The following is a 56,947-nucleotide window of genomic DNA, read 5'->3' as shown; positions in this document are numbered from 1 at the left end:
ATCGTCGTCCGTGCTTCCTGAATAGGTTGATTAGAGACGCTCTACTCCACGGCTTATGTCGTCGGATCGATCGACAACAGCCCCATGTCGAACGTCCGTTGTCTCGGAAAGCGCGAGTGGAACCTCAGAGGTATCAGCCCACTGCCGGCACCCATCCCATCAGACCGACTCCCGGTGGCCATACCCCGCCGCGCCACGCGGGAACGCCAGCAGCACGGCAAAACCACCCGCTTCCGGCGCCGCGAACGACACTTGCCCGCCGTGCGCGTCCATCACCTCCTTCACGATCGCCAGCCCCAGCCCCGAGCCGTCGCGTCGCTCGGCGCCCTTGCCGTCGAGACGCACGAACGGCCGCATCACCGCGTCCCAATGCTCGCGTGGAATGCCTGTGCCGTTATCGGTCACGGTCAGGATGAGTTGCTCGGCCGTGCCATCGATGGTCACGACGATCTGGTTCGCCATGCCGTGATGCAAGGCATTGTGCAGCACGTTCGAGAGCGCTTCCTGAAGGCTGATCGCATCGCCGTCGATCGTCGCGTCGGCGAGCCGCGCATCGAGCGACACCTGTACGTCGCGCTCGTCGGCGAGCGGGATGGTGCGGCCCAGCACCTCCTTGGCCAGCGCCACGAGGTCGATCGGCTGCAACGGCACGACCTCGGTGCGATGAATCACCATCGCGTGATTGAGCAACTGCCCCGTCAGGCGCCCCACGTCGGAGCAGGTCGCGCGCAGCGTCTCGAGCCGCGCGCGCTGGCGCGCCGCGTCGGACTCGTTGCTGAGCATCTCGATCTGCGCGTCGAGCCGCGCCAGCGGCGTGCGCATCTGGTGCGCGGCGTCCGCGATGAAGCGCTGCATGGTGGCCACGCGCTCGCCGAGCCGGCGCATCAGGCCGTTGATCGCGCCGATGATCGCGGCGATCTCGCTCGGCGTATCGATCACCACCGGCCGCAGGTCGGCCGGATCGCGCGCCGCGATGATCGACTCGATCTGCGCCAGCGGCGAGAGCCCGCGCCGAATCGCCAGCGCGCTGGCGCCGATCGCGAGCGCCGTCATCAGCACGATCAGCGTCCAGACCTTGATGCTCATATCGTTGGTCAACTGCTCGCGCGCATGCGTGGTCTGCGCCACCGTCACCAGTGCCCAGCCGGGCACGCGCTCCTCGGGCATGTGGCGCGCGATGGTGGCGATGCGCACCGGCCGCTGCTGGTAGCGCGCCGTCGCGAACCGGGTGCCGCGCTGCGCGGCAGCGACGTTCGCCGCATCGGGCAGGTCGTTGTAGCCCGCCACCACCACGCCGCGCGAATCGACCACCTTGTAGTAGACGAGGTCGTAGCGCGACAGCGTCGACAGCGCGGCCACCGGCGGATTGAGCGCGAGCACGCCGCCCTGCACGTAGAGATTCTCGGCCACCTGGATCGCCGCGCCGGACAACAACTGATCATAGGCGCGCTCGGCCGCGACGCCGGCGTAATAACGCGTGATCAGCGACAGCGCGGCCGCGCCCGACACCACCACGCAGGCGATGAACAGCAGCGTGCGGCCGAACAGCGTCTTCGGAAACCAGTCAGCGCGTCGCAATCTGGTAGCCCATTCCGCGTGCCGTGCGAATCTCGACGTCGCTGCCCTGCAGCTTCCTGCGCACGCGCGTCACGTATTGTTCGACCGCATTCGCGGAGGGCTCGCGGCCGAAGCTGAACAACTGGTTCAGCAGTTCGTCCTTGGAGAACACGCGCTGCGGCCGGCTGGCGAGGATTTCGAGCAGCGCGAATTCCTGGCGCGACAGCGGCAAGGGCTGGCCGTCGAGCTCCGCGAGCCGGCTGCTGCGATCGATCGAGAGCGCGCCGAAGCGCAGCACGTCGCTGGCGTGGCCGCTGTTCCGGCGTAGCAGCGCCTGCACGCGCGCATCGAGTTCGCGATAGTCGAACGGCTTGACCAGGTAGTCGTCGGCGCCCAATCCCAGCCCGCTGACGCGATCGTCGATCGCCGAGCGCGCGGTGACCAGCAGCACCGGCGTGGTGCTGCCCGAGGCGCGCAGCCGGCGCAGGATCGCGAAGCCGTCCATCGACGGCAGCATCACGTCGAGCACCACCAGGTCGAACGATTCGACGCCCAGCAAGCTGGAGGCGGCCGCGCCGTCGCGCTCGAGATCGACCGCGTGGCCGAGCCGCGTGAGACGGCTGCCGATCGCCTCGCCGATCTCGGCGTCGTCCTCGACGACCAGAATGCGCATGGTTGAAGTCCTGCCGATTAGGGAAATTACGGGTAATCCCGAGGATGGGATGTCAGCATTTTCTCAGACTCGCTCGCTAAGCTCCATGCCAGTTCATACACGGGCCCGAACGGCCCTTCCGGAGGAGACCTGCACGATGCAGCGTGCCCACGCGCCAGCCGATTCGCGTTCAACCGCGGTGGCCGCCCTCGAGGTGGCCCGCGCAAACGTGCGTTCGCGAGCGTGCAGGCCGGCATGTGTGCCGTCTCCTCGGCCCTGCGTCGCGGGGCGTGCCTGATGACGAAAGCCTCGCCGCGCCGCCGCGCGTTGCTGGCAGGCGGCATCGGCGCCGCGCTGGCGCCGCTCGCCGCCCGCGCCTTCCCGTTCTCGCTGTCCAGCCCGCCAACCGTCAGGATTTCGAAAGGTTATGGCGTGCTCTATCTGCCCCTGCTCGTGATGGAGCGGCAGCGCCTGTTCGAGGCGCACGCGCGGCAACGCGGGCTCGGCAAGGTACAGGTCGAATGGGTGCTGCTCGACGGCGGCAACTCGGTCAACGACGCGATGATGGCCGGCACGCTCGACTTCGCCGGCGCCGGCGCGCCCGGGTTCATCGAGCTGTGGGCACGCGCGCGCGGCATTCCCAATGTGGAGGTGATCGGCATCAGCGGCCTGTCCGCCACCTCGCTGTCGCTGAACACCAACCAGCCGCATATCCGCACGCTCACCGATTTCACGTCCGAGGACCGGATCGCCGTGCCCGGCATCCACACCTCGTTGGCGGCCGTGATCCTGCAGATGATCGCCGCGCAGCAATTGGGCATCCGGCGTTTCGCGCACCTCGATCCGATCACCGTGAACCTGTCGCATCCGCAGGCGATGGACGCCCTGATCCGCCGTGAAGGCGGCGTGACCGCGCATTTCGCCTCGCCGCCGTTCTCGACGCTCGAATTGCGGCAGCCCGGCATTCACCGCGTGATCGATGCCGTCCAGGTGCTCGGGCCGCTCACGCTCGACGTGATGTTCGCGCCGAAGCGGGTGGTCGATGCCGAGCCCGGCCTGGCGGCGGCCTTCATCGGCGCGCTCGACGAGGCGAACCGGTTCATCGCCGCGAATCCGCGCGAGGCGGCCGCGATCTATGTGTCCTCGTCCGGCGTGCGTGTGTCGCCCGACGACGTGATCGCGATGCTGGGCATGCCGGAAACTCGCTTCTCCGTGGTGCCCGACCGGCTCATGGAATACGTCGATTTCCTGCACGGCGTGGGCACCATCAAGACCCGCCCGGCCAATTGGAGCGACATGTTCACCGCCCAGCTCGGCGCCTACCAGGCGCGCTGAACTGGCCTTTTCCTTCGTTGCAACCGCAGCTTTCAGCAAGACGTATCAAACAGGAGTCCAGCGTGACCATTGCCTCCCCCCCTATCGCTGCCGCCGGTGAAGAGCAGCGCGTGATGTCGAAGATCGCATGGCGCCTGATGCCGATCCTCGTCGTGATGTTCCTGATCTCGTTCATCGACCGCCAGAACGTCGGCTTCGCCAAGCTGCAGATGGTGCACAGCCTGAACATGTCCGAGGCTGCGTTCGGGCTGGCCTCGTCGCTGTTCTTCATCGGTTACCTGCTGTTCGAGGTGCCGAGCACGCTGGCGCTGCACAAGTTCGGCGCGCGCGTCTGGCTCGCGCGGATCATGCTCACCTGGGGGCTCATCACGGTGGCAATGGGCTTCACGACCTCGAGCCCGGTGTTCTCCGGGCTGCGCTTCGTGCTCGGCGTGGCCGAAGCCGGGTTTTATCCCGGCGTGATCTACTACCTGACGCTGTGGTTCCCGCAGAGCTACCGCGCTCGCGTGCTGGGGATCTTCACGCTCGGCAGCGCGCTGGCGAACATGCTCGGCTCGCTGGTGGGCGGCTGGCTGCTGAGCCTCAGCGGCGTAGGCGGCCTGGCCGGCTGGCAATGGGTGTTCATCGCCACGGGGCTGCCCGCCGTGGTCGTCGGGATCGCGGTGTTCCGCCTGCTGCCGACCTCGTATCGCGAGGCGCGTTTCCTGTCGGAGAACGAAAAGCAGATCGTCGGGGCCGCGCTGGAACGCGAGGCGCCGCCGCATGCCGAGCATTCGCAGCCGTGGAAGGCGCTGCTCGATCCGCGCGTGATGCTGTTCGCGGCGACCTACATGATGATGTCGACCTCGCTGTACGGCGTGACCTACTGGCTGCCGACCATCGTCAAGTCGTTCGGCGTATCGAGCACCACGAACGGTTTCCTGAGCATGCTGCCCTGGGCGCTGGCCGTCGTGCTGCTGATCTGGCTGCCGCCGAAACTCAAGCGCGCGAAGAGCCTGCTGCGGACCATCGGCATCGTGGCGGTGCTGGGGGCGATCGGCTTCGTGCTGAGCCTCGTGCTGCCGACCACGCCGCTGCGTTTCGTTGCGCTGGTGCTCGGCGGTGCCTGCATCCCCTTGATCTATCCGTGCTTCTGGTCGATGCCGCCGCGGTATTTCACCGGTGCCCGGGCCGCGGCCAGCGTGGCGGCGATCAACTCGATCGGCAATCTCGGCGGTTTCTTCAGCCAGAACCTGATGCCGCTTGCCGGGAAGCTAACGGGCACGGCGTTCGGGCCGATGATCGTGCCGATCGTTTGCTTGAGCATTCTCGGCGTGGGGGCGTTTATCGGCTGGGCGCGATCGGAGCGGTCGATGGCGGTTGCGCTTCAGGATTGAGGTAGCGCGCTGCAATACAGCGCCAGTTTGAAGCCATCGATCCGCGAGGATCGATGGCTTCGTCGCTTTTCGATCGGGCTTTCGATACGGTCAGCATCGCCTCATCTTGATCACGCGCGAAATCTGCGCGAGCGTGAAGCTGCTGTTTTTCACGTACTCGGCGTAATCGGCGGGAACAGTCAGCGAAGCGGCCACCACGTAGTCGCCGGCATAGCGAAATCGGTCCGATGCGGTTCGCAGGAAGATCGGAACCGGCTCCGTCTGCCGCGCCAGCGTGCGCCCCGCCGCACGCGCCGATGCGCTGCCGTCGCAGACGATGACGTCGGGCGCGCGGGGATTCAGGTCCTGTCGCAAGCGAGCGGCGACGACCTTGCCGCCCTTCACGGGCAGGAACGCCTGCTTGCTTCCACCCGTGATCCTGTGAATGTCTTCGCGTGAATACTCTTTTCCGATTTCGAACATGTTTGACTCCGGGATATGACGTCATGCAGCGGCGCTGCAACGCCAATCCACGAGATCGTAGCGAAGCGCTTCTAAAATCGGTGTAAAGACCGTGGCTATCAGGGTTGCCGGCGCGTGGCCTCGACGGTTTTCAGCAGCGATTGCAGGCCGCGCCAGCCCCAATACACGCGATGATGGACGATCAGGCCGTGTTCGATGTCCATCACTTCGACCAGGTCGGTCTGGTCGCCCGAAGGCGTGTCGCGAGGATATTCCCAGATGAGTTGCTTGCCGTCGGTGTGGAAGACGTCGGTGCGATACCAGTGCGCGAAGGCGCCGGACAGCTTGCGGAAGCCCTCGGAGAAGAATCCGCGGATGGCTTCGCGTCCGTCGAGGATGCCGGTTTGATTCCCCGGTTCAACGAACAGGATCGTCGGTGACTCGAAACGCGCGTGCTCGGCGTAGATCGACATCAGGCCGTCGATGTCGCGCTCGACGATCGATTTGTGCCACTGCCGGTGGACGTGGGCGATTTGCTGAGGGGTGGAGGTTGCGGCGCTCATGTCGGGTCCTGTGCGAAGGTGAATGCGCAAGATCCGAGCTTACGGGTAGTGGATGGGGGAATGTTTCAGGCTCTGATGAAACGAATCCGCTTGTCATTTTTTATCGAGTATCCACCAATCGAGCAAGGTCTCGTCTTCCGGATCCTCTAAATTCTTATAGATGTTCGCGAAGTACCATGCCGACCCGGTGCGCCGCGTGAAGTCGTCGAGGATGAGGTTGATCTTTTCGAACTCATTGTTAGCCGGGATTGAAATCGCGAGGTTTCCGGCATTCACACCGTCCACGCTGCCCTGGAGGGCGGTATCAAGGACGGACTCCAGCCAGGCCAGGTCATCTTGCGAAATGTGATGGGCCTGTCAGAATTTCCGTGTTCGAGGCGGGTTGAGCATCACACGGCTGGCCGGACAAAACGCTCTTCGTAGAGGATGGCGAACCGGTTCAAGGCCAACCCAGGCGACGCAAGCAGTTCGTAGACGTCTTCATCGATCTTCCGCGCTGGGAGTTCCTCGCAGACTGCACTGCCATCGGAAGCAGTGCCTGCAAAGACCCTGATCAGAGTTACATTCTCGTCCATGTCCCTAAACCTAAGCTTCAATTACATATTGCAAGCTCCACGCGCCGCCCGACTCATACTCCTAGCCGCGAAATGGCGTTGTTTGTGCGAGACCTCGGGCCACGAATTCGCATCCGATGATGCTTGCCATCGCACACAAAGCAGGAGCCAGTATATTGGTCGTTCTTGACAGCATAGCTTTTCAAGCGCCTCTCAGACGATAACGATTCAAGCGTAGCGATCAGACTTTCGAGGCCGAATGTTTGAAGTCCAAGTTGCTCGGAATTTTCCTTACGCATTCTTGCCCGTTCAAGAACGAAAGACACACGTTCCGAGTGTGGATAGCCCTCGATCTCAATAACTTTTGGAGACGCCAGAACTGAAACAAGTGCGTTGCTCCATTCGGCAGGCTCAAGCTCTCCAAGCATAGATGCCTGTTGTCTAATATTGTCAGTCATTCGCACCCCTTCCTTGAAACATGTATCAATTGCCTCGATCAATCGCTCGGCCAGGTCGTACCGGTAATCCGTCGTCCCCTTCCTGCTGTTCTCAATCTGCATCAACTGCCCGGCGGCATCGTATCGATACCGCCGCATGCTCAACGCGGCCGGCGCCTTGTCGCGCTGGATGCTCTGCCGCTCGATACGTCCAGCCGGGTCGTACATCAGGCTCTGCACAATCCGGCTCGACAACGCCCGCTTCACTTCGCGATGCAGATCATCGCGCTCCAATTGCAGCCCGTGCACATGCCCAGAGCCTATCGACACTCACATCAGGATAAAAACTCCTTCGCAGCCCCTCTCACATCAACACCGATCGAATTATCACTTGATATCTTTCCCATCAAATCAACCAAAAAAACTTTCAAATCCCCATCAACACCATTTATCACCCTATTCAACATCCAAACAGTATGAACGGTAGGATTTCTGGACAAAGATTCGATCAATTTCTGCTCGTAACCTTTTCCAAAATACCGCTCGGCCGCATGAACTATTGCCCCCGGACTTCCAAAATCCTTGCTCGGATTATTTTCCAATATCGCAAATATAGCATCGAGAAATCGACCACCATCACCTCGACCATCAATTTCATCACACAAATCATCAAGCCCATCCAAATTCATAGACGAGCTTAAATCATGCAACTTCCCCTCTATTTCTTTAGCATCCATCAAACATCTCAAAAAATTATTTTCCAAGCGCCTTTGCATAAGTCAAGGGCAGCCTGCCTGATGTTATCCACCATTTCGCCAGGAATCCCATTCATCATCAAAATATCAGCATTCGCCGCAATACTCTCCCGAGCTGTTTTCTTGGCCACACCTATATCTCGCGGCGCCTTATTCACCGCTTTATGACAATCACGACTCAATACAATCATCGGATTATTTTTTGCATCCACAGACAATCTATTTGATGCCAGGCTTCGATTCTTCAGTCAAGCATGCTGCAAAACCTCACACCCTTCGAGCTCATCGCCGACGACAGAATGCTTTACAAAAATACGAACAAATACCCCCTTGAAAGGCCCTGCCATTTTTGGCTCTCGGCCGCCCCGACCATAGCCCTAACAAGTCTACTGATCGCACGAAATAAAAAGCACGCTAATAAATAGCAAAATCACTTTTCGCTCTATTCACACACCCAAAGTAATTAATATAAATAACGATATCGCATTGACAGCACATACCCAGCAAAATTATATCACCCTCCGAATCACTGAAATCTCAATCTTTTCCTACGATCCGATATATTTGTACTTCAAGTTCAGACCATCGTTTGTTTCGAGTAGCTCAACATGCAAAATAGGTTCCGCAGCTTTGCCGCCCACCCAGAGCACGCATTCCGCCCCCAGGATTTATCGTCATCCATCTCGAAAATATCAATATATGGCCTCGAACCTCTCTTACTGGAAAACGCCTCCCCAATCGGCGCCAAATCGACAATAGATTTTTCCCCAAAATAATCTTCAAGAGATTCACATATCTCATCAAGAATTGGCTCACTCACACCAAACCTTGACTTTAAAACCTCTTTGTTCATCGAGTTAATTGCATCAAGAAATTCAGAAATCTCCTTATACGCTCGATAATTTATTGATGAATTCATTTCAACCTCATTTGCTTCTCCACCACACGGATCATCAGAAGAAATTTATCAAAATTTCTCTTGACAAAGAGGCCATTTTTTGCGCTCTCCTGGCTACAAAACCGAACGAATCGATCCAGGATAATATCCAGAAAGAACAGGGCCACCCATGCAGCCCAAGACGCCTATTTCACCGTCATCCAGGCCGGCCAGGCATAGTGAGAAAAGCCGCAAAGCTATCAGCAACCACTAAAGTTTCCCCTGTTTCATGCGACCAGAGAACCACAACAGGCTCTCCTGCATCGCCGAGATTTTTATAATCGAAGCAGTAGTAATCCCCAGTTCCAAATTCCGCAAATGGAAGCAATTGTGAAAAATCGACAGCACTACCAGAGAAATTATCTCGCCACCCTTGCCAATCCCCCTTAAAGTGGCGAACTATCGACTCCCAAGTTTTTCGAGGATCTCGCGCATCAAATACAGGAAAAACCACCAAAGCACCTAGTGCTTTGCCATTGTTGTTCAACAACCACTCTGAGAACGACTTGGGCAAGGTTCGCGCCAATTCCGTTTCAGCCGCATTGATTGCGGCTACTGTTGTACCTATTACTCGCGCTTTATTCATCATTTCTCACTTAGGGTAAAGAACCCACCTCAACTTGCCTGTGCCGGGCGCCCCGCAGCTTGGCATCTTTGCCGACCGGCACCCATTCCGCTTGCACCAATAGCGATGCTGAATGCCCCGGTGATCGGCAGCCAACATCGGATCAGCATGTGAATAATCGTAACCAGAATCATTTTCGAAACGAGGTCTGTGTGCAAGTTCATACCCCGGAGGGGCTTTAATGTTAATTTGCTGACCAGCATCGACTCTACGCGCTTGATTCTGGAGCCAGCCGCGCATTGAACTTGGTGTATTCGAATTGTTCATAACATCTCGCCAGCGCGCATCCGGATCTACGTATGGTTCTCCGCAGCAACAAACTTTTGCCAATCCTAGCGGATCGACCCATTGCGTCGAATTAGGTGCGTATTGATATAGATTGCTACCGCCTTCGAGCTTGATCGGATCTCAGGACGTAAACCGACTCGATTCAGGGTCATAGTATCGATGCAAGTTATAGTGCAGCCCCGTCTCATCATCCACCTGCTGCCCCTGGAACCGCAGCGTATTCCTCGCCACCGCGCCCCCCGCCGCAGCCGAAGCCCGCTCAATCACCTCCCGCGTCTCGCCCCAGGCCTTGTACGCCGCCTCCCAAACCACTTCACCAGCCTAAGCCGTCATCATCAACGGCGTACCGATCTGGTCGCAGTAATAGAACATCACCCGCGCATCGCCCTGCGCCACCGGCACCCGCTGCAGCGGATCATCCTCCGGCCGATACCGATCCCCCTCGCGCGCAACCGGCGTCTCGATCCCTTCGACCGGCGCCGTCACATATTGCGCCATCGGCACGAATCACTCAAAACTCGAACAGGAGCATTGATTCAAAATACAACAACTCAATCATGCAATAAGGCTTGACGCGTTTTATTAATAATATCGAGAAATTTTCCTTGACTTTCCAAAGAAACCTTCAATTTATCCATCATCCCCACAGATCGCTCCAAAGCATCAATAGTCATGGAGATTTTATCAACCGAGGAGGCCATTTTGAAATCATCGTGAGAAATTCTGAGGCGAAACTCAAGAACCTTACCTTTCGACGACACCTTCGCAACCTCAGGAAACCCAGAGATAAATTTCTCAGATAGCATTATCGTTACAAAGGCCCACTTCTCAAATCCATCCGAAAATACCTGCCCATCCATAAATTTATTGACAACGGACTCAATTGCATTTCTGACAACACGAGCATCATCACCAATATCCGCTTCATTTTCTCCGGACATCCATAATTTCATCTACCCACCCTTAATAACCACTCAAATTCAAAGGTGGGTGCGCACCGCCATGAGCCGCCTTGTACGCTAAAATACTCCACCCATGGATGATTCTACATATGGCAAGTATCTACGATAAACCATCAAAGGAAAGAAAATGTTCGAATCGCTCGAAATCAAATCCTTCTTTCACAAACGGCACAAGTTGATGCTCTCGCTCAAAAACCGATATACCTTTTCTTCACTCATGGCTCAACCCTCCTCGTAGGGTCCGCTCCCTTGCCTAGGGCTTCACCAGTCTCTGGATCAAACGCACCCATGTGCTTCCCTCGCTTGTTGTACATCTCAACTTCACCATACTGGGAGTCCCACTCGCAAATTCAACCATTCGCTCACTTCCAACGTTTTCTTAAACCTCCATCACCTTGCACTGATGTCTTCGGTTTCGCTCGCGTTGCATCCGGGAAGCCCGGCAAACTCGATGGCACTGGAATGTACTTGCTCAATCCAGGCGGATCGGTCCACTCAACCGGTTTGGGCGCGTATTGATAGACGTTAGGCGCTACCTAGATGGCCGGATGTGACTCCCTCCACGCGAACCCAGTCACACTTGAACTTAATCGACGCGCCTTCCTTGCAATTGACCGTTATCGAAGCAATATTATCAGCGACGGTCGATATAAACGTCGCAACAATGTTGTCGTGCCCCCAATTCCCAATCGAGAGATCGCAAACACCGATAAATGACAAGCTTAGATAGACGACATCGTAATCTTTCGGCCATCGGCTCGGCGGAGACAACGGCTTCTGAGTAGTCATGATTCTCACCGACAGTCGAGGCTCGTCCCGCTTGAGCAGAACCTCGACGATCTCGGCACCATCAAGCGGTGCGTCGCGCCCATAAAGCGCGGTGAGGGCTTGTGGATTCATGATCCGCTGTATCAGGCTCATTTCTTGTTCCGGCAGTCGAAGTAATAATGATCATCCATCCCTTGGATCTTCCCTGTACGAGTATTGTCTTCGGGGCGCACGTTGTGGTGTGACGGTTGATCGCCAATCCCCCTTCTCCGAATACGTGGCCCGCAGAATGGTCTTGGATGACCACATTTTTATCACCGACCTGATAGGTCAGTTCCCGCGTCATGACGGGCTTGTTGTCGTCGCCAAGAAGCCAATTTCCGCTGGAATCTGTCAACGGAACCATTTTCTGGTTGATAGGCTGCTGCGACAACGGGATACCGAGCTGACGACGAATATCTCTCAGGCTTGACCGGCGAGACTTATCACACGGATCGCAAGGGCAGCGGGCAAGGCCAAGCGGATCGATCCAGCCTGTCGGGTTCGGCGCGTATTGATAGACATTGATACCACCTTCCAGTCCGATCGGATCCTTCGACACGAAACGCCCCGATGCCGGATCGTAATACCGATGCCGGTTGTAGTGCAGCCCCGTCTCGGCATCATAGTACTGCCCTTGAAACCGTCCGCAGGCCGCGTCGTTGTCTTCGGCGCATGTGACGATTCACGGCGACGTACCCTACAGAGCGTCGTCGTCAAGCTGCCCTGACAGCGCCAACTCAACGGCCCCGGTAAACGTTGGCGCGACCTGTTTGATTTCCGCAGGATCGAGGTCCCCAAAATTGACGCTTGCGAAGACCGGATTGTCCGAGGAGCGGAAGTCGAGAAGAAAGCAAATTGGGCCGCCATCCGACCCGATAGCAATAACCCGATCGCCCAGATAGCGGTTGATCTGGTAGTCCCTGTTTAGGTCAATCACTTTGGAAGACGACCATAGTGAAAGGTAGACGCGCGGGAACTTCGCCGCGCCTCCATCTGACCATCTCATGAACTCGCGAAAGTCCGCCGGCAGCGCCAATCGAGTGTGACGCTCGATGTCGTCCAAGCTGGGCTCAGAAGCTCCAGGCTGACCTTGCCAGATCGTTGAAATCTGCGCTATGCATTGTGCGATGTCCACTTATTCACCGTAGAAGTGCTTATACGCCTGTTTTATCGCTTTGCGCTTACATTTTTCGCTCACGCCCGCGGCTCCGAGGTCCCGATACGAGTTGTTGAACTCTTCCTCCATTGAGGTCGCCCATTTCGACTGGCCGTTCGCCAAGCGCTGATCCCGACGCGCGTTTTGCAGCGCAGTAACCGTCGAATGCTCCGGGGATTGCGGCAGCAGGATCGCGGGCGCTGCGCTGCGGCTATATCCCGGCACGTTAGCTTGCGCCCACGCATCCTGGATTATGTGGTGCGACTGCATTCCAGTTGGACGCGGGGAGGGTTGGCTACCGTGAGTGGCAAGCCCGCAAGGATCGCATCTACATGGCGCTAAACCTAGTGGATCGGTCCATTGGATCGGATTGAACGCGTATTGATAGACGTTGAAGCCGCCGGCCAGCCCAATCGGGTCCTTACTTACGAACCCTCCCACTTGCGGATCATAGTACCGATGCCGGTTGTAATGCAGCCCCGTCTCATCATCCACCTGCTGCCCCTGGAACCGCAGCGTATTCCTCGCCACCGCGCCCCCCGACGCAGCTGAAGCCCGCTCGATCACCTCCCGCGTCTCGCCCCAGGCCTTGTACGCCGCCTCCCAAACCACTTCACCAGCCTCATCCGTCATCATCAACGGCGTCCCGATCTGGTCGCAGTAATAGAACATCACCCGCGCATCGCCCTGCGCCGCCGGCACCCGCTGCAGCGGATCATCCTCCGGCCGATACCGATCCCCCTCGCGCGCAACCGGCGTCTCGATCCCCTCGACCGGCGCCGTCACGTACTGCGCCATCGGCACGAAGGTCCGCGCCTCATACACATAGTGCGTGCTCCGTGCCTCGTCGGATTCATACGCGAGCGCATCCCCATCCCAGCCGAACACGGTCCGCGCACCGTTGACTTCCTTGGCAATCCGCCGCCCGAGCGCGTCATAGTAGTAACTCGAAGCGCTACGTCTCAAACCCTCTTCGACCTGCGCAGCCTGCATCCGGTCAAACGCACCCCACTCATACCGCTGCGTCCCCGAGGGCGAACGCTTCTGAATCAAATGCCCTTGCGCGTCGTAATCGAAGTGCGTCCCGGCATATTCCCGCAGCAGGTTGCCGAGCACCTTCGGCACCGAAGCTGGCAAGGTGCTTTCACTACGCGCCGCCAAGCCAGCTTGCGTCCGCGCATTCTCAGGCCGCCCCGGATCCACGATATTGCTCGCCGGATCGAACGCAAACCGTTCACGCAAGCCCGGCGCAATCGCCTCGATCAATCGCCCGACCGGGTCATACCGGTAATCCGTCGCCCCCTTCCGGCTGTCCTCAATCTGCGTCAACTGCCCGGCAGCATCGTATCGATACCGCCGCATGCTCAACGCGGCCGGCGCCTTATCGCGCTGGATGCTCTGCCGCTCGATCCGCCCGGCCGGGTCGTACATCAGGCTCTGCACGACCCGGCTCGAAAGCGTCCGCTTCACTTCGCGATGCAGATCATCGCGCTCCAGCTGCAGCCGCTCCTCGCCATCCACCAGCAAGCCGTGCACATGCCCCGAGCCATACATCAGCCAATCGATCGTGTGCCCATCCGGCCGCACGCTGCGAATCCGGTTCCCCAGCTCGTCATAGCCGTGATGCCAGACATAACTGCGCTTCACCCCAAAAACATCATACGCATGATGTTCCCGCACAAGGTTTCCGACAGGATCGAAGAAGCGCTGAATCCGGCTGTACCGGTTGCTCGCCTCCACCAGTCGTCCGCTTGCATCGTAGGCAAAGCGCTCCGCCTCGTCGCCGCACAATCGCTTCGCGAACCGACCTGCCCGATCCTGCTCAACCTGCGTCACCCGCCCCGCATCGTCGATCGCGCTGAGACGTCCGCTACCCTCGTCATACGTATAAAGCGTCGACTTGCCGTCGAACTCGACTTCCTCGAGCAAGCGCCCGACCGGGTCATACCGGAACGTATACGACGCGTCGTTCGCATCGGTCAGCCTGACGAGCCGCCCGAGCCGGTCATAGCCGTACCCCAGGCGCTGACCGAGCGGATCGATACGCGACGCAACCCGCCCAGCCGCGTCATACGAATATCGCGTCACACGCTGCAGCGGATCCGTCGCCGCCAGCAAACGCCCTTCCGAGTCGTACTGAACACGCTCGACACCCGCCGGCGAACGAATCTCTTCCAGTTGTCCGTTCGCCGCGTACTGGAACGTCGTCATCGTCCCTGCGGCATCCTTGGTCCCGCTCAGGCGACCCGCCGCGTCATACGTCCACTGCGTCGTCTTCCCCGAGCAATCGCGATACGCCAGCAACCTGCCGCCCGCGTCGTAGCTCATCGACTTCGCGCCGCCCTTCGCATCGATCACCGTGATCGGCAGGCCCTGCTCGTTGTACTCGTACTTCGTCTCGTGGCCGAGCGGATCCTTGGCCGCAACGATATTCCCCGCGTCGTCGAACGCCTGCGTCCAGGCGTATCCATGCGGATCGATCGTCTTGACGAGCTGATCCTTCGCGTCGTATTCCATCTCCACGACCGAGCCGTCCACGCGCCGATGCCGCACGAAGTTGCCGCGCGCGTCGTAGTCGAGGAACTCGATGCCGCCATCGCGATGGATGTACTGCACCAGCTTGTCATTGCCATCGCGATACATCCACTCTTCACTGCCATCCGGGTAGATCACCCGGAACGTGAAGCCCTTGATGTTGTAGTAGTGGCGCGTGACGTTGCCAAGCGCGTCCGTCACGCTCACCATCCGGAAGTCCGGATGCCAGGCCAGCGTGACCTCGTCGCTGCCGTCGTCGCGATACTCGCGCAAGCAACGCGCCCTGGCGTGCGTGCCGTCCCATTCGAGGTTCATTCCGCGGCCGGTGCGATCGGTATAACGCGTCAGCAGGTGATGCCGGTAGCGATACTCGCGTCGATTTCCGAAACGATCGCAGGCCGCGACCAGATCCCCTTCGCGATCGTATTCATAGGCAGCCAGGCGCCCGACGCGCTGGCCTTGCGCGTCGTGCTCGACAATCTCGACGATGCGCCCCTGAGCATCGAGTTTGAAGGCGACCTGTACATGCGGCATGATCAGCCGATACAAACGCCCCTCGGCGTCGTAGTCGAACGTCTGCTGGTTGCCGGCGCGATCCTTGATGAAGGCGATGCGATAGCGATCGCCATGACGCTCGTAAGCCTCGAGCATGTCATGCCCTCGCGTCAGCGTCAGCCAACGCTCGTCGACACGCAGCAACGTCAGGTTCTCGGCAAGATCGTCGTGCGCGGCCCCGATATCGAGCAAGGGGTAATCGAGGCTGCGCCCTTCGGCATCGTGATAGACCAGCTTGGTGGCATGCACGTCGAAGCGCGTCGTGTACGGCGTGATCCAGCGAGGGCCGAGTTCGCCGCCCTGGTCGTTCGCATCGAAGAACGATCGATAGGTCCGCACCCAGGTGATCGGCAGGGGCCCATCGATGCTGAAGTCGTCGTGGTCGATCCGCTCGTCGCCGAACGCGAATCCGATCGATCCTTTCGAGCGCGAAGGCGGCGTCTTGACGGGCCCATTCAACGAGCAGCAGCCACCACCGGGAAGCTGCGCGGCGGCCGTCGAGCGCAGCGTCTCCTTCGCCCCCTGCCCCCGCACCTCCTCCGCCTTCGTGGTTCCCTGCGAGGGAATGCCCTTCTCCTGCGGCTTCGGATTCACCTTGCGCCAGCGCCGAACGCCTTCCTCCGCCGCCAGGATCAACCAGCCGATCTTGCCGACCTCGTTGCCGTCCAGCCCCTTCACGGCCTTCTGCACGGCCGGAACCTTCTGCCGAAGCGTGTCGGCGATCCCCATCAGCTTCGCGCTGGCATCCGAGTTGAACGCCTTGGCCGTCGCGGTGGCGGTATTCACCGTGCCCTTGGCCACGATCGCGAACGCGTCATGGAACAGCATGCCGATGCTGCTGAAGGTCTCGCCCGGCTTGTAGAGGATGTTGTGCCCCGCCTCCTGCAGATGTTTCTCCGCGGCGTCGACGTTCTTGCTGTAGTCCAGCGGCTTGCCAGCCGCATGCGCGAACAGATCGGCCAGCCCATTCATCAGCGCGCCGAGGAAATCCGCCGCGCGGTTCAGCACCGCCGCCAGGTCCTTGCGCAGCTCGGCGATGAAGGTCTCGATCTCACCGGCATATCGCGCCTGCAGGCTCGACACGATGGCCGTGATGATGCCCTGCTGCACCAGTTGCAAGGCAGCCTCGCCCGCCGCCTTGCCGTTCTTCACCACCTCCTCGCGGATCAGCTTGAGCATCGGCCGCGCGCCCATGCGAACCTGCGCGGTGCCCGCCGGAATCGGGATGATGCCGATCACGTCGAGCCCGAGGTTCAACCAGTCGAACAGGTCGATCGGCCGGTCGCCATGGTTGAGCATCGCGCGGATATCGGAGATCAGGTCCACGGCCGCGAAGATGTTCGCGATGACGGGCATGTTGCGCGCCACCGTCTCCACGCGCTCGAGCGTGACCAGGCCGCCGCTGATGTCGATCAGCCACTTGTTCAGGTCCTTGAGGTTCGCGTCGATGTCCACCGGATGGAAATCGCTGAGCGGCGAGACGAAAACATCGGTCGGCTTCGGTTGGATGGTGGCCGAATCAGTCATGGTCGAGTCGTTCTATGAATGCTTTTATCGGAATGGCGAGGTGCACGATCAGGCACGTGTCAGACCAACTTCAAGGCGGCGGCCGCGCCGCGCGCGCCCTGCGCAAGTCCACCGAGTTGCTGCGCGGTCGACTTCAGCGCGCCGGCCTGCGCGAGCGCGCCCTGTACCCCCTCAGGCAAGGTGCCCGTCAAGCCCTGCTGCGCGGCCCCCAGCCCCTTCGAAGCGAGAGCGCCGGTCAACCCCGAGGCACCGCCCGACATCGCCGATCCCGCCAGCCCCGCGACGCTACTCAACGCACCGCCGGCACCACCAGCGCCTCCCGCCGCGCCGGCCAAGCCGCCCAAACCACCCAGCCCGCCCGAAGCGAGCGAGCCGGCCGCGCCCAGCGCGCCGCCGATACCGCCGGCCGACGCGGCGCCGGCCGCCCCCGCTACCGAACCGGCCGCCTTCGCGACCGATGCCAGGGACGCCATCGAACTCGCCGAAGGCAGCAGCGAACCGAGCTGAGATTGCGCGGTGGCGCTCGCGCCGGCCGCCGAGGCATCCTCGGCCGACGGCCAGGTCGGCAGCGTGAACTCGCTGGCCTTGTCGCCCTGCGAACGCGGGTCCTTGCCGAACACCACCTGCACCACGCCCGGCGGCAGCCCGCTGACCACCGCCTTGCCGCTCGCGTCGAGCGCGCCCTGGCGCAGCACGCCGCCATTCGCATCGAGCACGGAGAACAAACCGCCCTTCACGGCCGAGCCGTTCGCATATTGATGCAGCAGCTCGAGCTGCCCAGGCTGGTCGGGCCGCGCCGAGGGCAGCGGATAACCCATGCTGGCCGGCCCGGCGAAGACGTGCGAAGCCCCCTTCACATCGACCTTGCCCGGCGTATGGATCTCGATGTTGCCGCCCGCGATGCGGATATAACCGCCGCCGCTGGTCAGCAGGATTCCCTGGTCGGCGGCCAGCTCGATCCTGTCGGTGGCCGACAGGATCTTGACGGTCTTCTGCGCGGTCAACTCGACGTTGTCGTCCTGCGCCTGGATCTCCACCTTGCCTTTGGCCGCGAACAGCTTCATGCCGGCGTTCTGCACGAACAGGCTCAGCTTCTCGCCGATGCTCGCGATCAGCGACTTGCCGGCCACCACGTGGGTGCTCTGGCCGCTCACCAGGTTGACATGCCGGGTCGCGGCCAGATGCGCGGATTGCTGCGAGGACAGGCCGATGCCGGCCGGGCTGCCGAACACCATCACCGGCTGCTTGAACGCGTTGGCATTGCCGGTGCCGCCGCCGGCGGTGTTGCCGCCCGAGGCGCCGGCGCCGCTCACGCTGTTCTGCGTGGCATCGGTCAGCTCGCGCATCGCGTCGTGCCCGTCCTGCAGGCTCTCGGCCTGGTGCTGGACGCTCGCCTCCGACAGCGATTCGACCAGGCTCTCGGCGCTCACCAGTTGCTGCTGCGTCTCCTGCACGTCGAGCGGCTGGCTGCTGCTGCCCTTCGGATGCGTACTGACATACAGGCCCTGGCTCGCGCGCACCGCGCCGTAATCGTCGGTGCGCAGGTCGAAACCGCTGCCGAGATAGGCACCGCGCGAGTTGCCGCGCTGGTCGATCAGGTAGCCCAGGTGCAGCAGGCTGTTGGCGCTACTGCTCATCAGCTGCACGCGGTTCTGGCCGGTCGCGTCGTCCAGCACCATCTGGTTGTAGCCGCTGCCCGCATATTCCTTCGAGCGGTATCCCGACAGGATGCCGTTGCTGTGCCATTGCGGCGTGGCCTGGCCGTTGTAGACGCGCGCCACGGCCAGCGGCCGGTCGCAATCGCCGCCGATGTGGTCGATCAGCACTTCCTCGCCGATGCGCGGCGGATGCACGCCGCCATAACCGCCGCCGGTATCGGACTGCACCACGCGCACCCAGGTCGAGGCACCCTGGTCGGCGGGATTCACGCGATCCCAGACGAACTGCACGCGGATCCGGTTCAGCTCGTCGGTATAGACCTCCTCGCCATCGGGCCCGACCACGATCGCGGTCTCCAGGTGCATCTCGGGCTTGCGATGTTCGAGCGGGCTGCGATACGGCACGTTGGTGCGCTGCGCCTCGACCTCGACGCGAAAGAAACCAATCGAGCCGTCGGCATGCGCGAGCTGCCCCGCCGCGCCGCCCTCGGCCGCGCGCACCTGCGCGAGTTCGGCCTCGAGGCTGTGCGGGAAATGCGCCGCGCCCGTCACTGGCGTATTGTTCTCGATCCACCAGGCCACCTCGATGGTCGCGAACTCGCGTTGCGAGGCGGGATCGCCGTCATGCACGGGGTGATTGGCCAGCGTGAAGCGGCGGCCCGCATCGAGCGCACGAGCGGCACCGCCGCCGTGGAAGCGCTTGGCGCGCGACTCCCATTCCTCCATGCGGATCTGCGAGAGCCTGTCGCCATGCTGCTGGTCGCCGAAGGTATAGGCGCCCGTGTATTCGTAGACTTCGAGCTGGTCGGGCAGCGCGCCCTGGTTGCCCATGGTCGGCGTCAGCGTGCCCTTGGGATTGGCGGGCGCGGCGGGGTTCTTGTAGTCGAAGCTGCGCGTGGTCAGGGTCGCGCTCTGCAGGGTCCGCGTGCCCGACCATTGCGTCAGCGCATCGGTTTCGGCGCCGGTCGCGAGGCGCGCGAAGTTGACGGTCTTCGGCGCCAGCTCGGGCAGCGAGGTGATCGTATCGGTCACCACCAGCGTGTGCGACTTGCCGTCGGCACCCTGCTCCCAGTAGCCGTAGAGGCCTTCGTTCTCGAACAGGCGATGCACGAAGTTCCAGTCGGTCTCGCTCTGCCGCGTGTAGGAGCGGTTCGCGAGCGGCTGCGAAAGCGCGAAGCGAAAGCGGCCTTGCGCCTCGGGATGGGTATTGAAGATATCGGTGACGATCGCGTCGGCGCTCTTGTCGATCCAGATCTTCTGGTCGCGCCGGAAATGCAGGATGTGCGGCCAGGCGCGCACGTCCAGCTGATACGTGGTGAGGCCGCCGTCGGCGCCGAGCCGGCGCGCGGTGAACACGTGCCCCTGGATCGGCCGGTAACTCGCGTCGGCCTGCTGGATCCACAGCGTGACCGGTTGCGCGATCAGGCTCTTCAAGGCGATATCGTCGTCCGACGACACCACGTCCAGCGTAAAGCCGTAATCGCGCCCGAGCGTCGAACGCCCGATCGCGCGTTGCACGACCAGTTTGTCAGCCCCAAGCGGTGTATCGAGTTTTACGAGCCGGTCCTGTTGAATCACGCCGGCCTGCATCGCCCCCGCGATATCCTGCACGTTCATGGTGGTTCGCCCTTCTTCTTATTTCAGCGCTCTCGGAAAGCGTCTGCTCAATCGACTGACGATTGTAACCGGGCGAATCGGCATTGGCGCGTCGTCCGGGCCCGGCACACACGAGTTAACGTTTCCGGATCGGATAATCGATCCGATTGCTTGCAATTAATACCGAACCAATTAAAAGGGATAAATCGGGTCGTGTAATTTATTCTGATCGGAACCGGCCGATTCGCCTCATGCGACTAACGCCCGATCAATCCTTCTGAATCGCCGAAGCTGGTTCGTAAGCGAGTTCGAGCCGGTAGGCCAGCGCAATGAACAGGCTCTGCGCGAGTCCCATGGTGCTGGTCAGCGAGCGGAAGCCGAAGGTATCCGATTCCTGCAGCAGCAGGGCCACGTCGGCGCCGCTGGCCAGCGCGTTGAGCCGGCTGTCGGTGATCGCGATCAGCTTCGCGCCGCGCTGCAGCGCGTCCTCGACGATCTTCTGCGTCTCCTGTGCATACGGCGCGAACGACACGGCCAGCAGCACCTCGCCCTCGCGCAGCGAACGCAACTGCCCCGCCTGCATGCCGCCGAGTCCGGAGACGAGCTGGATGCGCTTGCCGGTGTGCTGCAGCGCATAGTCGAGGTAGGCCACCACCGGGAACGAGCGGCGCACGCCGGCCAGCCAGATCGCGTCGGTGGCGGCCAACAGCTCGACCGCGCGATCGAAGGCCGCCGCGTCGAGCGAGGCCGCCAGTTGCTGCATGCCGGCGATGCTGTCCTCAAGGAATTCGCCGGCGAGTTCGCTGGTCTTGCGACGCCCGCCGCGCTCGATGATGCCGCGGATCCGCGACTGGTAGCTCAGGTCGGGGGCCACGCGCCGCACCATCGCGTCGCGGAACAGGCGCTGCATCTCGGAGAAACCCGAGAAGCCGAAATGCTTGGCGAAGCGCACCACGGCCGAGGGCTGCACGCCGCAATCGTCGGCCACCTCCTGCACGCCCTGCAGGCCGACGCGCCCCGGATGTGCCTCGACATGGCGGGCGATCAGTTTCAGTTGCTTGCTGAGCGAGGCGAATTGCGCCGAGATGTCCGCCAGCAACGCTTCGGGCGTGCGGCGCCCGCTGTCCGGCTCAGTGCCGGCGGCGGCGGGTCGGGAAGATGGCATACAGTGGCGGGCGGGTCGTTATCGTGTGGCGCCATTCTAGCAACAGGGCCGGCCACGCCTCGTCACGGCTTCGGGCAGTCGCCATCGACGAGCTCAAACCGCGGCAGGGCGCGCCGGCGGCTCGCGCAACTCGATCCCGGTCCACTGCCCGCTCTCGCACAACTCGACCACCAGCTCGCCGATCACATGGCGCACCGCCAGCGAGGCCGAGCTGACCGGCAGCGCATTCGGCCAGCACAGGCTGCCGGGCCGGCGAATCAGCGGGTCGACGATGCGGCGCATCTTCGGGCGGTCGGCCGTCGCGCGCGAGGCCACCGATACGGAGGGCAGGATGGTGCAGGCCGCGCCCGATTGCGCGATCGCCAGCAGGGTCGGCAGCGAATCGACCTCGGCGATGATGTTGAGCGGCACCTGCTCGCGCGCGAAGGTCCGCTCCAGCAGCACGCGCAGCCCGTTCGAGGCGCCGGGCGCCACCATCGGCACGCCGGCCAGCGAAGCCAGCGTGCAGTTGCGCGCGCGCGCCGACATGCCTTCGGGCTCGCCCATCAGGCACAGCTCCTCGTCGAACAACGGCACGGTGGAGATGCCCGGCGTATTGGTATCGCGAAACAGGATCGCCAGATCGAGCCGGCCGTTGGCGAGCAGCTCGTTCAGGTAGCCGCTCATGCTCTCGAAGAACTGCAGCCGGATGCCGGGATAACGCGCGCGCACGCGTTCGAACACCGGCATCGCGAGGATCGCCGACATGGTGGTGGGAAAGCCGATCGCGACCGTGCCGGACTCGGCACCCACGCCCTCGCGCACCTCCTGCCGCAACTGCTCCATCTGGTGCAGCACCAGCCGGCCATGCCGATAGAGCGCCTGCCCGGCGGCGGTCGGCTTCACGCCTTGCGGACTCCTGACCAGCAACTGCACGCCCAGGTCGTCTTCCAGTTTGGCGATCTGCTGGCTCAGCGAGGGCTGCGCCACGTAGAGCATCTCGGCGGCCTTGCCGAGGCTGCCGTAGTCGACGATGTTGACGAAGTAGCGAAGCTGGCGGATATCCATGGTGCGATGCGGGAGGCGGAAGCGGTCATAGGATACCCCTATGCCCGGCACATTCAATCGGTATTTCCGGTGCCCGCCGCATTCTTCTACAGTCCTTGCATTCGAAGCCGGATGCGCTCGGCGCGTGCCGGCAGAAGCCCAGCAGGAGACGACCCACGATGTCACCCGATCATCGCGCCACGCCGAACGCCGCCGATCATCCCGTCCAGACCGCCAGCGATCGCATCGCGGCCGCGCCGGCCGCCGCGCTGGCGGCCACGCTCGATCTCGACACGCGCCCCGCCCCTGGCGATCCGCTGCCGCCGCTCTGGCACTGGCTCTATTTCTGGTCGGTCGCGCCGCAAGCCGCGTTGGGCGCGGACGGCCATGCCGCCACCGGCGGTTTCCTGCCCGATCTCGGCCTGCCGCGCAGGATGGCGGCCGGCGGGCGGCTCCGGTTCGCCGCGCCGCTGCCGATCGGCGCCGAGGCCTCGCGCGAATCGCGGGTGCTGTCGATCGAGCGGAAATCGGGCCGCAGCGGGCACCTGGCCTTCGTCACGGTGCTGCATGAGATCCGCGTGGCCGGCAGCGCCGCGCCGGTAATCCGCGAGGAACAGGACATCGTCTATCGCGAGGCCGCGCGCCCCGGCGAGGCGCAGCCGATGCCGGCGCCGCTCGCCGCGCCCGGGCACGCCGACTGGGAGCGCAGTATTTCGCCCTCCGAAGCGCTGCTGTTCCGCTACTCGGCGCTGACCTTCAACGGCCACCGGATCCACTACGACCGCGACTACGCGCGCGGCGTCGAGGCTTATCCCGACCTGGTCGTGCACGGCCCGCTGATCGCCACCCTGCTGCTCGACGCGGCGGCCCGCTTCGCGCCCGATGCCGTGGTGCGCGAGTACCGCTACAAGGCGCTGCGCCCGACCTTCGCCGGCCAGCCCTTCACCGTCTGCGGGCGCCGCGCCGAGGACGGCCGCACGCTCGAACTCTGGGCCAGGGACCACGAAGGCTGGCTGACCATGTCGGCCAGCGCGACGCTCGCCTGAGCGGCGCCTCGCATCGAAATCCACAGCCTGTTTCCCGACCTCGAGAACCCACTCAATCGATGAACGCCACCACCGACGCCTTCCAGGACATCCGCGATGCCATCCGCGACTTGTGCGGCCAATTTCCCGCCGAGTACTTCCGCAAGATCGACGAGGCACGCGCCTACCCCGCCGAATTCGTCGACGCGTTGACCAAGGCCGGCTGGCTGGCCGCCCTGATCCCGCAGGAATACGGCGGCTCCGGGCTCGGCCTGACCGAAGCCTCGGTGATCATGGAGGAGATCAACCGCAACGGCGGCAACTCGGGGGCCTGCCACGGCCAGATGTACAACATGGGCACCCTGCTGCGCCACGGCTCGGCCGCGCAGAAGGACCGCTACCTGCCGAAGATCGCCTCGGGCGAGCTGCGCCTGCAGTCGATGGGCGTGACCGAGCCCACCACCGGCACCGATACCACGAAGATCAAGACCACCGCCGTGCGCCGCGGCGACCGCTACGTGGTGAACGGCCAGAAGGTGTGGATCTCGCGCGTCCAGCATTCCGACCTGATGATCCTGCTGGCGCGCACCACGCCGCTGGCCGAGGTCAGCAAGAAGAGCGAGGGCATGTCGATCTTCATCGTCGACCTGCACGAGGCGATCGGCCGGGGCATGACGGTGCAGCCGATCCCGAACATGGTCAACCACGAGACCAACGAGCTGTTCTTCGACAATCTCGAGATCCCCGCCGAGAACCTGATCGGCGAGGACGGCCAGGGCTTCCGCTACATCCTCGACGGCCTGAACGCGGAGCGCACCCTGATCGCGGCCGAGTGCATCGGCGACGGCTACTGGTTCGTCGACAAGGTCTCGCAATACGTCAAGGACCGCGTGGTGTTCGGCCGACCGATCGGCCAGAACCAGGGCGTGCAGTTCCCGATCGCGCGCTCCTACATCAACGTCGAGGCCGCCAGCCTGATGCGCTTCGAGGCCGCCCGCCGCTTCGACGCCCACGAGCCTTGCGGCGCCCAGGCCAACATGGCCAAGCTGCTGGCCGCCGACGCCTCCTGGGAAGCCGCCAATGCCTGCCTGCAATTCCACGGCGGCTTCGGTTTCGCCTGCGAATACGACGTCGAGCGCAAGTTCCGCGAGACGCGGCTCTACCAGGTCGCGCCGATCTCGACCAACCTGATCCTGTCCTACGTGGCCGAGCACATCCTCGGCCTGCCGCGCTCGTTCTGAGGGAGAGCCTGTCATGCTGCCACTGGAAGGGATTCGCGTCGTCACCTTCGAGCATGCGATCGCCGCGCCGTTCTGCACGCGCCAGCTCGCCGATCTCGGCGCGCGCGTGATCAAGATCGAGCGGCCCGGCGTCGGCGATTTCGCGCGCGGCTACGACGAGCGCGTCAAGGGCCTGGCCTCGCACTTCGTCTGGACCAATCGCTCCAAGGAAAGCCTGACGCTCGACGTCAAGCAGCCCGAAGCGATCGAGGTGGTGCACCGGCTGCTGGCCGAGGCCGACGTGTTCGTGCAGAACCTCGCGCCCGGCGCCACGCAGCGGCTCGGGCTCGACTACGCGAGCCTGGGCGAGCGCTACCCCGGCCTGATCGTCTGCGATATCTCCGGTTACGGCCTGGACGGCCCCTATCGCGACCGCAAGGCCTACGACCTGCTGATCCAGAGCGAGGCCGGCTTCCTGTCGGTGACGGGCTCGCCGGAGCAGCCCGCCAAGGCCGGCTGCTCGGTGTCCGACATCGCCGCCGGCATGTACGCCTACTCGAACATCCTCGCGGCGCTGCTCGCGCGCGGCAGGACCGGCCGCGGCCGGCACATCGACGTATCGATGCTGGAAAGCGCGGTGGAATGGATGAGCTATCCGCTCTACTACGCCTTCGACGGCCAGAATCCTCCCCAGCGCGCCGGCGCCTCGCACGCCACGATCTTTCCCTATGGACCCTTTCGCGCCGGCGACGGCAACACGGTGATCCTCGGGCTGCAGAACGAGCGCGAATGGCAGAGCTTCTGCGAGAGCGTGATCCGCCAGCCCGCGCTGGCCGAGGACCCGCGCTTCAGCTCGAACAGCCGGCGAGTGGCCAATCGTGCCGAACTGAGCGCGCTGATCGAGCAGGCCTTCGCCGCGTTGAGCGCGCGCGAGGTGCTCGACCGGCTCGACGCGGCGCGCATCGCCAATGCGCAGATGAACGACATGCAGGCGGTCTGGCAGCACGCGCAGCTCACCGCGCGCCAGCGCTGGACGATGGTCGGCACGCCGGCCGGCGAGATCCCGGCGCTGCTGCCGCCGGGCCTGAGCGCCGCCGACGCGCCGCGCATGGACCCGGTGCCGGCGCTCGGCGAACACACCGACGCAATCCTCGCCGAACTCGGCTACGACGCGGCGGGCATCGCACGACTGCATGGCTCGGGCGCCGTCTAGCGACAGCGCCCGTCCGATCCAGCGAACGCATCACCAATCAACGACAAGACGACGCCCCGCCCGCCCGGCGAGCCGGGGCGCTACAACGGAGACACCCTCGATGACCCGCACCATCAACGCCGCCGGCCGGCTCGATCGCCTGCCGATATCGCGCTTTCACTGGAAGATCCTCGGCCTGATCGCCGGCGGCGCCTTCCTCGACGCCTTCGACATCTACCTCGCCAACGGCGCGGTGGCCTCGATGGTCAAGGAAGGCTTCACGGACCTGCGCCATGGCGCGATCTTCGTGTCCTCGACCTTCATCGGCATGATGATCGGCGCCTTCGCGGCCGGCTACCTGGGCGACCGGCTCGGCCGGCGCTATTCGTACCAGCTCAACCTGGCCGTGTTCGGGCTCGCCTCGCTGGCGGCCTGCTTCGCGCCGAACATCGAATGGCTGATCGTGTTGCGCCTGGTGATGGGCATCGGCCTGGGCGCGGAACTGGTGGTGGCGGCCGGCACACTGGCCGAATTCGTGCCGCCAGCCACGCGCGGCAAGTGGGTCTCGTTGCTGGCCGTGATCACCAACAGCGGCCTGTTCGCGGCGCTCGCGGCCGGCTACTGGATCATCCCCCACCTCGGCTGGCGCTACATGTTCGCGCTGGCCGGCATCGGCGCGCTGGCGGTCTGGTTCCTGCGCAAGCGCATGCCGGAATCGCCGCGCTGGCTCGAATCGGTCGGCCGGCTCGACGAGGCCGAGGCGACGCTGGCCTCGATCGAGCAACAGGTGCGCGCGCAACATGGCGAGCTGCCGCCGGTCGAGCGCGCCGTCAGCCTGAACGTCGGCAAGGTGCCGATCTCGCGGCTGTTTGCGCCGGACATGCGCGCTCGCCTGCTGGTGGCCGCGCTCACCGCGATCGGCGTCAACGTCGGCCTGTACGGCTTCGTCGCCTGGCTGCCGACCTTCTTCGTCGCCGAGGGCCTGTCGGTGGTGAAATCGCTCGGCTTCGTGTTCTTCATGTCGATCGGCTCGCCGGTGGGCGGCCTGATCGGCTACGTGGTGGCCGACCGCTGGGGCCGCGCGCGCAGCATCGTGGTGGCTTCGCTGATCAGCATCGCGCTGGGCTGGATCTACGTGACGCTGCGCGACGCCACCGCGATCGTGATGGTCGGCTTCGGGCTGGTCAGCGCGCTCTACACGATCACCACGCTCGGGCTGTTCGGCTATATCCCCGAGCTGTTCCCCACCGAGGTGCGCTTGCGCGGCACCGGCGTTGCGGGCACTGCCGGGCGCGCCTCCTCGATCGTGACGCCCTACCTCGCCCTGCTGCTCTATCAGCGCTTCGGCGTGTCGGGCGTGATCTCGATGGTCAGCCTGGTGCTGGTGGTGCTGTGCGTGGCGATCGTGGTGCTGCGCGTCGAGACTAGCCGGCAAGCGCTGGAGGACATCGCGCCGGGCGACGCGGCGGATGGCAGTGCCGCGCAGGCCGCGGCGGTGGCCGGCTCCGCGGACGGGCGCTGAGCGCACGAGCTTGGAAAAAAGACGGCCCGACGCGATGTCGGGCCGTCCTCGTTTCGAATCATGCCGGATCCGCCCTGCTAGCGATCGTCATCCGCTTCACGATCGAGTTCGGCGAGCTTCGCCACTTCCCGATCCAGGTCGGCATATTGTGCATTGCAAAACAATCGGCACAGCCGATCGAGATCGGCCCGCGCATAGACCTCGAAGCTCGTGACCTCGCGATCCAGCTTCGGCTTGCCCAGGCCGAACAAGGCTTTCTTCTCCCGCATCGCCACCACATTGAGCTGGAAGCTGTCGGCCAGCCCGGCGCCCAGCGCGCTGATCCACAGCTCGCGCCGGTCCGCCTCGTTGCTCAGCACCATGGCCGGCAGCGGCCCGTCCTGCACCTCGTTCCAGCGCGCCAGTTGCTCGCTCCAGGGGAAGCGCTCGAGTGCCTCGATGAATCCGTCGAAATCCGTATTGCCTTGTGAGTCCAGCTGCGCGTAGTCGTAGCCGGTTTTTTGAATGGCATAGGTCAGCATGGGGATGATTTCCGACGAGGGAAAGCGCCACTATACCTCGCCGACCGGATCGTACTTCCGGGCCATCCATCGTCGATGGCCCGGGTGCCGGCGAGCCGCTCACGAGCTCGCCGGCAACCCGCGATCACGCCGACGATCCGCTCGCCGAAACTGCCGTCGCCGCGTGCAGCGCGAGGATCCGTTCGGCACGCAGCACCACCGGCCGATCCACCATCCGGCCGTCGAGCATCACGGCGCTGCCGCCGGCCTCGCGCGCCGCCTCGATCACGCGCCGCGCCCAGTCGATCTCCTGCTCGGCGGGCCGGTAGCAGCGATGCACCGCCTCGATCTGCTTCGGATGAATGCAGAGCTTGGCGCCGAAGCCATGCAGCTTGCCGTTCGCCGCATCGCGCTCGATGCGCGCCAGGTCGTGCACGTCGGGCGTCACGCCGTCCACGGGCGGCTCGATGCCGGCCACGCGCGACACCAGCGCGAGTTGCGCGCGATACGGATTGAGCGGCACGCCGTCGTCGCTCATGCCCATCTCGGCGATGAAATCGAGCGTGCCGAACATCAGGCGCCTGACATACGGCGCCCGCGCGATCTCGATGGCATTCCACATGCCCAGCGCGCTCTCCACGAGCGGGTAGACCGGCACGCGCCGCCGCGCCAGCGCGATCGTGGCCGTCACGTCCTGCGCCGTTTCCGCCTTCGGCAGCACGATGCCGGCCACGCCGTCCAGCGCGCCGAGCTGGGCATCCTGCTCGAACCAGGGCGTGCCGCGAGCATTGATGCGCACCAGCACCGGCCGGCCGCGCGACACCCAGCCGGCCAGTTGCTCGCGCGCGGCCTGCTTGGCGGCGGGCTCGACGGCGTCCTCCAGATCGACGATCACCGCGTCCGCACCACTGGCCAGCGCGCGCTCGAAACGCTCGGGACGATTGCCGGGCACGAACAGATAGGATTGCGCCGGCACCGCCGCCGCGGCCGCCTCGTCGCGCGTGCCTGCTTGCGGCGGCCGCGGGAAGGTGTCGATCTCAGAGCGCATCGGTGAGCTCCGGCACCACCGTGAACAGGTCGCCGACGATGCCGTAGTCGGCCACGCTGAAGATCGGCGCTTCCTCGTCCTTGTTGATCGCCACGATCACCTTCGAGTCCTTCATCCCGGCCAGATGCTGGATCGCACCCGAGATGCCCACCGCGATGTACAACTGCGGCGCCACGATCTTGCCGGTTTGGCCCACTTGATAATCGTTCGGCACGTAGCCCGCGTCGACCGCCGCGCGCGAGGCGCCCAGCGCCGCCGACAGCTTGTCGGCCAGCGGCTCCAGCACCTTCGTGTAGTTCTCGCCGCTGCCCAGGCCCCGGCCGCCCGACACGATGATGTTCGCGCTGGTCAGCTCCGGACGATCGAGCTTGGTCACTTCACGGTTCACGAACTGCGACTTGCCACTGTCGGCCGCCGCCTCGATCTTCTCCACCGATGCGCTGCCGCCTTCGGCCGCCACCGGATCGAAGCCCGTCGAGCGCACCGTGATCACCTTGATCGCATCGCTCGACTGCACCGTCGCGATCGCGTTGCCGGCGTAGATCGGGCGCTCGAAGGTATCGGCGCTGTCCACTGCCGTGATGTCCGAGATCTGCGCCACGTCCAGCTTCGCCGCGATGCGCGGCGCCACGTTCTTGCCGTAGGCCGTGGCCGGCGCCAGGATGTGCGAATAGTCCTTCGCGATGTTCAGCACCGTGGCTTCCACGTTCTCCGCCAGGCCCTCGGCCAGTTGCGGCGCATCGGCCAGCAGCACCTTCGCCACGCCGGCGATCTTCGCCGCCGCGTCGGCCGCGCCCTGCGCGTTGCCGCCCGCCACCAGCACGTGGATGTCGCCGCCGATCTTCTGCGCGGCCGCCACCGTGTTCAGCGTCGCCGCCTTGATCGTGGCGTTGTCGTGTTCGGCAATGATCAGAATCGTCATCTTCTCGTCTCCCCTTACAGCACTTTCGCTTCGGTCTTCAGCTTCTCGACCAGCGTCTTCACGTCGGCCACCTTCACACCCGCCGCGCGCTTGGGCGGCTCCGACACCTTCAGCGTCTTCAGGCGCGCTCTCACGTCCACGCCCAGGTCTTCCGGCTTCACCGTCTCGAGGGGCTTCTTCTTCGCCTTCATGATGTTGGGCAGCGTCACGTAGCGCGGCTCGTTCAGGCGCAGGTCGGTGGTCACCACCGCCGGCAGCGTCAGCGCCAGGGTTTCCGAGCCGCCGTCCACTTCGCGCGCGACCGTGGCGCGACCGTCGGCCACCGTCACCTTCGAGGCGAAGGTCGCCTGCGGCAGGCCTGCCAGCGCGGCCAGCATCTGGCCCGTCTGGTTCGAATCGTCGTCGATCGCCTGCTTGCCGAGGATCACCAGTTGCGGCTGCTCCTTGTCGACCAGCGCCTTCAGGATCTTCGCCACGCCCAGCGGCTCCACGCCTTCGCCGGCTTCCACCAGGATCGCGCGGTCCGCGCCGATCGCCAGCGCCGTGCGCAGCGTCTCCTGCGCCTGCGCCACGCCGATCGACACGGCGATCACTTCCGTCGCCGTGCCCGCTTCCTTCAGGCGCACCGCCTCTTCCACCGCGATCTCATCGAACGGGTTCATCGACATCTTCACGTTCGCGATATCGACGCCCGTTCCGTCCGACTTCACGCGAACCTTCACGTTGTAGTCGACCACTCTCTTTACCGGCACCAGAATCTTCAATGCATGCTCCTTCCCAGCCCAGGCTGGCTTGTATTGAACCGGCCCATTACACGTGGATTCGGCGGTTTCGACCACTACCAATTAGCTTTGCCGGTCATAGCATGGGCCTATTGGCCGGGCACGCGAATTGCACCCTGGCTCCTCCCCACACCGTCGATGAAGCTTTCATGTCCATTGGCTGACGGCAGCGACAGGTCCGGCGCCGTTCGCCGGAAAAATTGCAACCATCCATGACGAAGCTCGCATCGACGCCCAAAACGATGCAACACTACGCATCGCCTTGTATTCCACGGCCGGCACGCCGTGTGCGCGCCGGCCGTCGCGTTCCCTCTTCCGTTCCGGCGCCGGCCATGCCTCGCGGCACGGCCGGCGCGCGTCACTCCCATGAGGTGTCCGTCACATGCGAACCCGAAGCGCATCGTCCGACCTGTTGTTCTTCCTGAGGTCGTGGTTCGAGAACCCGATGAACGTGGCCGCGATCGCGCCCTCCGGCGAGCCGCTGAGCCGCCTGATCACGCGCGACATCACCGGCATCGACGGCCCCGTGCTGGAACTGGGCGCCGGCACCGGCGTGTTCACGCGGGCCCTGCTGCAGCGCGGCCTGGCCCAGCGCGACCTGATCCTGGTGGACAACAGCGAGCGCTTCGGCAGCCTGCTGGCCGAGCGCTTCCCCGATGCGAAGATCGTGATCGGCGACGCGGCCGCGCTGGCACCGCTCGGCGTGGCGCTGCCGCAATCGGTCGGCGCGGTGGTCAGCGGCCTGCCGCTGCTGTCGATGCCCAGGCCGAAGGTGGCGGCGATTCTCGAAGGCGCGTTCCACTACCTGCGCGAGGATGGCGCCTTCCATCAGTTCACCTACGGGTATCGCTGCCCGATCCCGCGCCGCACACTCGACACGCTGGGCCTGAAGGCCAGTTGCGTGGGCCGCGTGATCCGCAACCTGCCGCCGGCCGCCGTCTACCGCATCACGCGCAAATGAACGGCCGGGGCGCCGCCCCGCAGCATCCTAGGCGTCAGGAAATCGCCTTGCCGCAATCCGCCGCGACCACGCCCGTGTAGCGACGGTCGGGATGCAGGCGCGCGTAGTGGCAGCGGCGCATCGAGATGAACCTGCGGTATTCCGGGGGCGAGGGATAGGTCTGCTTCTCGTCGGCCGCGCTGACGCCGCGCAGCCAGGCATCCACCAGTTGCGCCTGCACCTGGTCGCGCGCGGCCGCCGGTGCCGACAATCGTGACAATTGCGCATCCGAAGCGTGGACAAAATTGGCCGCGGCGGCCAGCAGCGGCACCATGGCCGCGCCGATCAGGAATTTCTTCATTGGGAATCCTCGATATGCGAGACGGCCCGGCGCACGACCGCCCCTCGGCCGCATCGATATCGGCCGATAGGGAAATTCGTCACCTCCGTGAGCGGAGATCGACTCGGGACGATCGGCGCGCCTGCTGGACCGATCGGGCATCAGCCTAACGAAGCAACGGGCTCGTCGTCTGAAGAATGGGGGGCGTGAAAATGAAAATTTCTTTTGATGACGGGTTGCCGTCGGGCTGTTACGCCTGCTCGCGGCAGCCTGCATCGCGTTCCGCCAGGTGCCGCGCCCTTGCGGCGCGGCGGCGGGGATGATCGGCGGGACGCGCTCGCGCCCCGCCGAGGCGCGTCAGTTCGCGCCGATGCCCGAGGACACCTTCCAGATATCGACGTTGCCGTCCTGCGCATGACGGTCGATCTCGGCCAGTTCCTCGGCCGTGAACGAGAGCTGCTTGACCGCATCGAGCGAATCGTCGAGCTGGGCCACCGTGCGCGCGCCGATCAGCGTCGAGGACACGCGCGCATCGCGCAGCGTCCAGGCGATCGCCATCTGCGCGAGCGTCTGGCCACGGCGCTCGGCGATCGCGTTCAGCGCCCGGATCCGCTCCAGGTTCTGCTCGCTCAGCATGCCCGAGTTCATCGAGCCGCTGCGCGTGACACGCGCATCGGCCGGCACCTCCTTCAGGTACTTCGAGCTGAGCAGCCCCTGCGCGAGCGGCGAGAAACCGATGCAGCCCACGCCGAGTTCGTCGAGCGTCTGCAGCAGGCCGTGCTCGATGCCGCGGTTCAGCATCGAATAGTTCGGCTGGTGGATGAACAGCGGCACGCCTTCCGATTCGAGGATCTGGGCGGCCTGGCGCGTCAGTTCCGGCGAATACGAGGAGATCCCGACGTAGAGCGCCTTGCCCTGCTTGTGCAGTTGCACCAGCGCGCCCATGGTTTCGTCCAGCGGCGTATTCGGGTCGACGCGGTGCGAATAGAACACGTCGACGTAGTCGAGCTTCATGCGGCGCAGGCTCTGCTCGCAGCTCGCGATGAGATGCTTGCGCGTGCCGGTCGGGCCGCCGTAGGGGCCGGGCCACATCGCCCAGCCGGCCTTGGTCGAGATCACCAGTTCGTCGCGATACGGCTTGAAGTCGGCGGCGAGCCAGCGCGCGAAGTTTTCCTCGGCGGAACCGGCGGGCGGACCATAGTTGTTGGCCAGATCGAAGTGCGTGACGCCGCGATCGAAGGCGCGGCGCAGGATCGCGCGGCCCGTCTCGAACACGTCCACGCCGCCGAAGTTCTGCCAGAGACCGAGCGAGATCGCCGGCAGCACCATCCCGCTGCGGCCGACCCGGCGGTAGGGCATGGCATCGTTGTAGCGATTCGAATCAGCCAGATACTGCGTCATGGATGTCTCTCCTGAACCGTTGAAGGCACTTGCGAAAACGGCGAGTGTAGAGGCCTTCGTCGCCGGCGGGAAATTGATTGTGGAGATTGCATCCATCTATTTCCGGAATAGATCGACCGCGCAAACGGCCCGGATCAGATTGGACAGGCCGGATTCTGCACCAGAAACAGGGTGAGCGGCACGGAACGCAAGAATCGCTATCGACTCAAGCAAACGGCGGCGGCTTGGAGGCGAACACCGCCCACGCGATACTGGCGCATCCCGCTGCGCCTGCCCTGCTGCATCGACCCACGAGGAGGCGTCGCCGTTCGTCCATCCCTGCGCCCTTTCCATGTCGAAGACCCTGACCGTCATCGTTTCGAATTCCATCAGCGCCGACCTGCGCGTCTACCGCCTCGACCCCGATGCACCCTCGATGCAGGCCGCCGGCCACCACCCGCTAGGCCCGCAACTCATGCCGCTGGCGATCGCATCCGATCGCAGCACGCTGTTCGCCGCGCTGCGCAGCACGCCGCCGGCCATCGCGCGATGCCGGCTCGATCCCGGCACCGGCCAGCTCGCGACCGACTACCGGCTCGACGTCGGCGCGGGCCACGTCTCGCTGGCGATCGATCGCGCCGGGCGCTTCCTGTTCGGCGCCTCCTACGGCAGCCACCAGTTGGTGGTGCACGCCATCGCCCGCCTCGACGAAGGCGATGCAAGCCCGCTGCAAACGCTCGAAGGCATTCGCAACGCCCATGCCGTGCTGGTCTCGCCCGACGACCGCCATGTCTACGTCACCTCGCTGGGCAGCGACGCCCTGCTCTGCTGCTCGCTCGATGCAGAACGCGAGGCACCGCTCGAGATCGTCGACACGCTTGCCTTCGACAAGGGCTTCGGCCCGCGCCACATGCGCTTCTCGCCCGACGGCGCCTGGCTCCATGTGCTCAGCGAATTCCGCGCGACAGTAGCCGTGTTCCGGCGCGATCCGCTCACCGGCAGGCTGAGCCGCCACCACGTCACGACGCGCCCGCCCGAACTCGCGGCGATGCGCGACGGCCAGGCCCGGCCGCCCGCCACCGAGCCGCAACCCGATCCGGCCACGCTGGCCGGCGCGATCTGGGCGGCCGACCTGCAGGTGCGCCCTGACGGCCGTTTCGTCTATCTGTCGGAGCGCACCACCAGCCGGCTGTTCGTGTTGCGCGTGGAGGCCGACGGCACGCTCGCGCATGCGGGCGCCGTGTCGACCGAAACGCAGCCGCGCGGCTTCGCGATCGATCCGGGCGGGCGCTGTCTGGTCGCCTGCGGCGAGCATTCGCCCCAGGTGTCGCTCTACCTGATCGATGACGCCTCGGGCTTGCCGGCCCTGCATTCGCGCCATCCCGGCGGACAGGGCGCGAACTGGGTGGAGATCGTCGCGAGCGGGGCCTGACGCAAGCGAGCAAGGGGCGGGGCGGGCCGGCGCGGGCTCACAGGCCGCGCTTGTAAGCCTCGTAGCGCGCCTTGTTCTCCTCGTTGGGCGGATAAAGCCCCGGCAGCGAGGCGCCGTTGCGCACCTGCTCGATGATCCAGCCTTCCAGCCGCTCCTGCTCCACCGCGGCCGCCGTGATCTCGTCGACCAGCGCGGCCGGGATAACTACCGCGCCGTCGGCATCGACGACGATCAGGTCGTTCGGGAACACGGCCACGCCGCCGCAACCGATCGGCTCCTGCCAGTTCACGAAGGTTAGGCCCGCCACCGAGGGCGGCGCCGCCACGCCGCTGCACCACACCGGCAGTTGCGTGTCGAGCACGCCGGCCACGTCGCGCACCACGCCGTCGGTGATCAGCGCGGCCACGCCGCGCTGCTGCATGCGCTGACAAAGGATGTCGCCGAAAATGCCGGCGTCGCGGATCCCCATCGCGTCGACCACCGCGATGCAGCCGCCCGGCATGGCCTCGATCGCCGCGCGCGTCGAGCGCGGCGAGGACCAGGATTCCGGCGTGGCGAGATCCTCGCGCGCCGGCACGAAACGCAGCGTGAAGGCACGGCCGACCAGGCGCGGCTGGCCCTCGCGCAAGGGCTGCGCGCCGCGGATCCAGACATTGCGCAGGCCCTTCTTCAGCAACAGGGTGGTGAGGGTGGCGGTCGTCACGGACGACAGCGTGTCGATGATGCCTTGCTCGTCTGCCATGGCAGCTCCTTGCAGCGAGGCCGCGCCGTCTCGCGACGCGCGGCCCCGGGTTCGATCGGGAATCGGGACTCAGATGCTGGCGACCAGGCCGCCGTCGATGCGCACCACCGAGCCCGTCACATAGGCCGCGCGCGTGCTGGCCAGGAAGGTGACGACGTCGGCGTACTCGGCCGGCTCGCCGTAGCGGCCCAGCGGAATCGAGGCGGTGCTCTCGGCGCTCACCTGCTCCACCGGCCGCCCTTCGCGGCGCGCCTTGGCCTCGTCGAGGAAGCGGATCCGGTCGGTGGCGATGCGCCCCGGCACCACGATATTGGCCGTGATGCCGTCGCGCGCGACCTCGCGCGCCAGCGTCTTCGACCAGCCCAGCAGCGAGGCGCGCAGCGCATTGGACATGCCGAGGTTCGGGATCGGCGCGATCACGCCCGAGGAGGCGCTGGTGATCACGCGGCCCCAGCGGCGCTCGCGCATGCCGGGCAGCACCCGATCGGTGATCGCGATCACCGACAGCACCATCGACTCGAAATACTTGCGCCAGGCATCGCTCGGCTGGCCCGAGGCCGGCGTCGGCGGCGGGCCGCCGGTATTGTTGACGAGCACGTCGACGCCGCCGAAGCGCGCCTCGATCGCCGCCACGTGGCGCTCGATCGAGGCCAGGTCGGACAGGTCCCAGTGCAGCGCGAGCACCTCGGCGCCCATCGCCTCGACCGCCTGCTTCGATGCCTGCAAGGCCGCCTCGTCGAGATCGGCCAGCACCAGCCTGGCGCCTTCCCCGGCCAGCGCCGTCGCGATCGCGCGGCCGAGGCCGCCGCCGCCGCCCATCACGAGCGCGGTCTTCGTGTTCAAACCCAGATCCATGTGCTTGCGTTCTCCCGGCCCTCGGGCCATGTGGTGGATAACAAAGATGCCTGCCGCGCCGCCGGCTCAATCGACCCGGTCGGGATCGCCCGTGTACTCGACGCGGCAGCCGAAGCCGCCATGGAACAGCGCCTCGAGTTCGTCCTCGGCGGCCGAGCCGGCGAGAATCCCGGCCGCGTGGCGCTCGGCATCGTCCTCGGGCCGGTAGCCGAGCCAGCGCGCATTGGCGTTGTCCCAGCGGTTGCGCGCGTTGTCCGACACGCCATACACGACCACGAAGTGATAATCCGGATGGTCGATCGCGCGGCGCACCAGTTGCACCGTGTCGCGATGGCTGATCCAGGTGTAGAGATGGCGCGGCGCGCTGGGCCGGTCGTCGGGGCGGAACGAGCCGATCCGCAGGCAGGCCACCGAGAGCCCGTGCTTGTCGGCATAGAGGCGCCCGAGCGCCTCGCCGAACACCTTGGACACGCCGTAGCGGCTGTCGGGCCGCGGCTGGACCTGGTCGTCGATCATGCGATCGCGCCGATGGAAACCCACCGCGTGGTTCGAGCTCGCGAAGATCACGCGCTTCACGCCGGCCAGCCGCGCCGCCTCGAACACGTTGTAGCAGCCCTCGATGTTCATGCGGCGGATCCGCTCCCAGCTATCCTCGTCGGGAATGCCCGCCAGGTGCACCACGCAGTCGATGCCGTCCATCGCGCGCAGCAGCGCATCGGGATCGTTGATGTCGACCGTGACGACCTGCTCGCCCTCGCGCGCCGGCTGCTGCACGGCGATATCGGCCAGCCGCAGCAGCGGATAGGCTCCGCGCAGTCCCTCGCGCAGCACGCGGCCGATCTGCCCCGCCGCGCCCGTGATCAATACCTTGCTCATGTTCCCGTTCCTCTCAGCTCATGATGCCGATCTGCCAGGGCACGAACTCGTGGTCGCCCAGGCCCAGGGTCTCGCTGCGCGTGCGCTGCCCGGAGGCGGTCGCCAGCAGCGCGTCGAAGATCTCGCGCGCGCAGCTCTCGATGGTGGCCGTGCCGTCGAGGATGCCGCCGCAATTGAGGTCCATGTCCTCCTGCAGCCGCCGGTACATCGGCGTATTGGTGGCCAGCTTCAGCGAGGGCACCGGTTTCGCGCCGAACATCGAGCCGCGCCCGGTGGTGAAGGCGATCAGGTTCGCGCCGCCGGCGATCTGCCCGGTGGCCGAGACCGGATCGAAACCCGGCGTGTCCATGAACACCAGGCCGCGCGCGCGGACCGGCTCGGCATAGCGATAGACCGCCATCAAGGGGCCGGTGCCGCCCTTCATCGAGGAGCCGATCGACTTCTCGAAGATATTGGCGAGACCGCCGACCTGGTTGCCGGGGCTGACCTTGCCGTTGATCTGCACGTCGCGGCCCACCGAATAACTGTCCTTCCACCAGCGGATCCGCTCCACCAGTTGCTCGCCCACCTCGCGGCTCACCGCGCGGCGCGTGAGCGTGTGCTCGACGCCGTAGATCTCGGGCGTCTCGGACAGGATCGCGGTGCCGCCGTGCCTCGCCAGCAGGTCGACCGCGGCGCCCAGCGCCGGGTTGGCCGTGATCGAGGAAAACCCGTCCGAGCCGCCGCATTGCAGGCCGACGCGCAGCTCGCTGGCCGGCACCGCCGTGCGCGCGACACGGTTCGCCTCCGGCAGCAGCGCCGCCACGGCCGCGATGCCCGATTCGATGGTGGCGCGCGTGCCGCCGTTCTCCTGCATCACGAAGGTATGCAGGCGCGCGTTCGGCTGCAGGCCTTCCTGCTCCAGCAGGCCGCCGAGCTGGTTGCGCTCGCAACCGAGCCCGACGATCACGGCCGCGGCCAGGTTGGCGTGGCGTGCATAACCGGCCATGGTGCGCCTGAGCAGGGCCATCGGCTCGCCGCTCATCTCCATGCCGCAGCCGATGCCGTGCGTGAAGGCCACCACGCCATCCACGTTCGGGTAGTCGGCCAGCCGCTCCGGCGTGAAGTGCGCGGCGATCCGGTGCGCCACGGTGGCCGAGCAATTGACGGTGGCCAGCACGCCGATGTAGTTGCGCGTGCCGACCTCGCCGTTCTCGCGCACGATGCCCATGAAGCTGGCGCGCTCGGCCTCGGGCACCGGCTCGACGGCGCGGTAGTCGGCGCCGAAGGCATAGTCGCGATCGAACTCGCGAAACGTCAGGTTGTGGCTGTGCACCAGGGTGCCGGCCGCGATCTCGCCGGCCGCGAAGCCGATCACCACGTTGTACTTGCGGATCGGCTCGCCCTCGCGAATGCTGCGCGCGGCGATCTTGTAGCCTGCCGGCACCTGGCTGCGGCAGGCCACGTCGCCGATCGGCAGCGGCGTGCCGATGCCGATGTCGATCCGCGCGATGACGACATTGTCGTCGGGATGCAGCCGGATCACGGGGCCGGCCACGGTCTTGCCCGAGGTGGAAATCATGGTCTGGATCGATGGCGAGGATTGGGTTCGCAGCGTGCTTGGCGAAGGTTCAGTGAATCCGCGTCCAGCGCCCGTATTTCGCGACCTCGCGCTCGTCGAAGCCGAAGCCGAGCCCCGGCGTCTGGTGCAGGATTACGCGGCCGTCGCGCTGCGTGAGCTGGGTATCCACCAGACGGCGGAAGTTCAGCACCTGGTCGTCGGGGAAGAACTCCACGTAGCGCGCGTTCGGCGTGGCCGCCACCAGCGGCGCGTGCAGGTCGTGGAACCAGTGCGGGCACATCTGCACGCCATGGCTGGCCGCGGTGGCCGCGATGCGCCGCCATTCGCTGATGCCGCCGCACACGGCCGCGTCGGTCTGCAGGATCGCGGCCGCGCCCGCCTCCAGCAGGGCCTTGTGGTACCAGCGTCCGTAGCCGATCTCGCCGGTCACCACCGGGATCCGCGTGGCGACGGCCAGGCGCGCGTGGTTGTCGATGTCGTCGGGCGAGAACGGCTCCTCGACGAAGTACGGGTCGTAGGGCTCGAGGCGGTTCAGGTACTGCAGCGCCTGGGGCACGTCGGTCCAGCCGTTGTTGATGTCGAGCATCAGCTCGACGTCGGGGCCGATCGCCTCGCGCGCGGTCCGCACCCGCGCCTCTTCCTCGCGCGGCGAGAGCCGCCCGCACTTCATCTTCACGGCGCGGAACCCGGCCTCGACATAGGCGGCCATTTCCTCGCCGAGATGGCCAGGCGTCTTGCCCTCCAGGTAGTAGCCGCCGCTCGCGTAGGCCGGCACGGTGTCGAGCTGGTTGGCGCCGAGGTACTTGTGCAGCGGCAAACCGTGGGTGCGCGCATTGAGGTCCCACAGCGCCGTGTCGAGGATGCTGATCGCCCGCATCACGGTGCCGGCGCGGCCCTGCAGCAGCGCCTCGTTGTACATCGCCTGCCAGAGCCCCTCGCTCGCATAGGAATCCTTGCCGATCAGAAGCGGCGCGAGCAGTTGCTCGACGGCCGCGCTAAGCAGGCCCCCCGCCGCGCTGCCGACATAGCAGAAGCCGATCCCCTCGACGCCATCGGTCGAGCGGACCTTCACCAGGCCATAGTGGCGAACCGCGACGGTTCGAGTGGCAAATGAGGTCACGCGGTCCAGCGGCACGGCCGCCGCGCACACCTCGATCGATTCGATCACCGGCATCTCGTCTCCTCCGTCGAAGGCGGTCTGGAATGGCCGCCTATCAGGGTTAATGTCATGAGGGTTAGTGTGATGGCGGCCGATAGTCAAAGGAAGTATCCTCTGGCTTCTTCAAAGCATAGAATTTTTATCGATGGACTCCCGCTACCTGCAGAGCTTCGTCTATGTGGTCGAACTCGGCTCGATCGCCGAAGCCGCACGGCGCCTCGACCTGACGCCGGCCGCGGTGGCGCAGCGGGTCAAGATGCTGGAGCAGGAGCTGGGCGCGCAACTGGTGCGCCGCTCGGGCCGCACGGTGGCCACCACCGAGGCCGGCGAGCGGATCCTGGAACGCTCGCGCGCGATCCTCCACGACATCCGCGACCTGAAGTCGGACCTCGCCGACAGCGCCTCGCTGGCCGGGCAGCTCAGGCTCGGCGGGATGGCCACCATGATGACGGCCTTCATCCCCGGCGTGCTGGCCGAGCTGCTGGCGCGCCACCCCGGCATCGATTTCTACCTGGAGCCGGGCACCTCGCTCGACCTCTATCGCAAGGTGGTCAACGGCGACCTCGACGCGGCCCTGGTCGCGCATCCGCTGTTCAACATCCCCAAGAACTGCGACTGGCACACCTTCCGCGAGGAAGCGCTGGTGCTGCTCACGCCGGCGGCGATGCGCGTCACCGATCCGCATCGCACGCTGCGCAGCGAGCCCTTTATCCGCTACGACCGCAACGTGGTGGGCGGCCAGCTCGCCGACAGCTACCTGCGCCAGCACGGCATCCATACCAACCAGCGCTGTGAGCTCGACGGGCTGGCGGCGATCGCCGCGCTGGTCGATCGCAAGCTTGGCGTCTCGCTGGTGCCGGACTGGAACCTGCGGCCGCTGACCGAGCTATCGCTGGCGAAGTGGTCGCTGCCGCACGCATTCATGAAGCGTCAGGTCGGGCTGATCTGGAACCGCTCCTCGGCACGCGTGCGGCTGGTGCAGGCCTTTCTCGGCGTGGCCGCCGAACGCTCGACCGACTGAAACCGGCGAGGCCGGTCGAGCGCGGGTGGGCCGTCGCGCTTGCCCTCACTCCACCGAATGCGCGTGCGCGACGCGCATCGACATCACGTTGCGGATGCAGAGCACCATCGCCAGCGCGCCTACGAAATCGATCAGGGCTCCGAACAGGAAGGCGCTGCTGTAGCCGCCGAAGTACTGGATCAGGAAGCCGGTCAGCGCGGGCCCGACGATGCCCGACAGGTTGCTCAGGAAGTGGATGAAGCCGCCCACCCCGCCTTGCCGGTGCAGCGGCAGGATCTCGTGCTGGATCGCCCAGATCGACTGGCAGGAACCGGTCAGGAACAGGAGCGCCGCGCCGATCAGCGCCACGGCCGTGACCAGCGAGCTGGCCGAGGTGATCAGCAGCACCGCCACGCCCGACAGCGCGAGCGGGATGGTGGCCACCAGCTTGCGCGCGAGGATCGGGTCGTCCATCAGGCGGTAGATGAAGTCGCCCACCAGGCCGCCGCCGAAATAGCCGATTGCGCCGCAAATCCAGGGGATCGACGAGACCAGGCTCATCGACTTGAGGTCCAGGTGCCGCTCGGTGGTCAGGTAGCTCGGCAGCCAGGAGATGAACACGTACTGCGTGTAGTTGACCGCGAACAGCCCGGCGCCGAGCGCGAGCGTGCTGGGCCTGCGCAGGTAGCTGCCCAGCGTGGTGCCGGCCGGCTCGGCATTGCGCACCTCGGCGCTGGCGCGGCTGTCCTCGATCAGGCGCCGCTCGTCGTCGCCCACGCGCCGGTTGGCGGCCGGCTTCTCGGTCACCAGCCAGCGCCAGCAGGCGATCCACACCAGCCCGAGCACGCCGATCACCACGAAGGAGATGCGCCAGCCGAAAGCCAGCGCGACCAGCCCGATCACCGGCCCGGCGATCGCGTTGCCGAGCGTCTGCCCCGAGAAGGTGAAGCCGATCATGGTGGCCGCCTCGTGGCGCGGGAACCAGTTCGAGATGGTGCGATTGGTGTTCGAGCTCATCGGCCCTTCGCCGATGCCGAACAGCACGCGGTAGACCAGCAGCGAGACGAAGCCGGTGGCAGCCGCCGTCAGCGCGCAGAACAGCGACCAGACGGCCATCGCCCAGGTGAACACGCGCCGCGTGCCCCACTTGTCCGACAGGTAACCGCCGAGGAAGGAGAAGATCGAGTAGCCGACGAAGAACACGCTGAACACGATGCCGAGCTGCGAGGGCGAGAGGTCCAGCGACTTGCCGACCAGCGGCGCGACGATGCCGAGCGCGGCGCGGTCCATGTAGTTGATCGCGCCGGCGGCGAACAGCAGGCCGGCGACCACATAACGATACCTGCGGAAATTCATCGATGTCTCCATGGTTCTGTGTCGTGGCGGCGCGGAGCGGGCCCGGGCGCGCGACACGCGGCGCGGCGGTGCAGCGGTGCAGCGGTGCAGCGGTGCAGCGGTGCGGCTCGTGTCGGTCTGGAGTGTGATGGCCGGGCCGGCGCGCTGAAAGCAAGCACCGATTGATTCAAAAGATAAAAATTCTTTCGAGCTTGGCGCGCGAGCCGCGACGGCCGTGGCTTGCGGGGCGAGGCGGCCCGCGGGCGAGACGGGAACACGAGGGAAAATACCGAGGCGCCGCGCGCCTGGGCAAGCGCTCACGCGCGGCGCGGGCGTCGCCGGCTTGTCAGCGGGTGGTCAGCATGCGGCCAGGAAGCCGGCGGCGAGGCGCGTCGCGCTGGCGGGACGGAAAGGCAGGAGCACGAAGCAGCGGCGCAAGACGAAAGCGCAAGACGGAAGCGCGAGGCAAAGCCGCGCCGAAGCCGCCCCCTCAGCCGCTCAAGCCCTCGCCCTGGGCGCGCAACGCTCCCGGCGGCTGCCCGATGGTGCGCTTGAAGGCGCGGCTGAAGGCGGCCAGCGAGCCGTAGCCGAGCCGGTAGGACACCGCCTCGATCGGCTCGCGGTCGCGCGCGATCCATTGCGCGGCCAGCCGCATGCGCAGCTCGGTCAGGTAGCGCAGCGGCGTCATGCCGGTGGCGGCCAGGAAACGCTCGGCGAACACCGAGCGCGAATTGCCGGCCTCGGCGGCCAGCTCGGCGACGGTCCAGTTGCGGCCCGGCTCGCGATGCAGGGCCACCAGCGCGCGGCCCAGGCGCGGATCGCGCAGCGCCTGCACCCAGCCGGCCGCGTCGCCGCAGCCGCACTCCACCCAGCCGCGCACGATGAAGGCGGCCACCACATCGGCCAGCCGCGCCAGCACCGCCGCGTAGCCGGCACGCTCCGAGCAGGACTCGCGCTCCATCGCGTCGAGCATCGCGCGCAGCTCCGGATAGCGGTCGAGCAAGGTGCCCACGTGCATGATCCCGGGCATCGAGGCCACCAGCGGCTGCATGCCGCCCAGGTCCAGCTCCATGCAGCCGCAGAAGATCAGCACGTCGTCGCTGATCTCGCCCTTCTCGAGCCGGCCGCCGTGCATCGCGTTGATCGCCGCGATCGACTCGCAGATGCGCGTCGCGTCGAGATCGGCCAGCGAGGTGCAGCTCACCCCGGGCGCAGACAGCAGCGCATGCTCGCCGCCGCGCGGCATCAGCACCGCGTCGCCGGCCTTCAGTTCCATGAGCGCGCCGCCGCCCGCGTCGCTCCCGTCACGCAGCAGCATCGAGCCGCGCGCCACGAAGTAGAACACCCCGCACTCGGGCGGGTTCTGGAAGCGCAGCCCGAACGGCGGCGCGACGTGGATCCGGCGGTACTGCACGCCCTTCAGGCGCATCCCCAGCAGCAGTTCGCTGACCAGATCGTGGGAATCGGGGTCGAATTTCGAAAGGTCGGGCATGATTTCCGGACGAACGATCAAGTTTTGCGGATTGTATGTCATAGACCGTCAGGCTGCCGGCCCGTAATCTGTGCGCCTGTCGTAAACCCTAACCGGAAGCCTCATCAAGAACATGGACATCGGCACCCCGACCTCCTCCGCGACCGTGATCCCGGTCGAACGCGCCTCCTGGAGCGCCGTCTACGCCCTGGCGCTGGGCGTGTTCGGGCTGGTCACCGCGGAATTCCTGCCCGCCAGCCTGCTCACGCCGCTGGCCGCCAGCCTCGGCATCACCGAGGGCACCGCCGGCCAGGCGGTGACCGTCACCGCCGCGGTGGCGCTGGTCACCAGCCTGCTGATCGCGGTCCTCACGCGCGGCATCGACCGGCGCCGCGTGCTGCTGGCCTTCTCGGTGCTGCTGGTGATCTCCAACCTGCTGGTGGCCTCGGCCGGCACCTTCCTGGCGATCCTGCTCGGCCGCGTGCTGCTCGGCATCGCGCTGGGCGGCTTCTGGACCATGTCGGCGGCCACCGCGATGCGGCTGGTGCCGGCCGCGATGGTGCCGCGCGCGCTGTCGATCATCTTCAGCGGGGTGGCCGTGGCGACCATCGCCGCCGCGCCGCTCGGCAGCTACTTCGGTCACCTGATCGGCTGGCGCAACGTGTTCTACGCGGCCGCCGCGATCGGCGCGCTGGCCCTGGCCGCGCAATTTGCCACCCTGCCCTCGATGGCACCGAGCGGCACCACGCGCCTGCGCACCCTGCTCGACGTGTTGCGCCGCCCGACGGTGGGCATCGGCATGTTCGCGGTGACCCTGGTGTTTACCGGCCACTTCGCCTTCTTCACCTACCTGCGGCCCTTCCTGGAGGACGTGGCCGGGGTGGGCGTGAACGCGCTGTCCGCGATCCTGCTCGGCTACGGTGTGGCCAACTTCCTGTTCACGCCGGTGGCGGGCCGCGCGCTCGAGCGCGGGCTGCGACCGATGATGATCGCGATGCCGGCGCTGATGGTGGTGCTGGGCGCGGCGCTGGCGCTGTTCGGCAAGCTCACCGCGCTGGACGCGGTGCTGGTGGCGCTGTGGGGCGCGGCCTTCGGCGGCGTGCCGGTAGCCTGGTCGACCTGGGTCACGCGGGTAGTGCCCGACGAGGCCGAGAGCGCCGGCGGCCTGATCGTGGCGGCCATCCAGCTGGCCATCTCGTTGGGCGCGGCGGCCGGCGGCGTGGTGTTCGACACCAATGGCGCGACCGGCGTGTTCGTGGCCGCCGCCGTGGTGCTGGTGGTGGGCGTCACCACCATCGTGGCGGGCGTGCCGGTGCGTGGGGAGTCCTGAGAAAAGAGCGTTTGCTGTTCACACCGTGCCGCCCCCCCGAATTCGGCGCGCAGCCTTTCGGCTGTTCCCTGTTCCGCGCGGTCGACACGAGCAAAAGCTCGGCTAGACGGCGGAATGCCCTGAGATTCGGCTACGGCTTGTCGTTCTTGAAAGGCGGCGTTCCGCGAGATTCGAGCAGGCGTCGTGTGTTCTCCAGCTCTTTTTGCAGCAACGCTGCATTCGGCAGCACCGTCCGGTAGTTGGCTGCCATGATCTTGGTCGGCAGGCCATCCAGCGCATACCGCGCCAGGGCATGGCCCTTGTCGGCGCAGAGGATCAACCCCACTGGCGGGCTCTCGTCCGGATAGGCCCAATGCTCCTTGGCGTAGTTGCAGTACATGTGCATCTGTCCCACATCGGCATGGGTCAGGCTGCCCAGTTTCAGGTCCACGATGACCAGGCAGCGCAGCTTGCGGTGGAAGAGCAACAGGTCCACTCGATACCAGGTCTGATCGATGCGCAACCGACGTTGCCGACCTACGAAGGAAAATCCTTCTCCCAACTCCAGCAAGAAGTCCTCCAGCCTCCGGATCAACGCCGCTTCCAGATCAGACTCCGAATACTCGTCCTTGAGGTCGAGGAACTCCAGCACATACGGGTCCTTGATCGCGTCGCCGGGCACGACGACATCCTCGGGCCTGGCCACGGCTGCCTTGGCCAGCATTGCTGCCTTGTCCTTGGACAAGGCCGTGCGTTCGTAGAACTGACTTCCGATCTGACGGTCGAGCTGGCGCACGCTCCAGCCACTGCGCAACGCCTCGACCTCGTAGAAATGCCTGGCATGGTCATCCTTGACCGACAGCAGTCGAACATAGGCCGACCAAGGAAGTGCGAAAACCTGGGCCAGTTCGGAGAGGTGGAATTTCCGAGACGCTGTCTCGGATTTTTCTGCGCGCGGTCCTTTCCCGGATTTCCGAGACGGTGTCTCGGGAATCGCGGCCGCGGGGTATGTGAGGAAGAAACGCCGCATGTTCTCCAGGTTGTCCGGGCTGAACCCACGCCCGAAGCGGGCAGTCAGATCGGTGGATAGTCGCGCCATCAACTGCTCGCCATAACCGGCCCGGCGCTTGCCTTTCTGCTCGGCTTCGACGATCCGGCGGCCGATCTCCCAATAACTGGCCGTCATCAGCGCATTGACACTGCGCGCCGCAGCCCGGCGCGCACCATTAAGCAGCTCCACGATATCGCCGTGAATGCCGGCATAGCCCGACGGCAAAGCGGCGGGCTTGCGCGCCGCCGCACGCGCCTTCCTTGTCATGCTGTTGCCTCCATGGAATGGGATGTCCCGTGCTAGCCAGCGGCCGGCTCGTCAGCCGCTCGGCTGGGTCCCGCGCCGCGTTGCCCTCGGCCTGAACATAATGCATAAGCATCGCCGTGGTCTGGTGGTCTGTCAGCTTCATGACCATCTGGACAGGTACGCCATAAGGCATATGTCGGGCGAATTCATCAGGCGACGGCGGAACGTAGAGGCAATCTTTCGTCCAGGGGGCTGTAGAGAACAGGAGGCCAGGCGTCACAACATCCCGCGGTTCGACCGTCCTGGCAGGGCTGTGCCGTATCGGCTGCGGACATGATGAGCGTGATCTCGTCGCCGTAACGCTCCCCCCGGAAAGCCGGATTCCGGAGCCGCATGGAAGCCCCGCGATACCAAGCCGCATCAGGAGTCCTCGCGAAACAAAAAAGGGCAAGCGCCGGGAAACCGGTGCTTGCCCTTCTGCTTTCGGCAGCCGCTCGCTCAGGACGCCGCGCGACGGCCGCTCAGGTCCTTCAGCGCGAGCGCGCCGCTATTGATGTTGACCGAGCGCCGCAGCGTCACGCGCTCGCCGTCGAACTCGCATTCCACCAGGTCGCGGAAGGCCGTCTCAGGATAGAGCCAGACCATCCTCAGCGTGGCCTCGTCGACCCAGCCCGCGCGCGCCACCACCGGGCTGTCCTGGAAGCGATAGCCGTGATGCAGGTCGGCGCCGGGCATGTCGGTGGTCGATTCGATCCAGCGGCCGAGCCCGGCCGTCACGAGATGCTCGCCCTCGCGGTCGACCAGCCGGCATTCGCAGCGCCCCTCGGCGAACAGCAACCGCAGCTCGCTCGCGTCGCCCTCGTTCGGATCGAGCACGAAACGCCATTCGCCGACGGCCGGCACGCCCGGCCGCTCGGCCTGCGTATCCTCGAAGGCCCGCTGCCACGGCGAAGCCGCCTCGGGCGACTGCCAGCGCGCGAGCGCCGCGTCGAGCGCGGCATCGGCCGGCGCGCCGTCGAAGGGCGCATCGCGGAACGCGGCCGGCAGATGCCATTCGATCAGCGGCATCAGTCGCTTGCTGCCCTTGATCGCGCCGGTCACGGCCAGCGTCACGCCGGCTTCCGGGAACACGCGCACCAGTTGCACGAACTTGCCGATCGCGCTGTAGCTGCCGCCGTCGTGCACCCACCAGTGATAACCGTAGCGATTCGAGGCCTCCTGCGCGCGCGTGGCCTCGGCCACCCAGGCTTCGGGCAGCACTCGCCGCCCTTCCCAGACGCCGCCCTGCGCATGCAGGATGCCGAGCTTGAGCAGGTCGGCGGTATGCGCCCACAAGCCGTTGCCGCCCGGGTTGATGCCGTCGGTGCCGATATCCCAGGTCTCGCCGCTGATGCCGAGCGGCGCGAACAGGCGAGGACGCAGGTACGCGTGCATGGTCTCGCCGGTCACGCGGCTGACCAGCGCCGACAGCATGTAGCTGGCCGCGCTCGTATAGACGAAGTTCGAGCCCGGCGGCGTCTCCACCGGAATCGCGAAGAAGGCCTCGATCCAACTGCTCGACATCCGCCGCCAGACCGCCCCCGAGGTTTCGCCGGCATGGCCGGTGCGCATCGTCAGCAGGTCGGCCACCGTCATCGCGGCGGCCGGATGCGGGGCCGGCGGCACCTCGGCGAAGAAGTCGCCGAGCCGGTCCTCGAGCCTGAGCCGCCCTTCCTCGATCGCGAAGGCGATCGCGCAGGCCGTGAAGCTCTTGGCCACCGAATGCAGGTTGCGCAAGCGGTCGGCGCGATAGGGCCAGCGCCAGCCCTCGGCGATCACATGGCCGTGCCGGTGCAACATGAAGGCGTGCAGGTCGAGGCCCGCCTGCTCGACATCGTCGAGCCAGGCCGCGACCGCGCTCGCGTCGACGCCCATCGCCGAGGCGCGAGCGCGCGGCAGGCCGTCGTCGAAGCGCGCGCCCGGGGCGGGAGCGCCGGCATGCAGACCCGCGATGGGAGACGTCGTGGTCATGAGTGCCCCGTTCAGAGCATCGCCGCGTTCATCGCGGCCTGCGCGCGCGAGGCCACCGCGTCGAACAGCGCCGGCACCGAGGGCGAGGCGATGTACTGGTAGAGATCCTTGGGATCCTCGGGCGCCGGGATCAGGTCGATGTCCTCGCCCACGCCGAGCCGCTCGGCCATGTCGTGCAGGTAGCGCAGCGCCGAGAAATCCTCCAGCGCGAAGCCGACCGAATCGAACACCGTCACCTCCTGCGCGCTGGTGCGGCCCGGCTCCTGGCCGGCCAGCACGCGCCAGAGATGCACCACGGGCGAGTCGGCCGGCAACTGCTGGATGTCGCCTTCGATGCGCGTCTGCGGCTCGAACTCCACCACCACGCGCGCGCGCCTGAGCACCTCGGCGTGCAGCTCGGTCTTGCCGGGGCAGTCGCCGCCCACCGCGTTCACATGCATGCCCGGCTCGATCATCTCCGGCGTGAGGATGGTGGCATTGGTCTTGTCGGCCGTGATGGTGGTCACGATGTCGGCGCCGCGCACCGCCTCGGCCGCGCTCGCGGCGCGGACCAGCGTGAGGCCCGGCGTGCCGCCGAGGTTGAGCACCAGCTTGTCGGTGGCCGCCGGGTCGACGTCGAACAGGCGCACCTCGTTGATGCCGAGCATGGCGCGGAACGCCAGGATCTGGAATTCGCTCTGCGCGCCGTTGCCGATCAAGGCCATGGTGCGCGCATCGCGCCGCGCCAGGTAGCGCGCGGCCAGCGCCGAGGTGGCGGCGGTGCGCAGCGCGGTCATGATGGTGAACTCGCTGAACAGCACCGGGTAGCCGGTGTCGACGCGCGCCAGCACGCCGAAGGCCATCACCGTCAGCATGTTGATGCGGGTGTTCCTCGGATGGCCGTTGACGTACTTGAAGCCGTACAGTGCCGCGTCGGAGGTGGGCATCAGCTCGATCACGCCGCCCGGCACGTGGTTGGCCACGCGCGCAGACTTGTCGAATTCGTTCCAGCGCAGGTAGTCGTCGCGAATATAGTCCGCCAGCGTCGCGATGAAGCGCTCGGCGCCCGTCGCCGCCACCAGCTTGCGGATGTCGCTGACATCGAGATATCTCGTCATGGTCGGTTTCCTCAATGAATAGTCCGGATCAGGCACTGAGCAGGTAGCCCGTGCGTTGGCTTCGCTCTCCCGTCACCCGTCCGAGCGGATCGCCGGCGCGCACGTAGCGCACGTCGCGGCGCATGTAGAACATGCCGGCGCTGCTGCTGTGCAGACGCGTGCGCGTGCCGTCGATCGGATCGACGATCTCGAACATCGCATCGCCCGGCCGCACCAGACTGCCCGGCTGCACCAGGTGCACCAGGATGCCGGCCACCGGCGCGTGGAAGCGCTCGCAGCCGGCCAGCGGCGTGGCCGGATGCGGCAGCGGCGGCGGCGGCTCGACCGGCGCGTCGATCATGCCGATCAGCGACAGGTAGGAGACGATCGCCTCGGCATCCTGATTCGCCAGTTCGTTGCTGACGTCGCGCTGGCCGCGATGCTCGACCGTCACCGACACGGTGCCGCGCGGGATCGGGAAGCGCTCGCCGTAGCGCTGCTGGAGCTGCCACCAGGTCAGGCTGTGGGCCTCGTCGAAGGACTGGCCGCCGGCGTCGATCGCCAGCAGCGAGGCGCGCGCGCCCAGGTAGCGCGCCAGCGGCTCGACGTCCTCCCAGATCGCCTCGCCGGTGTAGACGTACATGTCCGCTTCGCGCGAGCAGTGCAGGTCGAGCACGATGTCGGCGTCGACCGAGAGCTGCATCAGCTTCAGTTGCAGGTCGTCGAGCGTCTGGCGCGGCTTGATCGCGTCGAGCTCGGCGCGCCAGGCCTCGCGGATCACCTGGCGGTTGCGTTCGAGATCGTCGGTCAGGCGAGCCTCGACCGCATCGGCCACGCGCTCGCCCAGCAGCGGGAAGCCGCGGTTGAAATTGCGCCCGCTGCCCAGGTCGAAACGGCCGATCGGCGTGCCGAGCACGAACTGCGCGAGCCCGATCGGGTTCGCCGCGTTCAGCAGCACCACCTCGCAGCGCAGCCGGCCGGCGTCCTCGAGCGCCTGCAGCCGCTCCATCAGGCTGACGGCCACCAGCATCGCCGGCACCTCGTCGGCATGCAGGCCGGCCTGCACATAGACCTTGCGCTTCGCCTCCGACGTCCCGAAACGCCGCACGCAGAGCTGGTGCGCGATGCCGTCGGTATGGGGCAGCAGGGGAAGGATGTCGCGGGATGACATGAAGCGTGGCTCCTCGATTTCGTTGGGCCGTCGATGGACGGTTGATGAAGACCGATGCTAACCACCCGAATTGGCGGCAGGAAGCCGGCTCGGGTCTATCGTGATCGCAAATTTCGATCACGGCCCGGGCCGGCTACATCAGGCCGTCGTCGTCCTTGTCCGACCCCTCTCCATGCGGCGCGCCCCGCCCGGTCACGCCGCGCCGCAGCCGCGCATAGGAGGCCAGCATGCTGGCCAGCGCCTGCGCCACCGCGGTGGGCGGCGAGTTGCTGCGACGCACCAGGCAGATGTCGCGCGTGCTGAAGGTCTCGCGCACGGGAATCCGGATCAGCGCGCCCGAGAACAGCTTGAGATCGGCCAGCACGCCGGGATCGACCGTCAAGTAATCGGTCTCGCTGACGAAGTACAGCGATTCGAGCAGCGTATCGGCGGTCAGCACGATCTTCGGCGCGCCCAGGCCGCGCTCGGTGAAGGCCTTGACCAGCCGGTTCGAGGCGAAGCCGGCGATGCCCTCGCGATGGAAGCCCACCCATTCGCAGTCGACCAATTCGGCCAGCGAGGTGGCGCGGGCCTTGGGATGCCCGGCGCGGGCCAGCACGGCGGCCGAGGAGCGATAGAGCCGGTCGATTTCCAGATCGGCGTCGATCACGTTCGGCGCCAGCGGGCACAGCGCGAAATCGAGGCGGCCGTCGCGAATGCGCTCGGTCAGCATCTTCGAGGCGCCGCTCGACACGTGCACCAGCACGTTCGGGTAGTCGGTCATGAAGCGCTTGATCACCGGCATCAGCAGCTCGGCCAGCGGCTCGGAGGTCACGCCCAGCGCGATGCGCCCGCTCGGCTGGCCCTGCAGCTCGCGCATGTCCTGGTCGATCCGCTCGCAGTCGCGCAGGATCGCGTTGGCGCGCACCAGCAGGCGCTCGCCGAACGGCGTCAGGCTGATGCCGAGGTGCGAGCGCGTCAGGAGCGGCGCGGCCAGCTCCGCCTCCAGGCTCTGGATCGCGTGGGTCAGCGCGCTCTGCGCGATATTGAGCGAACGCGAGGCGGCGCGGAAACTGCCCTGCTCGACCACCACGCAAAACGCCCTCAACTGGCTCAGTGTCATCTGCTTCTCCTGGTTGCTTGCCGTTCGCCACGGCCGCCGTCGTGCCGTTTCCACATCGCCGATCGCCGCCCGAGCCCGTGCCGGCAAGGCGATCGGATCAACAGATCGCGATGCCTGCGATCGGTCTTCCTGACAAAAAAATGCCTGCTTAGCATTCCTCCCGACCCAACAGGTCGGGGGCGGGAGACATCGGGTGTCCCCGCGACACACCACACCCATCGGCAAGGCCGAGGACCAAGGCAATGAAAAAAACGCTTCCTGCAATCGCCGCGCTGCTCGCGCTGTCCGGCGTCGCGCACGCGCAAAGCTCCGTGACGCTGTACGGCTTGATCGACACCGGTTTCGCCTTCAACTCCAACGCCAAGGGCGGCCGCCAGTACTCGGCCTCCTCGGGCAACCTGCAGGGCGACCGCTGGGGCCTGCGCGGCATCGAGGATCTCGGCGGCGGCTACGCCGCGATCTTCCGCCTCGAGGGCGGCTACTCCGTCAACAGCGGCGCGCTCGGCCAGGGCGGCGCCCTGTTCGGCCGCAAGGCCTACGTCGGCCTGCAGACGCCCTACGGCACCGTCACCCTGGGCCGTCAGTACGACGCGCTCGGCGACTACGTCGGCGACTTCGAGGCGGCCAACTTCGAGAAGTTCGTGCCCGGCACCGAGTGGGGCAGCATCTACGGCGCCCACCCAGGCGACATGGACAACCTCGACAACTCCTACCGCATCAACAACACCGTCAAGTACGCCAGCCGCTCCTACAACGGCCTGAAGTTCGGCGGCATGTACAGCCTCGGCGGCCAGGCCGGCGACGTCACGCGCAACCAGGTCTGGGGCCTCGGCGTCGGCTACGACCACGGCCCGTTCGCCGGCGGCATCGCGATCGAGCGCGCCAAGAACCCGAACTTCGGCGTGTTCGGCACCAATCCGAATGCCAACTCGGCCACCGCCGCCAATGCCGCCAACGTCAGCAATCCGGTGTTCAGCGGCTTCGCCTCGGCCGGCGCCTGGCAGGTGATCTCGGCCGGCGCGGCCTACCACCTGGGCAATGCCACCATCGGCGGCGTCTACAGCAATGTCGCGTTCCAGAACCTCGGCGCCACTGCTGGCGCGGGCCTCAATCCGCTGCACCTGAGCGGCACGGCCAAGTTCAACATCGGTGAACTGAGCGTGTCCTACCTGCTCACGCCCTCGCTGCAGCTCGGCACCGCCTACACCTACACCAAGGGCAGCTCGGTGGGCTCGGTGTCCGGCGCGACCTACAACCAGGTCAACCTCGGCGCCGACTACTTCCTGTCGCGCCGCACCGACCTCTACGTGGTCGGCATCTACCAGCACGCCAGCGGCGTCGACTCGACCGGCAAGAAGGCCGTGGCCGCGATCGCCAACCTCTCGAACTCCTCGAGCGACCGCCAGGCCGCCGTGGTGTTCGGCATCCGCCACAAGTTCTGAGCATCGCCAGGCAACACCAAACGGGCGCTCGCCGATGGCGGGTGCCCGTTTTTTCATGGCGGGGCGGGAAGATGGTCGATTGATGACTTCGAGGCGCCTTGCCCGATGAATCCACCTCGCTCCGCCCACTTCACCCTGCCTCACCGCCCTGCTTCACCACCCCGCTTCACCGTCCTGCTTCACATCCTCGCTTCACATCCTTACTTCGCAGCCCGTCGCGCGAGACCTTCCCGCCGGCCTCGCGCGCGGGCTCCGTGCTATCGCAACGCCACCCAGTGCCCATCCTGTCCATCGACCGCGCTGAGCGTGGCCAGCCGCCCCGCGGCCCGATCCGGATCGAAGTAGTCGTCCGCCGAACCGCGTATCGGCGGCACCTCGCGCACCATCACGCGAAAACCCTGCTCGCTGTCGCCATGCAGTTCCGGCACCGCGCTCAGCAAGCGCCGCGTGTAGGGATGGCCGGGACGGTCGAACACGGCGTCGCGCGAGCCCAGTTCGACCACGTGGCCACGCAGCATCACCAGCACGCGCGTGGCGATCTGCTCGACCACGCCGAGATCGTGCGAGATCAGCAGGCAAGCGAAGCCGTAGCGCGCCTGCAACGAGGTAAACAACTCCAGCACCTGCTTCTGCACGGTCACGTCGAGCGCCGACACCGGCTCGTCGGCGATGATCACGGCCGGCCGGCTCACCAGCGCGCGCGCGATCGCCACGCGCTGGCGCTGGCCGCCCGACAGCTCGTGCACGAAGCGCCGCGCGTGTTCGCCCAGGCCCACGTCGGCCAGCACCGAGGCCACGCGCGCGGCTCGCTCGGCCGCGTCGAGCGAGCGATCCAGGCGCAGCCCCTCGGCCACCAGCTCGCCCACGCGCATGCGGGGATCGAGCGCCGAATAGGGATCCTGGAACACGATCTGCACCGCGCGGCGCGCGGCCTGCAGGCGCTTCGCGCCGCCGTCGAGATAGGTCGTGCCGTCGAGCAGCACCTGCCCCTCGGCGGCCTCGACCAAGCCCAGCGCGACCTTGGCCAGGGTGGTCTTGCCGCTGCCCGATTCGCCGACGATCGCCAGCGTCTCGCCCGCATGCAGGCTGAACGAGGTGGGGAACACGGTGCGCTGCTTGCCGTGACGCGTGTTGGCACCGGCGGCCGCTGTGCCAGTCGAACCCGCCGCCGCGCGCCGGAACCAACGCGCGCATTGCGCGACCAGGTCCTGGCGCGGCAGCGCGTAGTCGACCGCCACCTCGCGCATCTCCAGCACCGGGCGCGCGGCGCGATCGATCGCGGCCGGCGGCGCGTCGCCGCGCCGGGGCAACGCATCGAGCAAGGCTCGCGTATAAGGATGCGTCGGTCGCGACAGCACGCGCTCGGCCGAGCCGATCTCGATCTGCCGCCCCGCGCGCATGACCAGCACGCGCTCGGTATAGGCGGCCACCAGCGCCAGGTTGTGGCTGATGAAGATCAGCGCGGTGCCTTCGTCGCGCGTGAGCTCCATCATCACGTCGAGCACGTCCTTCTGCACCACGCAGTCGAGCGCGGTGGTCGGCTCGTCGGCGATCAGCAGCCTGGGCTTGAGCAGCATCGCCGAGGCCAGCACGATGCGCTGGCGCATGCCGCCCGAGAACTCGTGCGGGTAACGCCGCATGCAATCGCGCGGATTGCGCACCCGCACGCGCTCGAGCATGGCCAGCGCGCGCCGCTCGGCTTCTTCGTGCGACAGGCCGCGCCGACGCCGCAGCGCCTCGGTCAGTTGCACGCCGATCCGGAATGCCGGGTTCAGCGACACCATCGGCTCCTGGAACACCATGCCGATGCCCACGCCGCGCGTCTCGCGCCACTGCGCGGCGCTGTGCGAGAGCAGCGGCGCGCCGCCAAAGCTCACCGTGCCGCCCATCACGCGCGCCGCGTCGGGCAGCAGCCCGAGCAGGGTCTTGCCGATCAGGGTCTTGCCGCTGCCCGACTCGCCCACCACCGCCAGCGAGTGCCCGGCGGCGAGATCGAAACTCACGCCGTCCACCACGCGTTTCGGCTCGCCGCCCGGCACGTTGAAACCGAGCGTGAGCGCATCGACGCGCAGCAGCGGCTGGGCCGCCTGTTGATTCGCGCTCATCGCGTCACCCCCTTCATGCGCGGATCCAGCAGGTCCCGCAAGGCGTCGCCGAGCAGGTTGATGCCCAGCAGCGCCAGTGAAATCGACATCCCCGGAAACAGCGCCAGCCAGATCGCGCGATCGATCGCGTCGCGGCTGTCGGCCAGCATGCCGCCCCAGGTCGGGGCCGGCGGCGGCACGCCCAGGCCGAGGAAGCTCAGCGCGCTCTCGGCCAGCAGGGCCGAGCCGAACAGCGAGGTGGCGAACACCAGCAGCGGCGTGACGATATTGGGCAGCACATGGCGGCCGAGCGTCCAGGCCCCGCCGTTGCCCATCGCCTGCGAGGCCAGCACGAAGTCGCGCTCGCGCAGGCTCAGGGTGCCGCCGTGCGCGATGCGCGTGACCGAGGGCGTGTAGGCCAGGCCCAGTGCCAGCACCACCGAGCCCTTCGAGCCGCCCACCACGGTCATGATGCCGAGCGCGAGCAGCAGGCCCGGAAAGGCCATCAACGCATCGGTGAGCACCATCACCACGCGGTCGAGCGCGCCGCCCGCGTAGGCCGAGACGGTGCCCAGCGCGGTGCCCGCCACCAGCGCGAACAGCACCGAGCCGAGGCTGACCGTGAGGCTCACGGCGGCGCCGGCCATGATGCGCGAGAACACGTCGCGGCCGAACTCGTCGGTGCCGAACCAGTGCAGCGCGCTGGGCGCGGCGTAGCGCGTGAGCGGATCGACCGCGCTCGGATCGTAGGGCGTCCAGATCAGGCCGAGCAGCGCGGTGGCCACCAGCCAGCCCACCAGCAGCGCGCCGAGCGCCAGGTTGAAGCGTTTGAACAGGGAGCGTTTCATTCAGATTTTCATCCGGGGATCGAAGAGCGGATGCAGCAGGTCGACGATCAGGTTGACCAGCACGTAGAGCAGCGCAATCACCAGCAGGCAGCCCTGCACCACCGGGTAGTCGCGCGCGTAGATGCTGTCCACCAGCAGGCGCCCCATGCCGGGCAGGGTGAAGACGGTCTCGATCACCGCGCCGCCGGCCAGCAGGTGGCCGAGCACCAGGCCCAGCACGGTCAGCGTCGGGCCGAACGCGTTGGGCAGCGCATGCAGCAGCACGCGCGGCTCCGAGAGGCCCTTGGCGCGCGCGTGGGCGATGTACTCGAGGCGCAGCACCTCGATGCTGCCGGCGCGCATCACGCGCATCAGCACCGCGATCTCGCCGAGCGCGACCGCCAGCACCGGCAGCAGCAGGTAGCGCAGGCTGCCCCAGCCGGCCTCGGCGAAGCTCTGGTAGCCGAAGGTCGGCAGCCATTGCAGCTTCATGCCGAACAACCACATCAGCAGGATGCCGATCCAGAAGCTCGGCAGCGAGACGAACAGGATGCCGGTGAAGACGATCGCCGAATCGGTACGCCGGTTCTGCAGCCAGGCGGCCACCAGGCCGGCGGGAATCGCGATCAGGGCCGCCAGCGCGGTGGCGGCCAGCACGATCTGCGCGGTCACCGGGAAGGTGTCGCGGATCAGCTCGCCCACCGGCTGGTGGCGCACGATCGACATGCCGAGGTCGCCGTGCAGCAGGTGGACGATCCACAGCATGAACTGCTCGGGCAGCGAGCGATCGAGGCCGAACTGGTGGCGCATCTGCGCG

The 56,947-nt window shown here is 65.9% G+C and carries 50 protein-coding genes and 5 pseudogenes (2 of these 55 only partly in view); 11 read left to right on the top strand and 44 right to left on the bottom strand.

Annotation, left to right across the window (positions count from 1 at the left end):
* The 3 genes from BM43_RS31310 to BM43_RS31300 all read right to left on the bottom strand — a co-directional run.
* On the bottom strand, positions 1-2 hold a 2-nt sliver of the coding sequence (locus tag BM43_RS31310; RefSeq protein WP_036051864.1) for an ester cyclase. The gene continues 385 nt to the left of window position 1, outside the view; just 2 of its 387 coding nucleotides fall inside the window; the start codon is cut by the window's left edge — 2 of its three bases fall inside, at positions 1-2; its stop codon lies beyond the left edge, outside the window.
* A 157-nt stretch (positions 3-159) separates the two neighbouring features.
* Positions 160-1,578 carry a sensor histidine kinase gene (locus tag BM43_RS31305; RefSeq protein ID WP_036051865.1) on the bottom strand — a complete coding sequence of 473 codons (1,419 nt, stop codon included), beginning with the start codon at positions 1,576-1,578 and terminating at the stop codon, positions 160-162.
* Positions 1,565-2,230 (bottom strand): response regulator transcription factor, encoded by a 666-nt coding sequence (locus tag BM43_RS31300; RefSeq protein WP_017918850.1) that lies wholly within the window; start codon positions 2,228-2,230, stop codon positions 1,565-1,567. Before BM43_RS31300 ends, BM43_RS31305 begins: the two co-directional genes overlap by 14 nt.
* A gap of 276 nt (positions 2,231-2,506) precedes the next feature.
* On the opposite strand from BM43_RS31300, the gene BM43_RS31295 reads away from it, so the two are divergent.
* Together BM43_RS31295 and BM43_RS31290 are read left to right on the top strand one after the other, a co-directional pair.
* Positions 2,507-3,544 carry an ABC transporter substrate-binding protein gene (locus BM43_RS31295; protein ID WP_036051866.1) on the top strand — a complete coding sequence of 346 codons (1,038 nt, stop codon included), beginning with the start codon at positions 2,507-2,509 and terminating at the stop codon, positions 3,542-3,544.
* Positions 3,545-3,657: 113 nt separating this feature from the next.
* Positions 3,658-4,920: an MFS transporter gene (locus tag BM43_RS31290; protein WP_042286633.1), complete on the top strand. Its 1,263-nt coding sequence runs from the start codon at positions 3,658-3,660 to the stop codon at positions 4,918-4,920.
* A 90-nt stretch (positions 4,921-5,010) separates the two neighbouring features.
* On the opposite strand, the gene BM43_RS31285 is transcribed toward BM43_RS31290, so the two are convergent.
* The 20 genes and pseudogenes from BM43_RS31285 to BM43_RS31240 form a co-directional block, all read right to left on the bottom strand.
* Entirely contained in the window at positions 5,011-5,382 is a 372-nt protein-coding gene (locus tag BM43_RS31285; protein ID WP_036032259.1) for a hypothetical protein, read from the bottom strand.
* A gap of 98 nt (positions 5,383-5,480) precedes the next feature.
* Complete coding sequence (locus BM43_RS31280; protein WP_036051867.1) at positions 5,481-5,924, bottom strand: nuclear transport factor 2 family protein; 444 nt, start codon at positions 5,922-5,924, stop codon at positions 5,481-5,483.
* Between the two features lie 93 nt (positions 5,925-6,017).
* Positions 6,018-6,209 (bottom strand): hypothetical protein, encoded by a 192-nt coding sequence (locus BM43_RS39610; RefSeq protein WP_052409296.1) that lies wholly within the window; start codon positions 6,207-6,209, stop codon positions 6,018-6,020.
* 104 nt (positions 6,210-6,313) lie between these two features.
* On the bottom strand, positions 6,314-6,499 hold the full coding sequence (locus BM43_RS39605; protein WP_052409295.1) for a hypothetical protein: 186 nt from the start codon (positions 6,497-6,499) through the stop codon (positions 6,314-6,316).
* A gap of 446 nt (positions 6,500-6,945) precedes the next feature.
* A pseudogene (locus tag BM43_RS42760) lies at positions 6,946-7,236 on the bottom strand (RHS repeat-associated core domain-containing protein); the annotation flags it as partial.
* Positions 7,237-7,250: 14 nt separating this feature from the next.
* Positions 7,251-7,652 (bottom strand): hypothetical protein, encoded by a 402-nt coding sequence (locus BM43_RS39595; RefSeq protein ID WP_174490202.1) that lies wholly within the window; start codon positions 7,650-7,652, stop codon positions 7,251-7,253.
* An 8-nt stretch (positions 7,653-7,660) separates the two neighbouring features.
* Positions 7,661-7,882 (bottom strand): hypothetical protein, encoded by a 222-nt coding sequence (locus tag BM43_RS40935; protein ID WP_124083784.1) that lies wholly within the window; start codon positions 7,880-7,882, stop codon positions 7,661-7,663.
* A gap of 365 nt (positions 7,883-8,247) precedes the next feature.
* Positions 8,248-8,589 (bottom strand): hypothetical protein, encoded by a 342-nt coding sequence (locus tag BM43_RS42390; RefSeq protein ID WP_155308261.1) that lies wholly within the window; start codon positions 8,587-8,589, stop codon positions 8,248-8,250.
* A 175-nt stretch (positions 8,590-8,764) separates the two neighbouring features.
* Positions 8,765-9,196, bottom strand: coding sequence for an SMI1/KNR4 family protein (locus BM43_RS39590; protein ID WP_198399540.1), 432 nt, complete (start codon positions 9,194-9,196; stop codon positions 8,765-8,767).
* 3 nt (positions 9,197-9,199) lie between these two features.
* A pseudogene (locus BM43_RS42820) lies at positions 9,200-10,027 on the bottom strand (RHS repeat-associated core domain-containing protein); the annotation flags it as partial.
* A gap of 44 nt (positions 10,028-10,071) precedes the next feature.
* Positions 10,072-10,461, bottom strand: coding sequence for an Imm44 family immunity protein (locus BM43_RS39580; protein WP_157693192.1), 390 nt, complete (start codon positions 10,459-10,461; stop codon positions 10,072-10,074).
* Between the two features lie 236 nt (positions 10,462-10,697).
* Positions 10,698-10,940: pseudogene (locus BM43_RS42750) on the bottom strand (colicin E3/pyocin S6 family cytotoxin).
* A 67-nt stretch (positions 10,941-11,007) separates the two neighbouring features.
* A complete protein-coding gene (locus BM43_RS31265; RefSeq protein WP_036051869.1) occupies positions 11,008-11,403 on the bottom strand; it encodes an immunity 50 family protein in 396 nt (131 codons plus the stop codon).
* Positions 11,400-11,608, bottom strand: a pseudogene (locus BM43_RS42745) (HNH/endonuclease VII fold putative polymorphic toxin); the annotation flags it as partial. The gene BM43_RS31265 and the pseudogene BM43_RS42745, both read right to left, overlap by 4 nt.
* Before the next feature lie 138 nt (positions 11,609-11,746).
* Positions 11,747-11,935, bottom strand: a pseudogene (locus tag BM43_RS42740) (RHS repeat-associated core domain-containing protein); the annotation flags it as partial.
* A gap of 54 nt (positions 11,936-11,989) precedes the next feature.
* On the bottom strand, positions 11,990-12,427 hold the full coding sequence (locus tag BM43_RS31260) for an SMI1/KNR4 family protein (protein ID WP_080742275.1): 438 nt from the start codon (positions 12,425-12,427) through the stop codon (positions 11,990-11,992).
* Positions 12,428-17,065 (bottom strand): RHS repeat-associated core domain-containing protein, encoded by a 4,638-nt coding sequence (locus BM43_RS31255; RefSeq protein ID WP_080742274.1) that lies wholly within the window; start codon positions 17,063-17,065, stop codon positions 12,428-12,430.
* Between the two features lie 59 nt (positions 17,066-17,124).
* The gene (locus BM43_RS31250; RefSeq protein WP_036051870.1) at positions 17,125-20,340 is read right to left on the bottom strand and encodes a type VI secretion system Vgr family protein; all 3,216 of its coding nucleotides are present in this window, start codon (positions 20,338-20,340) and stop codon (positions 17,125-17,127) included.
* 247 nt (positions 20,341-20,587) lie between these two features.
* A complete protein-coding gene (locus BM43_RS31245) occupies positions 20,588-21,484 on the bottom strand; it encodes a MurR/RpiR family transcriptional regulator (RefSeq protein WP_036051871.1) in 897 nt (298 codons plus the stop codon).
* Positions 21,485-21,577: 93 nt separating this feature from the next.
* On the bottom strand, positions 21,578-22,531 hold the full coding sequence (locus BM43_RS31240) for a LysR substrate-binding domain-containing protein (protein ID WP_036051872.1): 954 nt from the start codon (positions 22,529-22,531) through the stop codon (positions 21,578-21,580).
* Positions 22,532-22,689: 158 nt separating this feature from the next.
* On the opposite strand from BM43_RS31240, the gene BM43_RS31235 reads away from it, so the two are divergent.
* The 4 genes from BM43_RS31235 (at position 22,690) to BM43_RS31220 (ending at position 27,469) form a co-directional block, all read left to right on the top strand.
* The gene (locus tag BM43_RS31235) at positions 22,690-23,556 is read left to right on the top strand and encodes an HTD2 family dehydratase (RefSeq protein ID WP_036051873.1); all 867 of its coding nucleotides are present in this window, start codon (positions 22,690-22,692) and stop codon (positions 23,554-23,556) included.
* Positions 23,557-23,615: 59 nt separating this feature from the next.
* Entirely contained in the window at positions 23,616-24,776 is a 1,161-nt protein-coding gene (locus BM43_RS31230) for an acyl-CoA dehydrogenase family protein (RefSeq protein WP_036051874.1), read from the top strand.
* A 13-nt stretch (positions 24,777-24,789) separates the two neighbouring features.
* Positions 24,790-25,968 carry a CaiB/BaiF CoA transferase family protein gene (locus BM43_RS31225; RefSeq protein WP_036051875.1) on the top strand — a complete coding sequence of 393 codons (1,179 nt, stop codon included), beginning with the start codon at positions 24,790-24,792 and terminating at the stop codon, positions 25,966-25,968.
* A 100-nt stretch (positions 25,969-26,068) separates the two neighbouring features.
* Positions 26,069-27,469 carry an MFS transporter gene (locus tag BM43_RS31220; protein ID WP_036051876.1) on the top strand — a complete coding sequence of 467 codons (1,401 nt, stop codon included), beginning with the start codon at positions 26,069-26,071 and terminating at the stop codon, positions 27,467-27,469.
* A 77-nt stretch (positions 27,470-27,546) separates the two neighbouring features.
* Here the strand turns inward: BM43_RS31220 and BM43_RS31215 are convergent, their stop codons facing one another.
* The 4 genes from BM43_RS31215 to BM43_RS31200 form a co-directional block, all read right to left on the bottom strand.
* Positions 27,547-27,990 carry a hypothetical protein gene (locus BM43_RS31215; RefSeq protein WP_036051877.1) on the bottom strand — a complete coding sequence of 148 codons (444 nt, stop codon included), beginning with the start codon at positions 27,988-27,990 and terminating at the stop codon, positions 27,547-27,549.
* 124 nt (positions 27,991-28,114) lie between these two features.
* Positions 28,115-29,017: an HpcH/HpaI aldolase/citrate lyase family protein gene (locus BM43_RS31210; protein ID WP_226285217.1), complete on the bottom strand. Its 903-nt coding sequence runs from the start codon at positions 29,015-29,017 to the stop codon at positions 28,115-28,117.
* A complete protein-coding gene (locus BM43_RS31205; protein ID WP_036051878.1) occupies positions 29,007-29,939 on the bottom strand; it encodes an electron transfer flavoprotein subunit alpha/FixB family protein in 933 nt (310 codons plus the stop codon). The genes BM43_RS31210 and BM43_RS31205 overlap by 11 nt, the downstream gene beginning before the upstream one ends.
* Positions 29,940-29,953: 14 nt before the next feature.
* On the bottom strand, positions 29,954-30,703 hold the full coding sequence (locus tag BM43_RS31200) for an electron transfer flavoprotein subunit beta/FixA family protein (protein ID WP_013697014.1): 750 nt from the start codon (positions 30,701-30,703) through the stop codon (positions 29,954-29,956).
* Between the two features lie 400 nt (positions 30,704-31,103).
* Here BM43_RS31200 and BM43_RS31195 point away from each other — a divergent pair, with 400 nt between their 5' ends.
* Complete coding sequence (locus tag BM43_RS31195) at positions 31,104-31,682, top strand: class I SAM-dependent methyltransferase (RefSeq protein WP_017919983.1); 579 nt, start codon at positions 31,104-31,106, stop codon at positions 31,680-31,682.
* A 34-nt stretch (positions 31,683-31,716) separates the two neighbouring features.
* Here the strand turns inward: BM43_RS31195 and BM43_RS31190 are convergent, their stop codons facing one another.
* Together BM43_RS31190 and mgrA are read right to left on the bottom strand one after the other, a co-directional pair.
* Positions 31,717-32,022 (bottom strand): hypothetical protein, encoded by a 306-nt coding sequence (locus tag BM43_RS31190; protein ID WP_017919982.1) that lies wholly within the window; start codon positions 32,020-32,022, stop codon positions 31,717-31,719.
* Positions 32,023-32,358: 336 nt separating this feature from the next.
* The gene (gene mgrA / locus BM43_RS31185; RefSeq protein ID WP_036031872.1) at positions 32,359-33,402 is read right to left on the bottom strand and encodes an L-glyceraldehyde 3-phosphate reductase; all 1,044 of its coding nucleotides are present in this window, start codon (positions 33,400-33,402) and stop codon (positions 32,359-32,361) included.
* A gap of 331 nt (positions 33,403-33,733) precedes the next feature.
* Between mgrA and BM43_RS31180 the strand changes: the two genes are divergently transcribed.
* Entirely contained in the window at positions 33,734-34,813 is a 1,080-nt protein-coding gene (locus tag BM43_RS31180; protein ID WP_036051879.1) for a lactonase family protein, read from the top strand.
* A gap of 37 nt (positions 34,814-34,850) precedes the next feature.
* Here the strand turns inward: BM43_RS31180 and BM43_RS31175 are convergent, their stop codons facing one another.
* The 5 genes from BM43_RS31175 to BM43_RS31155 form a co-directional block, all read right to left on the bottom strand.
* Positions 34,851-35,555, bottom strand: a complete 705-nt coding sequence (locus BM43_RS31175; RefSeq protein ID WP_013697657.1) for a ribonuclease activity regulator RraA — start codon at positions 35,553-35,555, stop codon at positions 34,851-34,853.
* Positions 35,556-35,624: 69 nt separating this feature from the next.
* A complete protein-coding gene (locus BM43_RS31170; RefSeq protein ID WP_036051880.1) occupies positions 35,625-36,410 on the bottom strand; it encodes an SDR family oxidoreductase in 786 nt (261 codons plus the stop codon).
* Positions 36,411-36,476: 66 nt separating this feature from the next.
* Entirely contained in the window at positions 36,477-37,286 is an 810-nt protein-coding gene (locus BM43_RS31165) for an NAD-dependent epimerase/dehydratase family protein (RefSeq protein WP_036051881.1), read from the bottom strand.
* 13 nt (positions 37,287-37,299) lie between these two features.
* Positions 37,300-38,847 (bottom strand): UxaA family hydrolase, encoded by a 1,548-nt coding sequence (locus BM43_RS31160; RefSeq protein ID WP_025102072.1) that lies wholly within the window; start codon positions 38,845-38,847, stop codon positions 37,300-37,302.
* A gap of 49 nt (positions 38,848-38,896) precedes the next feature.
* On the bottom strand, positions 38,897-40,021 hold the full coding sequence (locus BM43_RS31155; RefSeq protein ID WP_036051882.1) for a mandelate racemase/muconate lactonizing enzyme family protein: 1,125 nt from the start codon (positions 40,019-40,021) through the stop codon (positions 38,897-38,899).
* A gap of 130 nt (positions 40,022-40,151) precedes the next feature.
* Here BM43_RS31155 and BM43_RS31150 point away from each other — a divergent pair, with 130 nt between their 5' ends.
* Positions 40,152-41,027 (top strand): LysR family transcriptional regulator, encoded by an 876-nt coding sequence (locus tag BM43_RS31150; RefSeq protein ID WP_013697652.1) that lies wholly within the window; start codon positions 40,152-40,154, stop codon positions 41,025-41,027.
* A 45-nt stretch (positions 41,028-41,072) separates the two neighbouring features.
* Here BM43_RS31150 and BM43_RS31145 read toward each other — a convergent pair whose 3' ends face one another.
* Positions 41,073-42,362 (bottom strand): MFS transporter, encoded by a 1,290-nt coding sequence (locus tag BM43_RS31145; RefSeq protein WP_036051883.1) that lies wholly within the window; start codon positions 42,360-42,362, stop codon positions 41,073-41,075.
* 469 nt (positions 42,363-42,831) lie between these two features.
* Positions 42,832-43,833, bottom strand: coding sequence for an AraC family transcriptional regulator (locus BM43_RS31140; protein WP_036051884.1), 1,002 nt, complete (start codon positions 43,831-43,833; stop codon positions 42,832-42,834).
* Positions 43,834-43,945: 112 nt separating this feature from the next.
* Here BM43_RS31140 and BM43_RS31135 point away from each other — a divergent pair, with 112 nt between their 5' ends.
* The gene (locus BM43_RS31135; RefSeq protein WP_036051885.1) at positions 43,946-45,142 is read left to right on the top strand and encodes an MFS transporter; all 1,197 of its coding nucleotides are present in this window, start codon (positions 43,946-43,948) and stop codon (positions 45,140-45,142) included.
* Positions 45,143-45,272: 130 nt separating this feature from the next.
* On the opposite strand, the gene BM43_RS31130 is transcribed toward BM43_RS31135, so the two are convergent.
* From BM43_RS31130 to BM43_RS31110, 5 genes are all read right to left on the bottom strand, one after another.
* The gene (locus BM43_RS31130) at positions 45,273-46,439 is read right to left on the bottom strand and encodes a PDDEXK nuclease domain-containing protein (RefSeq protein WP_036051886.1); all 1,167 of its coding nucleotides are present in this window, start codon (positions 46,437-46,439) and stop codon (positions 45,273-45,275) included.
* A gap of 477 nt (positions 46,440-46,916) precedes the next feature.
* Entirely contained in the window at positions 46,917-48,428 is a 1,512-nt protein-coding gene (locus BM43_RS31125; RefSeq protein ID WP_080742249.1) for a serine hydrolase domain-containing protein, read from the bottom strand.
* Positions 48,429-48,439: 11 nt separating this feature from the next.
* Positions 48,440-49,525, bottom strand: coding sequence for an ornithine cyclodeaminase (locus BM43_RS31120; protein WP_036051887.1), 1,086 nt, complete (start codon positions 49,523-49,525; stop codon positions 48,440-48,442).
* Between the two features lie 28 nt (positions 49,526-49,553).
* Entirely contained in the window at positions 49,554-50,675 is a 1,122-nt protein-coding gene (locus BM43_RS31115; protein ID WP_036051888.1) for a succinylglutamate desuccinylase/aspartoacylase family protein, read from the bottom strand.
* A 133-nt stretch (positions 50,676-50,808) separates the two neighbouring features.
* Positions 50,809-51,777, bottom strand: coding sequence for a LysR substrate-binding domain-containing protein (locus tag BM43_RS31110; protein ID WP_063769165.1), 969 nt, complete (start codon positions 51,775-51,777; stop codon positions 50,809-50,811).
* A 242-nt stretch (positions 51,778-52,019) separates the two neighbouring features.
* On the opposite strand from BM43_RS31110, the gene BM43_RS31105 reads away from it, so the two are divergent.
* A complete protein-coding gene (locus BM43_RS31105) occupies positions 52,020-53,219 on the top strand; it encodes a porin (RefSeq protein ID WP_036051889.1) in 1,200 nt (399 codons plus the stop codon).
* A 257-nt stretch (positions 53,220-53,476) separates the two neighbouring features.
* Here BM43_RS31105 and BM43_RS31100 read toward each other — a convergent pair whose 3' ends face one another.
* The 3 genes in view from BM43_RS31100 to BM43_RS31090 are tightly spaced (each overlapping or abutting the next) and all read right to left on the bottom strand, a layout consistent with a single transcriptional unit that may run on beyond the window.
* The gene (locus BM43_RS31100; RefSeq protein ID WP_036051890.1) at positions 53,477-55,324 is read right to left on the bottom strand and encodes a dipeptide ABC transporter ATP-binding protein; all 1,848 of its coding nucleotides are present in this window, start codon (positions 55,322-55,324) and stop codon (positions 53,477-53,479) included.
* Positions 55,321-56,151, bottom strand: coding sequence for an ABC transporter permease (locus tag BM43_RS31095; protein WP_036051891.1), 831 nt, complete (start codon positions 56,149-56,151; stop codon positions 55,321-55,323). Before BM43_RS31095 ends, BM43_RS31100 begins: the two co-directional genes overlap by 4 nt.
* Positions 56,152-56,947, bottom strand: the 3' portion of a protein-coding gene (locus BM43_RS31090) for an ABC transporter permease (RefSeq protein ID WP_036051892.1). The gene runs 143 nt beyond the window's last position; only the last 796 of its 939 coding nucleotides appear in the window; the start codon falls outside the window, past its right edge; its stop codon occupies positions 56,152-56,154. It lies immediately after the preceding gene.

Source organism: Burkholderia gladioli (assembly GCF_000959725.1).
Classification (GTDB): Bacteria; Pseudomonadota; Gammaproteobacteria; order Burkholderiales; family Burkholderiaceae; genus Burkholderia; species Burkholderia gladioli.
Note: the sequence above shows the minus strand (reverse complement) of the source record. Positions and strands in the feature narration are given on the sequence as shown.

What these genes read in the sequence shown, in the direction of transcription:
- BM43_RS31300 (WP_017918850.1), bottom strand. Translation starts at nt 2,230, where the DNA reads ATGCGCATTCTGGTCGTCGAGGACGACGCCGAGATCGGCGAGGCGATC.
- BM43_RS31295 (WP_036051866.1), top strand. Translation starts at nt 2,507, where the DNA reads ATGACGAAAGCCTCGCCGCGCCGCCGCGCGTTGCTGGCAGGCGGCATC.
- BM43_RS31290 (WP_042286633.1), top strand. Translation starts at nt 3,658, where the DNA reads ATGTCGAAGATCGCATGGCGCCTGATGCCGATCCTCGTCGTGATGTTC.
- BM43_RS31285 (WP_036032259.1), bottom strand. Translation starts at nt 5,382, where the DNA reads ATGTTCGAAATCGGAAAAGAGTATTCACGCGAAGACATTCACAGGATC.
- BM43_RS31280 (WP_036051867.1), bottom strand. Translation starts at nt 5,924, where the DNA reads ATGAGCGCCGCAACCTCCACCCCTCAGCAAATCGCCCACGTCCACCGG.
- BM43_RS39605 (WP_052409295.1), bottom strand. Translation starts at nt 6,499, where the DNA reads ATGGACGAGAATGTAACTCTGATCAGGGTCTTTGCAGGCACTGCTTCC.
- BM43_RS39595 (WP_174490202.1), bottom strand. Translation starts at nt 7,652, where the DNA reads ATGGATGCTAAAGAAATAGAGGGGAAGTTGCATGATTTAAGCTCGTCT.
- BM43_RS42390 (WP_155308261.1), bottom strand. Translation starts at nt 8,589, where the DNA reads ATGAATTCATCAATAAATTATCGAGCGTATAAGGAGATTTCTGAATTT.
- BM43_RS39590 (WP_198399540.1), bottom strand. Translation starts at nt 9,196, where the DNA reads ATGATGAATAAAGCGCGAGTAATAGGTACAACAGTAGCCGCAATCAAT.
- BM43_RS39580 (WP_157693192.1), bottom strand. Translation starts at nt 10,461, where the DNA reads ATGTCCGGAGAAAATGAAGCGGATATTGGTGATGATGCTCGTGTTGTC.
- BM43_RS31265 (WP_036051869.1), bottom strand. Translation starts at nt 11,403, where the DNA reads ATGAGCCTGATACAGCGGATCATGAATCCACAAGCCCTCACCGCGCTT.
- BM43_RS31255 (WP_080742274.1), bottom strand. Translation starts at nt 17,065, where the DNA reads ATGACTGATTCGGCCACCATCCAACCGAAGCCGACCGATGTTTTCGTC.
- BM43_RS31250 (WP_036051870.1), bottom strand. Translation starts at nt 20,340, where the DNA reads ATGAACGTGCAGGATATCGCGGGGGCGATGCAGGCCGGCGTGATTCAA.
- BM43_RS31245 (WP_036051871.1), bottom strand. Translation starts at nt 21,484, where the DNA reads ATGCCATCTTCCCGACCCGCCGCCGCCGGCACTGAGCCGGACAGCGGG.
- BM43_RS31240 (WP_036051872.1), bottom strand. Translation starts at nt 22,531, where the DNA reads ATGGATATCCGCCAGCTTCGCTACTTCGTCAACATCGTCGACTACGGC.
- BM43_RS31235 (WP_036051873.1), top strand. Translation starts at nt 22,690, where the DNA reads ATGTCACCCGATCATCGCGCCACGCCGAACGCCGCCGATCATCCCGTC.
- BM43_RS31230 (WP_036051874.1), top strand. Translation starts at nt 23,616, where the DNA reads ATGAACGCCACCACCGACGCCTTCCAGGACATCCGCGATGCCATCCGC.
- BM43_RS31225 (WP_036051875.1), top strand. Translation starts at nt 24,790, where the DNA reads ATGCTGCCACTGGAAGGGATTCGCGTCGTCACCTTCGAGCATGCGATC.
- BM43_RS31220 (WP_036051876.1), top strand. Translation starts at nt 26,069, where the DNA reads ATGACCCGCACCATCAACGCCGCCGGCCGGCTCGATCGCCTGCCGATA.
- BM43_RS31215 (WP_036051877.1), bottom strand. Translation starts at nt 27,990, where the DNA reads ATGCTGACCTATGCCATTCAAAAAACCGGCTACGACTACGCGCAGCTG.
- BM43_RS31210 (WP_226285217.1), bottom strand. Translation starts at nt 29,017, where the DNA reads ATGCGCTCTGAGATCGACACCTTCCCGCGGCCGCCGCAAGCAGGCACG.
- BM43_RS31205 (WP_036051878.1), bottom strand. Translation starts at nt 29,939, where the DNA reads ATGACGATTCTGATCATTGCCGAACACGACAACGCCACGATCAAGGCG.
- BM43_RS31195 (WP_017919983.1), top strand. Translation starts at nt 31,104, where the DNA reads ATGCGAACCCGAAGCGCATCGTCCGACCTGTTGTTCTTCCTGAGGTCG.
- BM43_RS31190 (WP_017919982.1), bottom strand. Translation starts at nt 32,022, where the DNA reads ATGAAGAAATTCCTGATCGGCGCGGCCATGGTGCCGCTGCTGGCCGCC.
- mgrA (WP_036031872.1), bottom strand. Translation starts at nt 33,402, where the DNA reads ATGACGCAGTATCTGGCTGATTCGAATCGCTACAACGATGCCATGCCC.
- BM43_RS31180 (WP_036051879.1), top strand. Translation starts at nt 33,734, where the DNA reads ATGTCGAAGACCCTGACCGTCATCGTTTCGAATTCCATCAGCGCCGAC.
- BM43_RS31175 (WP_013697657.1), bottom strand. Translation starts at nt 35,555, where the DNA reads ATGGCAGACGAGCAAGGCATCATCGACACGCTGTCGTCCGTGACGACC.
- BM43_RS31170 (WP_036051880.1), bottom strand. Translation starts at nt 36,410, where the DNA reads ATGGATCTGGGTTTGAACACGAAGACCGCGCTCGTGATGGGCGGCGGC.
- BM43_RS31165 (WP_036051881.1), bottom strand. Translation starts at nt 37,286, where the DNA reads ATGAGCAAGGTATTGATCACGGGCGCGGCGGGGCAGATCGGCCGCGTG.
- BM43_RS31160 (WP_025102072.1), bottom strand. Translation starts at nt 38,847, where the DNA reads ATGATTTCCACCTCGGGCAAGACCGTGGCCGGCCCCGTGATCCGGCTG.
- BM43_RS31155 (WP_036051882.1), bottom strand. Translation starts at nt 40,021, where the DNA reads ATGCCGGTGATCGAATCGATCGAGGTGTGCGCGGCGGCCGTGCCGCTG.
- BM43_RS31150 (WP_013697652.1), top strand. Translation starts at nt 40,152, where the DNA reads ATGGACTCCCGCTACCTGCAGAGCTTCGTCTATGTGGTCGAACTCGGC.
- BM43_RS31145 (WP_036051883.1), bottom strand. Translation starts at nt 42,362, where the DNA reads ATGAATTTCCGCAGGTATCGTTATGTGGTCGCCGGCCTGCTGTTCGCC.
- BM43_RS31140 (WP_036051884.1), bottom strand. Translation starts at nt 43,833, where the DNA reads ATGCCCGACCTTTCGAAATTCGACCCCGATTCCCACGATCTGGTCAGC.
- BM43_RS31135 (WP_036051885.1), top strand. Translation starts at nt 43,946, where the DNA reads ATGGACATCGGCACCCCGACCTCCTCCGCGACCGTGATCCCGGTCGAA.
- BM43_RS31130 (WP_036051886.1), bottom strand. Translation starts at nt 46,439, where the DNA reads ATGACAAGGAAGGCGCGTGCGGCGGCGCGCAAGCCCGCCGCTTTGCCG.
- BM43_RS31125 (WP_080742249.1), bottom strand. Translation starts at nt 48,428, where the DNA reads ATGACCACGACGTCTCCCATCGCGGGTCTGCATGCCGGCGCTCCCGCC.
- BM43_RS31120 (WP_036051887.1), bottom strand. Translation starts at nt 49,525, where the DNA reads ATGACGAGATATCTCGATGTCAGCGACATCCGCAAGCTGGTGGCGGCG.
- BM43_RS31115 (WP_036051888.1), bottom strand. Translation starts at nt 50,675, where the DNA reads ATGTCATCCCGCGACATCCTTCCCCTGCTGCCCCATACCGACGGCATC.
- BM43_RS31110 (WP_063769165.1), bottom strand. Translation starts at nt 51,777, where the DNA reads ATGACACTGAGCCAGTTGAGGGCGTTTTGCGTGGTGGTCGAGCAGGGC.
- BM43_RS31105 (WP_036051889.1), top strand. Translation starts at nt 52,020, where the DNA reads ATGAAAAAAACGCTTCCTGCAATCGCCGCGCTGCTCGCGCTGTCCGGC.
- BM43_RS31100 (WP_036051890.1), bottom strand. Translation starts at nt 55,324, where the DNA reads ATGAGCGCGAATCAACAGGCGGCCCAGCCGCTGCTGCGCGTCGATGCG.
- BM43_RS31095 (WP_036051891.1), bottom strand. Translation starts at nt 56,151, where the DNA reads ATGAAACGCTCCCTGTTCAAACGCTTCAACCTGGCGCTCGGCGCGCTG.